This window comes from Aeromicrobium sp., assembly GCF_037719875.1.
Lineage (GTDB): Bacteria > Actinomycetota > Actinomycetes > Propionibacteriales > Nocardioidaceae > Aeromicrobium.
Map to the genome: position 1 here is coordinate 56,816 of NZ_JBBJMJ010000006.1, position 53,461 is coordinate 110,276.

A 53,461-nucleotide genomic window follows, 5' to 3' on the forward strand; every position below is an offset into this window, starting at 1 on the left:
GTCGCCCAGGCGGATGGTCTCGTCGCCGGATTCGGTCATGATGTCAGTCTCCCAGACTCGGTGGTGCAGTTCATTTGCCCAGCACGGCTTCCATGACGGAGCGTGCGATGGGTCCGGCCAGACGTCCGCCGGCAATCTCGTCTCGTGCCGTGTCGCTCGACTCGACCAGCACCGCGACCGCGACCTTGGGGTCATCCGCGGGGGCGAATGACACGAACCAGGCGTAGGGGGGTCGGTCCGGAGTCGACTGTGCTGTGCCGGTCTTGGCCCCGACATCGACGCCGGCGATCTGTGCCGAGGTCGCAGTTCCCTGCGTCACGGTGCTGACCATCATCTCGCGGAGCTTGGCGGAGTTGGAGGCGCTCATCGCTTGGCTGAAGCGCTCGGACTGGGCCTGCTCGAGCACCCGCAGGTTGGGCGAGCGGACGGTCTTGACGACGTACGGCTTCATGACGTCGCCGTCGTTGGCGATGCCCGATGCGACCATCGCCATCTGCAGGGGGGTCGAGGCGACCTCGAACTGGCCGATGCCCGACTGCGCGAGCTGTGGTGCCTCGAGGTCTCCTTCGCCGGCGGTGTAGCGGCTCGGATTGGCGGCCAGCCCCTCGATCGGGTCGGTTCCGAAACCGAACTTGGCGGCCTGGTCGTTGAGCTTTTCCTGTCCGATCTTGCCGGCGAGCGCTCCGAAGGCGACATTGCACGAGACGTTGAGTGCTCGCTCGAAGGTGATGCGGTCGCCACCGCAGTTGCCGCCATTCTCGTTGGGCAGGGAGTACTGGATGCCGGGGAAGGTCAGGCGCGCACCGGCCTTGATCCGGTCGTCGATGTCATCGACGACGCCGTTCTCGAGCGCCGCGGCGGCCGTGACGAGCTTGAACGTCGAACCGGGCGGGAGGGTCTGCTGGGTTGTCCGGTTGATCAGCGGCTGATCCTTGTCGGCGCTGTATGCCTGATAGGCCTTCTGCACGGCGGCGAAGTCGTGGCTCGCCAGCCGGTTGGGGTTGTATGACGGCTGGCTCACCATCGCCTGGACGGCACCGGACTGCGGGTCCATCGCGACGACAGCGCCCTTGGTGTCCTTGCCGAGCCGCTCGAGCCCTTCGGCCGCGGCCTTCTGTGCGAGCGGGTCGATCGTCAGCTCGACACTGCCGCCCTTGGGTCGTTTGTTGGCCACCAGGTCGACGACCCGGTTGACGAACAGGCGGTTGTCGCTGCCGGACAAGACGCTGTTCTGCGTGTTCTCCAGTGCGGTGGGGCCGTAGATGTAGGAGAACGAGCCGGTCAGCGAGGCGTAGAGGCTGCCTTCGGGATAGCGCCGCTGGTACTTGTACTCGTCCTTGACCTTGACGCTTTCCGCGACGGGTTTGGCATCGACGAGGATCGCTCCGCGGTCGCGGGAGAACTGCTCGTCGATGACCCGGCGGTTGCCGTTCTTGGCGTTGAGGCCGTCGGCCTGAAAGACCTGCACGAAGTTGATGTTGACCAGCAGGGCAAAGAAGAGAACGAGGCAGGCGATGGCGATGTTGCGGATGGGGCGGTTCACGGCCGCTTCACCACCTGGGTCTCCTCGTCGCTCTCGAACGTGGAGATCTCGGGAGCGGGGCGGCGGGTCTGGTCGCTGATGCGCAGGAGCAGGCCGATGATCGCCCAGTTCATCACGACGGACGAGCCCCCCTGGGCCATGAACGGGGTCGTGAGGCCGGTCAGCGGGATGAGTCGGGTCACGCCGCCGACCACGACGAACACCTGAAGTGCGAAGGAGAACGCGAGACCCGCAGCGAGCAGCTTGCCGAAGGCGTCTCGACACGTCAGCGCGATGCGGAGTCCCCGCTCGGCGATGAGCCCGTAGATCACCAGGATCGCCATGAGCCCGGTCAGCCCGAGCTCCTCGCCCATCGACACTGCGATGAAGTCGGAGAACGAGTAGGGCGTCAGCTGAGGGCTGCCCTGCCCCAGGCCCTTGCCGAGGACGCCCCCGTGGGCCAGGCCGAACAAGCCGTTGATGATCTGGCCGTTCTGGTCGGGGTCCGCGAACGGGTCGAGCCAGGCGTCGAAGCGCACGCGGACGTGGCCGAAGGCGGCGTAGCCGAAGTAGGCGCCGGCACCGAACAGGCCCGCACCGACGACCAGCCAGCCCGGGCGCTCGGTCGCAACGTAGAGCATCACGACGAACAGGCCGAAGAACAGCAGCGACGACCCGAGGTCACGCTGGAAGACCAGGATGCCGACGCTGATCAGCCAACCGGCGAGGATCGGGCCGAGATCGCGGCCGCGGGGCAGGTCGATGCCGAGGAACCGGCGCCCGGCCAGGGCCAGGGCGTCGCGCTTGACCACGAGATAGCCCGCGAAGAAGATCGCCAGGCACACCTTGGCGGCCTCGCCGGGCTGGAAGCTGAAGCCGAGGAAGACGACCCAGATACGGGCGCCGTTGATGGTCTGTCCGAGGCCCGGTATCAGCGGGAGGATCAGCAGGCCGATGGCCACGAAGCCGAAGGTGTAGGTCAGGCTCTGCAGTCGGCGGTGGTCACGCACCAGCATCAGGATCGCGGCGAACGCGGCGACGCCGACCGCGGTCCATACGAGCTGGGAGTTGGCGAACGCCGCACGTTCGGGGTCGATCTGCTGTCGCCCGAGGTCGAGGCGATAGATCATGGCGAGGCCGAGCCCGTTGAGGGCGATGACCAGCGGCAGGAGGACCGGGTCGGCGTAGGGCGCGACCTTGCGCACGATCAGGTGGGTCGCGATCGCGACGACGATCAGCGCGCCACCGAGCTTGTAGGTGTCGGCCGGGATCGTGCCCTCGGCACCGAGACCGACCGACGCGTAGGCGGCGATGCCGATGAAGACCGCGAGCACGGTCAGGAGGAACTCGGCCCCGCGCCGCTTGCGGGGAACCCAGGCTGGGGTGGTCATGGACGCCACAGCGCGTTGCTCGCCGTCGACGTCTTGGTCGGGGTCGGCTTCTTGGTGGGCGTCGGGGTCGGTGTGGGCTTGATCGCGAACTGGTCAAGCTCGTCGACGGTCTCCAGCGCATCGGCCTTGCTGGTTGCCTCGATGCCGGCCTCGACCTGCTGGCGGCGGAAGTCCGGCAGGGTGTCGAGCTCAAGATCTGTCATCTGCTCGACATGCTGGAGCGTGATGCCGGGGATGTCCGCTTGCACACCCTTGAAGATCGCGACCTTGCCGTCTTGGGCCGCCACGAAGTATTGCTTCTGCGACCAGCTGTAGGCCCAGGCGCCGCCGGCTGCCAGGATCATGACGAGGACGGCGACCACGGCTGCCCAACGGAGCCAACGCAGGCGGCTGGGCGGGCGCGGCGCGTAGCGCAGCTCCTCGGGGTCGTACGTCGACGAGGACATCGCCGGGTCGCTGCCACTCGCGCCGTCGCCCGTGCGGGGCCGGGCCTGGCTGGCGGCCGCTCCGACGAGCTGTGGCTGTCCGTCGGCCGACGACAGGTTGTCGTCCGGTTCGGTCCCTTGCTCGACGAATTCCGCGATGACCACCGTGACGTTGTCATAGCCGCCGGCCTCGAGCGCGAGGCGTACGAGCTCGGTCGCCGCCAGGTCGATCGTCTCGGACGTCATGGAGCTGCGGATGATGTCGTCGGGCACCATGTCGGTGAGCCCGTCGCTGCAGAGCAGATAGCGGTCGCCGAGCATCGGCTGGAGCCAGTTGAGATCGGCAGCGTTGTCATCACGCCCGAGCATCGCGCGCAGCAGGAGCGACCGGTGCGGGTGCACCCGGGCCTCGGCCGGAGAGATCTTGCCCTCGTCGACGAGGCTCTGCACGAAGGTGTGGTCCGTGCTGATCTGCTTGAGCTCGCCGGCCCGCAGCCGGTATGCCCGGGAGTCACCGAGATGGGCGACGGCGAACTTCTCGCCGTCCCACAGCATCGCCTCGAGGGTCGTTCCCATGCCCTCGACCGCTGGGTCGGCGGCGATGAGCTCACCGAGCCGGGCGTTGGCCCTGGTCACGGAGTCCTCGAGTGCGGACAGCGCATCGACGTCGAGATCGCGATCCAGCTGGCGGATGATGTGCATCGCCTCGGAGGAGGCCAGGTCGCCGGCGGCGGCGCCACCCATCCCGTCGGCGATCACCAGCAGCCGGTCGCTGGCATAGCCGGAGTCCTGGTTGGCTGAGCGGCGCAGACCGGTGTCGGTCAGCGCGACGTAGCGATAGGTCAGGGCAGTCATGGGGCTACTTCTGCAGCTCGACGATGGTCTTGCCGAGACGGACCGCAATGCCGATGCCGATCGGAATGGGTGATGTGATGCGCTGGCTCCCCAGGTAGGTCCCGTTGGTCGAGCCGAGGTCCTCGACGAACCATTGCTCACCATTGGTCGCGAATCGTGCGTGGCGGGTCGACACGTAGTCGTCGTCGAGGCGGATCGCGGCGTCCGTGCCGCGGCCCAGCAGGATCGGCGTGTCGCCGAGCGGAACGCTCTGGCCCGAGTTGGGCCCCGACACGACCTGCAGCTTGGTGGGTACGCCTCGGGGTGGCTTGCGGTTCTTGGTCTTCGCCGGCGCCTTCTGCTTGCTCTTGGCCGGTCGAGGCGCGGCGGGGGCCTTGGTGCCGAAGATGTCCGAGCGGATGACCGAGACGGCGGACAGCACGAACAGCCACAGCACGGCGAGGAAGCCGAGCTTGATCAGCGTGAGAGTGAGCTCTGACATCTACTGATCGACCTCGGTCATCCGGATCACGATCACGGTATTGCCGAGTCGGATCTCCGAGCCGTCGCTGACGACGCCCGTCGTGACCTTGTGACCGTTGAGCACGACCCCGTTGGTCGATTCCAGGTCGATGACTGTCACGGTCGTCTCGCTCCCGCTCTGGTGGATCTTGATCTGTGCGTGGCGCCGCGAGATGCCCGGATCGTCGATCTTGAGGTCGGCCTCGTTGCCGCGGCCGATGACGACGCCGGGAGGGCTCAGCGGATGCTTCATCCCGTTGACCTCGAGCAGCACGTTGGACCCACGGATCGCGGTGTCGGTCATGCGCTGGCCGGCCACCGGACGGACGGCGGCATTGGTCTTGCTGCGTACGCGAAAGCGTCCTGTGCTGAGATCGCCGCTCTGCACGAACGAGATCTCCAGCGGGCCGGTCATGGTGTAGCGCTGCTCGGCCGCGTGCTCCTTGATGAGCGTCGCGAGCTCGTCGGCCAGCGTGCTGCTGAACGGGTTGAGCCGCTCGAAGTCCGATGGCGACAGCTCGACCGTGAAGACATTGGGGACCAACATCCGTTCGCGCGACAAGATGTGGGCCGAGTTGTCGATCTCACGCTGCAGAGCGGCGGCGATCTCGACAGGCTGTACGGCGCTGCGGAACGCCCGGGCGAACGCGCCGGTGACCGCTCCCTCGAGCCGTTGTTCGAATCGCTGCAACACCCCCGCCATCAGCTTCCGCCTTCCTGTTTCCTCGGTTGTCCCCTGCGATCGTATCGGGAGGGGTCACCGGCGTTGCGCCTCCATGGGGGTAGGCGCGAGGATTCGCCCCTGTTTCGGCCTGTTAGACTCGATAACCGGTCCCTGAGCATTGCCGCGGGGATCACGCGCGGGTGGCGGAATGGTAGACGCGCTGGCTTCAGGTGCCAGTGTCCGCAAGGGCGTGGGGGTTCAAATCCCCCCTCGCGCACAGAGGGGCGTTTGTGAATTTGAGTGATCAGGTTTGCGAAACCTCATGAGAACAGAAAGCCGGGCATCCATCGACTGGATGCCCGGCCTTGTTCGTGTCTGAGGCGGCTCTGGACTAGCGGATGTCGCGTGTAGCCGGAGGCATGTGGGTTTCGCGGGGTGTTCTCTGGCTGATCTGGGCAGGCTGCCGCCGATGCGGGGTTGGTGCTGGGGCGTTCATGCGGCGGTTGTTCCGGGGATGACTCGCGGTGGTGCGTTCGGGTCTGGTCGGTAGTCGCGTAGGGATGGGCCGCGCCGCCTTCGATTGACGCGTACGCGGGTTGGTCGTGCGGGGCGGTTCTCTCGGATCACGAAGGATTTGATCTTGCGGACGTTGCTGGCGGCGATCATTGCCGTGGTGAGGATGAACTGGATCGTGTAGCCGCGCATGCGTCGGCGGGCGGCCTGTTCGAGGTCTTCGTCGGTGGGTGACTTCACATACCCGTTGAAGCCCTCGATGGTGTTGCGGAGCGTTGAGTAGAGCGCGTGCCATTCGGGGGTCGCGTACTGAAGTTCTTGCCGGTACTTGGCTCCGGCTTCGGCAGGGAAGGTTACGGAGTTCTGGTTGGTGCAGCACGTTGCGGGGTGTGCTGGGGGCGTCAGGATTCGAGTGCGCGCGGTGGGTATCCCGAGGTTGACGGGTCCGGGTCCGGGTCCTGCGAGTGGGCATGAAGCGGTTGCTCCGGGGCCTCTGGCGGGGCAGAACATGACGTTGGCGCCGTTGTCGGAGGGTGCCTGCTTGTTGCGGAAGAGGTACTGGGTGCGTTGGCTGATGCGTTGGCGGTAGGTGGTTTCGTCGATCTGTTTGGCCCGGAACTGGCGGGTGGCTTCGATGAGGGGTTCGGGCATGGATGGTGAGTACCAGTTGCCTTCGACGAGGTTGGCGCCGTTGTGGCTGCCTTGGAGTCCGAGTTGGTCGTCTCGGTAGTCGCCGCACAACTGGTATCCGAGCGCCCGCGCAGGTAGTTGCAGTTTGGACGGGATGGAGTTGAACAAGTAGGCGCGGTCGGCGACGAAGAATCCGGCTGGGTGTCCTCGTTCGATGATGGAGCCGATGGTGGTCATGGCGTTCTCGGCGACTCGTCCTGCGGGTTTGTCGAAGGAGATTCCGAGGACGAGGAGGGGGTAGTTGGGGGTGTCGGCGGGGTCGTTGGCTGTCATGACGGCGAGGTGCGCTTCGTTGCCCCATGCCTTTTTGGGCTGACTGCGACCGGGCCTGTGTGGGGGCTCGCGGTGGTCGGCGTCGCGGTAGTACCAACCGGCGTCGATGTCCGGGCTCATGAGGTCTTGGCTGATGTCGCGGTTGTCGTTGTCGGCCTTGGGTGAACCGTTTTTACCCCAGGCTCGAATGAGGGTTGCGTCGACACAGAGGTTCCCTTGCCACCGTTCGCGCGTTTCTGCGGGGAGCATCTGGAACGTGGCTTCCAGGAGCGTGTTCGACAACCAGATCAACCTGGCTTGCTTCTTGGCGCACTCGTCGGGGTTCCGGTTGGCTTTGATCGCGTCGACCTCTGCGCGGGTGAGTCGTTTGCCGGTGGTGCCGGGTGCCGAGTCAACGACGGCGATGAATCTGCGCAGCGCGCGGTAGAGACGGTGATAGACGGCTGTATCGGTCCCGTCCTGAAGTCGCGGAAGGCGCAGGAGGTCACGGGAGCGGGTGTCGAGGCGGCTGGTGAGGACCTCAGCCATCCTCGTCACTAGGGGCGCCTCGCCGGAGAACAGGAGCGACATGAGCAGGATCAGCACGAGGCGGTCAGCGAATAGAGACGGCCGCCCACCACGAAGGGCGCGGTCTGGGTCGTCCTCGTCGCGCCACTCCTGGATTTTCTCGACAATGCCTGAACTGTCGATGTACCGGGCAGCGCCTTTGACGACGCTGGGTTGAAGAGTGCCTCGGTTGGATCGTCGGGGTTGACCCTCGACGGGGAGGCAGAGGATGTCGGCGAGGATCGAGTCGTCCGGGACGTGGGGGCTAGGCATGGTCTACGGCCACAGGTCGGGTCAGGGCGCGGCGGGCGGCGGCGGGGTCTTGATTCGGCACGAACTGGATGTAGCGGGTGAACGCCTCGAAGGAGTCGACCCCCGCCGCGATCATGAGTGTCTTCATGGGGGTGTTGGCGGTCAGATGGGTGGTGATCCAGGTGGCGCGCAGCCGCTGCGGTGACGGCCTCACCTGTGGTGGACGGGCGCGGTCGATCAGGTTAGAAATGATGTTCTTGTTTTTTGCGACCCGGTTCGGGCAGAACAGCCACATGGAGCCGCGCATCGCTGCCTGGCTGACTTCAGCGATCGGACCTTCCCATGGCTGGAGGACTGGGACGACCCTGGCTCGTGTGCCGGTGACGGTGATGAGTATTCCGTCGGCGTCGACGGTGATGTCTTGGCAGCGAACGTCGAGTATTTCGGTGTTGGAGAGTCCCGCGCCCAAGGAGAGCGAGAGGAGGAGGTTGCAGTTGATCCGCCGGTGGAGGGTGTTCTGTCCGTTCGCCCACGACCGGAGCAGGGCCACCTCTGTTCGCGTGAAGGGTGTCGTCGGGGTGGACGAGGCGAGGGTCGTGAGCCGTTCGGGTCGCAGGTGAGGCGAGACGACCTGTTCGGAGACCCGCAGGAGCATGGACCTCCGGTTGGTCCGGTAGGCGTCGGTGGCATCAGCAAACCCGCGATCGGTGTATTCGGCGATGACATCGCGGCGGAAGATTACGTCTCGTTCGAGCGGAAGTCCGGCGGTCTGCCAGCACCACAGCACGTGATAGGTGGTGGCGACGATGAGGGTGTGGGCGGCGTACACGGTCTTGTTCTCACAGTCGCTCACTACGTCGCGGACGAACTGGCCAATGACAGCCCAGTGCTCCGGGGCGATGGTAGGCGTGTACGTGTCGATGCAGTGCCTCACTTGCTCAGCGACCGAGTGCTCATGGTGGCGGTAACTACCAACAATAGGGGTATAGTGACCGTCAAGCAACTCGCCTGTGGTCGGCGCCGCTACACCACGCTCTTCGTCCGGCCATACGCTGTCGTCATGGCCCGACCGTCCAGACTCAAGCCCTCCGAGGTTGCTGCCGACTGGCCCACCATCCCCAGTGATGACTACCCCACTGAGGTCGCCCGCCAACTGGCCCTCAACCTCGATGCCGCCCTCAAGGGGATCAGCCTTAGAGCAGCCAAGGGCAAGACCGGTGTCGACCACACCACCATCGCCGACATCATCAACGGCAACGTCTGGCCCGACCTCCATACCATCGCCCGGCTCGAAGACGGGCTCGACGTTGGTCTCTGGCCGCACAAGGCGTAACCCACCCTGACCGGACAGGTGCGCAGTTCTCTTTGACATGGACGGTTTCTGACGACCGTCGGCTCTATACGTGTCCTAAATACGATCTGTGCTACCGGAAGTAGCACCGCGTGCAACTTCCGGTAGCACGCGGTGCTACTTCGGTGCCTTCCACGCTCAGTAGAGCGCGTGTCAACACCATCTGGACGGAACCGTCCACCAACCTTGCTCATGTGCCACGCACCAGCGGCCCACGTACCTGGGCCACGTCCCCGTTCATGTTCGGCAAGCGCCGAGACATCGAGTGGAAACCGGTTGTCCACGAAGGGCAGCAGGCCGACCTGCGGGCTGCCGTCCTTCAACACCAGGTCGTCATGCAAATTAGGCACGTCATGCACGAACGCGGGATGACCAACGACGCCGATCTCGCGGCACCCACAGGTCTGTCTGTCTCACAGATAGGTCGTGTCCTACGAGGCCAATCAGCGATGACGTTCAACACGCTCACAGCGATCGAAGTCGCACTACGGACGAGCCTCGTCCGGCCTGCCGGAGCAGGCGGAAGCGACTCCACCGACAAGTGAGCGCGCGACGGATGCCGAGTCGGGGCGACGGGTTGTTGCTTCAGGCTCCGTTCGGGTGCGCGGCGCAGAAGGCCTCATATTCTCTGGCGGCCTTGGCGTCGAGTTTGGTGGTTTCACCGATCGGTGCGACGCCTTCTGCCGCCCAAGCCTTCTTCAGGGCGCCTAGGTCCTTCTTGACGTATTTGGCTGCCCGGAGTGGCCGAAGGACGCTCTCCTTCAGCGCGCAACCGTCATTACCGAACGGCTCGGTAAACGTTGAGAGCACAGGCCACCATGCTGGGCCCCCGTTAGGTCGGAAACCTCTGAGTGCGACCGCCCGGCGCACCACGATGTTGCGCGGATGGGCCTTGGGTCCGAACGTATGAACTACGAACACCTGGAGGGTCAGTTTCAGTACGGGTGCGGGGGTCCCATCGTCAAGTTCGGCGATCAATCGTGTCGCATCCCAGTCGACTCGGACGATTTTCGCTGGCTCAACTCTGGCTCCGTCGAAGAGTGACGCGAGGAACCACTGCCAAGCATTCTCACCCTCCAGAACGCCCGCCGCTTCCCTGACGTATGTGTCCTTTGTTGTCGTCAGCAGGTCATCCGTCACGTAGTCCACGGCGTCGCCGGGTCCCATGGACGCAACCTTCGTCGAAATAGACTTCTCGATGAGGCCGACCTCAAGTTTGGCGAACGTGTCCATTTCCGCCTCGGTGAACCCCTTCGGCGGAGAAGGGCGGTCACGCCAGTTGAGTTTCACCGCAGGCCGGTCGGCGATCTCGGCGTACTGCTTCCACTGAGCCTGCGCCGGTGGTTCCTTCGCACCTGTGTTCGTTTCGGTGGTCTTCGCGTTGCATGCTGACCCGACCAGACTGGCAAGTATGACGAAAAGACAGCCTTGGAGCAGGCGCGAGCGACGTGAAGTGATCCTCATGAGGGGTGAGCCTTTCGATGCCGCGTGTAGGGAGCGGCGGAACCGGAGAATAGCAGTACGTAGACATCTCAGGTCAATACGTCTCAAACGAATACTCTCTGGATGTAAGCCGTTGAGACGAGTGGAGTTGTGGCATGCCCACCTCTGCGCCGAAGCCACCCCTGTCTGAAGCCACCGGCGAGTTCGGCAATCGGGTCAGAGAACGACGGCACCACCTAGGCCTCAGCCAAGAAGCCCTCGCTGAAGGCACGGCACTCCACTGGTCGTACATCGGGCAGGTCGAGCGCGGCCAAACCAACCTCACGCTTCACAACATCCTGAAGATCGCTGTGGTGCTCGGGGTGGACCCCGGTGAACTCGTCACAGGGCTCAAATATCCCTGATACTGCCAGGCATGTCTGTCGTGGTTTGGGTCGCAGAGGCCTGCAATTCGTTGGCCCATTCCCACGCGGCGCTCGGGTTGCGGAGCAGGAACTTTCGCCTGCTGTCACCGCGAGGAAGTTCGGTCAGAAGACCTGTGTCGATCATGCTCCGTAGTGCCGACTGGACGTTGCTGGGCGTGAGTGACAGTTCCTGCGCGAGGTCACTCAGGCAGACGATTCCGTCCTCGGACGCTGCCACGGCGAGCATAATTTCGAGGCGATATTGCTGCCCGAACGCGTCCCGCGACAGGCGTCGTAGTTCGGGCTTGCTGTCGTCCATGAGTGCTACGTTACGGGATATACGTTACGAAGATGACGTAACAAGGATTCCGTAGGAGGGTTCCATGCGCAGGAAGTCCGGGATCGAGTGGACTGAAATCACCTGGAACCCCACCACGGGTTGTGACCGCATCAGCGAGGGATGCGACAACTGTTACGCCCTCGCCATGGCGAAACGGCTCAAGGCCATGGGCTCGGAGCGCTACCAACAGGACGGCGACCCGCGAACATCCGGGCCTGGATTCGCGTTGTCGATCCACCCGGATGCGCTCGACCAGCCATTGCGATGGACTGGCAGACGGCTGGTTTTCGTCAACTCTATGAGTGACTTGTTCCACGCAAAGGTGCCGCTCGACTTCGTACGTCAGGTCTTCGAAGTCATGGAGAAGACACCGCAACACACTTACCAGGTCCTGACGAAGCGTTCAGCCCGCCTACCGAAGATTGCTGACCAACTCCGCTGGCCGGACAACCTCTGGCTCGGTGTCAGTGTCGAGAACGAAGACCACATGTACCGGGTTGATCACCTACGTGAGGTCCCCGCCGCCGTCAGGTTCCTGTCCTGCGAACCTCTCATCGGGCCACTGCCTGGACTCAACCTTGACGGCATCGGCTGGGTTATCACCGGCGGCGAGTCCGGCCCGAAAGCACGACCACTGGACCCTGAATGGGTCCGGGAGATCAGGGACACCTGCCTAGAAGTTGAGGTCCCGTTCTTCCACAAGCAGTGGGGCGGTCGGACACCCAAAGAAGGCGGCCGGTTGTTGGACGGTCTGTTGTGGAGCGAGATGCCACGGTCGGTCACCGCTTCCTGATCTGCGCCTTCCACAAGGACTGCTCAGACTTGTCACGGGCATCGACGAGCCCTTCCTTCGCGAGAAGGTCCCACGCCTTGCGGATCGTCGGCTCTCCGGCCAATGAGAGTGTCGAACCAAGGATCAACTTGATGTCCGCTCCGAGATTCAGCGCGCTTCTCGTCACGAGCGCTGAACGGATGTTGGCCGCGACAAGTTCAACGAACCACTCGGCGAGTTCCTTCTCCTGCTCGTCGGCGGACCTCGCAGCATCAACCTTTGTCATCTCCTCAACATCGAACAGCGCATCCTGGTGGCGACGTTCGTGAGCCGATCCTCCAACTCGACCTGTCGGTATACGTCACGCCATTTCCGGGTCGCTCGGGCGGCCGCATCAGCGAACTTGTAGCCAGCGGCCGGGGACGTGAAGAACAACGTCAGCAGGAATAGGACAGGGTTGTTCGGTCGACGAACGACAGGGATAGAGATCGACTTGAAGCCCGTCTCTTCCTCGATGCGTGCGCAGTAGGCGCGCACCACGGACTCCGCGGCCTCTGCGGCGTTGCCATTGGCGCGTGCGTGGAAGAACTCGGTACGCCACTCCTCACCACCCAGGAACCTGTCGACTCGTTCGACCCCAGCAGCGGAATGGATGTCCGACTTGGGGCAGACCACACCGTCAACGGATTCGAGCCACCCGCCAAGGCGGCTCACTGCCTCCACGTTGATGTTGAGGAGCACCTCCGAAGGCTCGGGTCGCTTCTGCTCAAGGAGATTGTCGGTCATGATCGACCGGTCCATCCCGACACCGAACGGGTCCAGGAACGTCAAAACCGGCCCTCCGTCGATGAGAGACCACGCATTGGCGAACTTGTCTTGGACTTGCCCCTGAAGCACCTCAGCGGTCAAACCCTCCTCGACGAACGGCCTCACGTTGGCTTCGAGACTGAGCGCATGCTTCGGGCTCTTCTCGATGAAGACGCACCGCAGGTCCCGCTTGTGGCCCCATTTCTGCGCTACTTCCAAAGCGACGACCGGCGAACCGGGCATCGGATCATCGCCTGCTTCGGCTTCGTAGTAGCCCGGCCCGGCGTAACCGTCCAACAGCCACACGGGACCATTCGCGGTTGACCCCACCATCGCGGTGAACACGGTCAAATACTCCCGCAACACGGCGTGCTTCAGCACGGCCGCAGGTTTCGGCCTCTGAAAGAACTGATCGTTAGCAACCATGCTGTCCCTGCATCGTCAGGAATAGCAGGCTAGGCGTCCAGCAGGACCAGCCCATCTACGACACGCCGTTCCTGTGCCGCTCAGAGGGCAGCGGTTAGCGGCCGACGGAGCGGCGGCTGATGGTCCGCGACTCTGAGCGGACTTCGCGTGATGCTTCACGCCACACACGCTCTTGGACCTTCTTGGATGAGAAATCTCGGAAGGACGAGTTCTGAGGGCTCACAGTTCGTTCACGCCTAGCCATGGTGTGCCTCCTCGATCGTTCCTATGCCCCAAAGTGTGACACGACGATGTGACAGAACCGTGTCAAGCATCGTTCGCCACGGCGAACGCGATCGCCAGCAGGTCGGCCATGAACATGACGATCTGGGCGTCAGTGTCGACAAGATCGCCCGCACTCGGCGCATCCACGGTGACCATCCCGTACGAGTGCCGCTGGGTGGAGATGGCCACGGAGATGAACGTCTTGTAGTCCGCGCCGCTGCCCTGATACGCGGGACCGAGTTCATCGGTGTCGAGGTTGCTGGCGAATATTTGCCCGCCTTCATCTACCATCTTGAGGGCCTTGTCGCCGCGCTCGCTTCCCATCTTGAACATCTTCGGGTGGGTTCCGCGCCCTTGGTACGCGAGACACTCCAAACCTTTATCAGTGATCTCGTAGACAACAGCACGCAGGCGGTTCACGTCCTTCAGCAGCAGACACAGCGAACCGACAGCCTGTTGAGCGATCTGTTGCTTGTGTGCCATGCGTTCCGGCTGAGGAAGTTCCGTCATCGCAGCGGTCAGTTCTGCCACCGGCTGAAGTGCGTCCTTCATTGCGACCCGCAAGCGAACCGCTTCGGTGCCACCGGACTTCTCGTTTCGGCGCTGAAGGGTCTCGCGCAAAGCCTGGATCGCCACTGCCGCGAAGAGCAGCCCGATGCCACCCCAGAACTGCCAGTAGTCCAAGTCGTTCTTGAAGTTCTGGCCCAGGGTGATCAGCGCCGTAGCGCCAACCGGGAGGGCGAGCATCACGATCGACACCACCCATCGCGGTATTAACGAACTGAGGTCGTTCAAGGCGTCGAGCGGATGAACCTGATTGCTGTCTGGCACTGCTGGAGGCTATCGGGTACGAACCGTCCGCATCGGCGAGACACGGAATCTCAGAGTTCCTGCACACCGCCGGGTGTCGGTCTAAAACGATAGTTGCTCGCCGACGACACTGGATTCGTCGTTGCTGTAGCGGGGGTTGCGGTCTGCCGCTGTGCGCGGCCATCTGACCCCGTTGGCTTCCAACTCGGGCCGCTCAAGAACACGTCCCGTGACCACCCGTGTGAGGAGGTCTTCTTGTTCCGCCTCCGTGGACACAAGTCGGGTCAGGACAGCGAGGAGGTCGGTCAGGTCGGTGGTCCACTCGCTGGGCCATGACTGCGGGTGAATGTAGTCGAGCGGGCTGGACTTCCGTCCACCTGGCTCCTTCTTCCGGTACCCGAACCAGGACTTGAGGACGTTCTTCCCACCAACCGCGTATTCGACGACGCGAGGGTCTACAGGCGACCACACCCCGTCACCGATGTGCAGCGTGCGGCCTTCTTCGTCGTAGGACATCGTGGTGGGCATCTGGGTGACGCCCACGGTGCACAACGGCTGCTGGAGTTCCGATCCCGACTGGATTCGGACGTTATCCTTGGGGCGGCCGTCAGACGGCGCCGCGCATGCTGTGCCGTAGGTCTGGGCCCACACGATCTGCTTGCCCACGGCGACGGCTGTAACCCAGGTGTCGGCGTCGGCCGTGATCGGCACACGAATTCCTGGTGTGGTCAGTTCGTCAGCGAATGTGGCTGTGAAAGCCGGACTGGACACGATCGCCGTCATGTACGCCAGTACGTCTTCAGCGGTCACCGGAATGTCGAGGATGCTTGCCAGTGCTTCGGTCAGGCCGGGGGCGATGTTTGGGGCACCGTTGGGGTGAAGGAACGGGAGTGTACGACCGCCCTCGCTGCCCTTGAAGTGATCCATGTCCGGGATCAGACCACTCAGCACGATGCCGGGTCCCGAGGTGACGATCTTCGAGTGCTGTTCGACGACGTACACCTGCCCAGCATGGATCGCGGCCCACAGGGGTGGGCGTGGATGGTCAATCGCGCGAATGTCGGGGATCAACCACTGCCGGTCGAAACTACGGTATCCGACACGGACAGGGAGGGGCACAGGTCCGGGGTCGGTGGCTATGGAGTCACTTGGGCGGTCTCCATGCCCTGGAAGGGGTTGCTTGCCGCGATCCGGAGCGGAGTCGCGAGACGCCTTGAAGAGCCGCACCTGTTCACTCCGGTCGTCCTCCGAGGTGAGGAGGCGCCACCGCTCGACCAGTGTCTCCGCGAGCGGCGCGTACACCCAAGTGCGGTTTGCCTTCACGCCCGGCGCTGTCCATGGCATGAGGTCATTCAGCGCCGGGTAGTCGTCCCAGGAGGAGTCCGCTGCTGGGGTGAACGGGGCCTGCCACCCTGTGCGGGCCTTGCGCCATGACGGGGAGTCAAGGGTGAGCGCTTCGAGGGCACGGTACTTGTCTTCGCGGCGGCCTGAGAGCGCCACGTAGGAGATGTCGGCCGGGGTGTCTTCAGATACATCAACACCTCGGACGAAGATGCCAATGGAAAGGGTCTGCTGGACACCGGGGAACACTCGCGTAGGAACGTCAGGTTGGTGCCCTTCGGGGGAAACGTCGATGATCCACCCGGCGGTGCAGGTCCGGCGGAGGTATTCGCGCATCCCCCGGAATCCAGGGCCCCGCTGGTAGCCATTGGTGCTGATGAAGCACACGACACCTTCGCCGTCTTCTGGGGCGGCGTCGAACACCTTCCAGGTGGCCCACCGCCAGAAGTACACGTAGAGGTTCTTCAGGACGTACTCGAACCGGCCGTTCCCGTCGGCCTTGAAGTCATCAAGGATGGGGCGACTCCGGTCGCCGTACGCCGAGTCACCAGACTCAACCCACCCGCCTTCGCCTTCCGCCTGTGCGGCCCCCCGTATTTCGGTCCAGATCTTGTGAGAATTGTTCAACAAGTGAGAGGGCCGGTGTGAGTGATCGATGGCTGCCGCGAAGAGGTTGAGTGCGGAGCAGATCGTGGCGAGGTTGCGGGATGCGGAGAAGATGCAAGCCCACGGTGCGACGATCCCGCAGGTGTGTAAGAAGCTCGGGGTCAGTGAGCAGACGTTCTACCGGTGGCGCACCAAGTATGGGGCGTTGAAGGAGGACGAGGCGATCCGGTTGAAGACGCTGGAGCAGGAGAATTCCCGGCTGAAACGCATCGTGGCTGAGCAGGCGTTGGACATCTCGATGCTCAAGGACGTTGCGAAGGGAAACTTCTGAGCCCGGCCCGGCGACGGGATGCGGTGGCGATGCTGACCAGGAAGCACAAGGTCAGCGAGCGCCGTGCCTGTCGGCTGGTCGGGCAGCACCGATCGTCGAATCGATACGAGTCCAGGCCCACGGATCTGGAGGCGAAGCTGGTCGAGCGGATGTACGCGCTGAGCCTTGAGCATCCGAAGTGGGGCTACCGGATGATCCACGGGCTGCTGGTCGCGGAGGGCTGGCCGGTCAACAAGAAACGGATCGAACGTTTGTGGCGTCGCGAAGGGCTGCAAGTGCCCCCGCAGAAGAGTAAAGCCTCAGGTCAGAAGGCGCGTGGTGATGATTCGAACAGCACCCGGCGGTTGCCGGCGCGGTACCGGAACCACATCTGGTCCTATGACTTCATCAAGCGTCGGACCAGTGACGGGCGCCCGGTTCGGGTGCTGAATGTGATCGATGAGTTCACCCGGGTCGGGGTCGGCTCGCGCGCGGCCCGCGGCATCGGCGCCAAAGGTGTGCGCGACCACATGGAAAAGCTGTTCGAGATCCATGGGAAACCGACTCTGATCCGTGCCGACAACGGCCGGGAGTTCATCGCCGACAGCCTGCTGGACTGGCTCGGTGAGCAGCAAGTACGTGGTGTCTTCATCGCGAAGGCCAGCCCGTGGCAGAACGGCATCAACGAACGGTTCAACGGCACGATGGAACGCGAACTGTTTGGGCACGAGGTCTATCACTCGATCCTGGAGGTCCAGTTCGTCATCGACGCGTGGCTGGAGAAGTACAACACGCTGCGCTCCCATCGCAGCTTGCGCGGACAGACCCCAGCGGCATACGCAAGAATGCTCAAGGAAGCGACACCGTACGACCAGGGTGGTGGTAGCAAATGAGAGTGGCTACCAACGCTGCGCCTGGACCAGTCGCGACCACCCGATCGCGGTGCCCCAACCGGATCGAATCAACCAACAACTCTCACAGGCACTGGACCAGAACTTCGGGGCCGAACACGCCCTTTCCCGGTAGGGCGGGTTGCCGATGACCACGGTGACCGGAGTGTTGGCCTTGACCTCGTTCGCGAGTCGTCGTGAATCCGAAATCGCCCGGTACTGATAACTGAGTTGGTCGACATCGGTGTGTGGGTCGTCCAGGGTGTTCGTGACGTATGTGCGCATGCCACCCGGCGGCGGGGTCGCACCGATCCGGCGAAGCATGTCACTGGTCCGAAGTTCAGCCACCGCGTACGGGCCGGTCTGCAACTCGAACCCGATGAGACGTTTCGCGAGGTCGGTGACCCGTCCAGCGACAGCACCTTGGCCGTCGTTGAGGCGGACCTGCTCAGATGCCTGCTCGATGATCGCGTGTAAATATGTCCCTGTTCCCATTGCCGGGTCGACCACCGTGACGTTCGGGTCGGAGAACCCGGAGACCCGGCCGAGTACCTGCGCCAACACGTCGCCGGTGAGCCGCACCATCTGCTCCACCACTGGCAGCGGCGTGTAGTACGAACCGGACTGTTGACGCAGTTTCGGGTCGTACGCCTCAAGGAACTGTTCGTACAGGTACAGGTAGGTGTCACGCGGGGACGAACGGATGCGGTCCCAGTCGATTGCCCCGACAACTCTGGTCAGCAGTTCCAGTGAGATGCGGAAGTCTTCGGCCATCTCATCGGTCAGCAGTTGCAGTGCGCGACCCATCAGTGAGTGGCGTGCCTTCATGGCGTCACCGACACCGTGAAGGTTGGTGTCGGCGAGGCTCACACCATCGCTGGTCGCGAGGAGCAACGCGAACGTCACGGTCTGGGCGTAACCATCAGCGAACTTTTCGTCGGTCGCTTCGGGGAACAGCAGACGACGCCAGTCGTTCGCCAACCCTGAGAACTGTTGGTCCTCGACGCGAGCGCCACCCGCAACGGCCTTCCGTTCGGCTTCGAGCCGTTCCACCACGTCGCCACGCAGGAGCCTGGTGAGCGGCGCAACGGCCGTCACTAGTTTCGGCACGGTCCTGATCGGTGCCGGTTCCCAATCAAAAAACTGCCGCAGCAACGGCTCGAAGTCCGGTCCCACGGTGAGGGACGCTCCCGCACTCTCCAACGGCCCACCGGACAGGATCACTGGGTCGCCCACGGGTTCAGCGTCACGGAACAGCCGCCACTGTGTGCCGTTTGTGTAGATCAGGTTCGGAAGGTCGCTGAGGCGTTCCCACTGCTCAAGGTTCCGTCCACGGAAACTGTCAGGGTCGACCGACACACGGGGTGCTTTGACCTCGACGTATCCGGTGATCGCGCCGTTGACCTGGACACCGTAGTCGGGGCGGACGTGCCGTTCGGTGTCCGGCACCTCAGAGTGCATGACCACTGTCAGCCCGAAGTGTTCACCGATCTTCGTAACCATGTGGTCAAGCGGAGGACGAATCGTCGCTTCACGCTCACCAGGACCCGCAAGGAGCGTCTTGGCTCGTGCCCCAAACTCCGACACCAGATCGCTCAGCCACTGGGGTGCGGTGTCAGGCATGAGCCAATCCAATCATCACGAAGAGGTCTTGCAGTGCTTATCGGCCTCGTAGGTGGCACGGCGCTACTGACGGATGAGTTTTCGCATCCGTGATGCGGGGAAACTGGGTGACAAAAGGCCTATGGGATTTTCGGCCAACAGTCGTGGGATCGGCCGCTCGAATTGCCCGCATCGTCGCAGTTCAGACACTTTCGCAAACGCCCCACAGAATGACGAATGACCCCAACAGTCCCTCTGTTGGGGTCATTCCTCAACTGCGACCAGGTCCACGTGCCACACCCGACTCGGGCGCAGTCTGCATCTCAGCGCTGGGTGGTCTGGTGATTGCTGGACCCGTGAGTTGGCGGTGTGTCGTCGTCAATTTCAGCGGCTACGGAAACGGTGAGGCCGCCCAAGAGGAAGCCGATGACAGCTGCTGCGAGCGTACTGGTGTTCATGGTGCCCTCCGTTGGTTTAGCGGTGGTTGGTGTGATCGGCCTCGGAGGAGGCCGAAGGGTCCGAGGTTTCACGATGGTGGTGACCACCATCTGAGTCCGGGCGGTCTTTTGAAACTTGGTGGGCTTGGTGGTCCGCGCCGTGGTGATACTGATGGGTCAGGGCATGACCCTTGCCCTTGTCGATGAGGTACCGGTTGACCGGGAAAGCTGCGACGAACGCTGCGGTGAGGGCGATCATCATGCCCAGCCAGAAGATGGGATTGACCAGGCCGTCGTCCATCGCGCCCGGGATGAGCGCCATGACGACATTGTCGACCAGCTCCATCACGGCGATCGAGAGTGTGTCGGCGACGAAGACAACGCTGAGTGCGGCGCCAAAACCGAGGCCCGCCTTGATCAGCGGAAGCGTGGAAAGGGCGTAGCCGAACAAGAACGCGAGTCCGACCGCCAGGACCAAGGTGGCACCTGTGCTGAGACCGACGGCGGTGCCGATCATCAGGCCTGCGATCTCACCAATGGCGCAGCCGGTGAGGCAGTGCAAGGTTGCGCTTGCGGCCATGGAGTTGCGCGAGTTCATCTGGTTCTTCCTCTCGTTGGATACCCCCCCACCGTATACGGTGACTGTCCAACAGACAAGGCAGGGAACGGAAAGGGAGCGACAGCGTCGCCACTGTGTCTTGTGGCGACGCTGTCGAGGGTGTGGTGCGGTCAGGGGACTTGGTAGGCGGCGTCCGAGTCGACTCCTTCCGGGGTGCCGGTGGGGCGACGGAGGAGGGCTGCGGCCGCAAGGGCGCCTGCGCCGGCGACGATGGCGGCGCCGATGAAAGCGGCCGAGAAGCCGTCGGTGAGGGCGCCCTTGTCACCGAGCTGGTCCGCACGGTTGGCGGCGGCGACCGCGGTCATGATCGCCAGCCCCAGGGCGGAACCAATCTGGTAGCTGGTGTTGACGATGCCCGATGCGAGGCCGCCCTCTTCGGGGCGCGCCGCCGAGATCGCGGTGCCCAACGTCGGGATGAACGCCAGCGACATGCCCAGCGCAGCCACGAGTGAGGCCGGCAGGACATCGACCGTGTAAGACCCATCGGGATCGATGAAGGCCAGCCAAGCCAGGCCTGCTGTCAGCAGCGTCATGCCCGCCACGGTCGACGCCTTCGGACCGATCGATGCGAGCACTCGCGGGGCGAGCACGATCATGCCGATCATGATCAGAAGCGTCATCGGCAGCAGGGCCGCGCCGCTGGGGAACGCGGTGTAGCCCAGAACCTGCTGCAGGTAGAGGTTCAAGAAGAACCACATCGGGATCCATGCCGCGCCGAGGAGTAGCTGGGCGAGGTTCGCCGCAGCAAGGTTCGGCGCCCGGAAGATGCCGAGCCGCAGCAGCGGCTCGCTGCGCTTGGCCTGCACGACAACGAATCCGGTCAGCAGAACAGCAGCGATCGCCAGCGTGCCCCAGGTCTGGCGCGTATCCCAGCCGACCTCTGGCGCCTGCACTACTCCGTACACCGCAGCGCCAAGGCCTGCGGTGACGGTTGCAGCTCCGAGCACGTCGACGCGTCGACTCGTGCTGCTTGTACCGGCAGGCATGACGCGTGGGACAAGCGTGAGAACGACGATGGCGATCGGGATGTTGATGTAGAACACCCACGGCCAAGACAGGTACTCGGTGATCACGCCCCCAAGGAACACCCCTGCCGTGCCCCCGGCTGGGGCAGCGGCACCATAAAGTGCCAGGGCCTTCGGCAGCTCCTTCGGATTGGCTCCGAAGATCATGAACAGAAGGGTCAATGCCGAGGGAGCGATCAGCGCCGCCCCAGCGCCTTGAACGGCGCGGCCCACCAGCTCAATCGTCACATTGCCCGCCAGCCCCGCCACCAGGGATCCGACCAGCAAGACGAGCCAGCCCGCGGAGAACATCGGGCGCGCGCCGAGCACGTCAGAAAGCTTTCCGCCGAGCAGAAGAAGTCCACCGAGGGCAACGACGTAGGCGTTGAACACCCATGACAGGTTCTCCTGGGTGAATCCGAGGTCGGCCTGCATGGGTGGGAGGGCCACCCCGATGATCGAGGTGTCCATGATGACCATGAACTGCGCTGCGGCGATTACCGCGAGCCCGAGCCAGCGGCGGTCTGCGGCCGGACTCGTTGTTGTTGTTGACATCTCTACTCCTTGAATGTGTATCGGGCTTCCGAGATCTTGTACTTGTGCTTAATACCCTAGGGGGGTAAAGTATTCCTGTAGCGAGACGCTATCATCAAATACCGGGGGGGGTACCCTGAAGATGACCACGACGCTTATCCAGAAGGGCCGCGAGATGCCGGACGCTGATGCAGGGCACGAGCACAGCTACATCGCCAACAACACGAAGGCCGACTACCTCAAGCGGTTGCGCCGCATTGAGGGGCAATCGCGAGGGCTGCAGCGGATGGTCGAGGAGGAGAAGTACTGCATCGACATCCTCACCCAGATCTCCGCGATGACGAAGGCGCTCGAGGCCGTTGCCCTCGGACTGCTGGACGAACACATGGCGCATTGCGTCGTCAACGCCGTCGCTGCCGGCGGCGATGAGGCACAGATCAAGCTACGGGAAGCCTCCGACGCCATCGCGCGTCTCGTCCGGTCCTGATCGTCACGTTTTCATGCAACACATATTTGAAAAGGAATCAGTTATGAGCCAGACACAAACTTTCACTGTCATCGGAATGACCTGCAGCCACTGCGTCGCTTCGGTCACCGAGGAGATCCAGGAGATCCCCGGCGTGCAAGACGTCGCGATCGATCTGCCGACTGGCGCCGTGAACGTCACCAGCATCGAGCCCCTCGACGACGCCGCTGTCAAAGCCGCGGTCGAGGAAGCCGGCTACCAGTTCGCATGAGCACCTCACTCAAGCTCGCCGGCTTCGCTGCGGCTGCTGCCGCGATCTTTGGCCTCGCGCTGATGGTCGGACGAACTCTCGGCCCAGTCGACGAAGCTGTCGCCGGCGAGCACGACACCTCGCACGGCACCGGATCGGGCCAAGACGCTGAACCGGCCTCATCCAGAGCACAAGACGTGCCAGGAGGACTCATGGTCTCCCAGAACGGGTACACCCTCGATCTGACCGAACCTCGCTCCCGGTCCGGGCAGGACCGACCGGTCAAATTCATCATCACCGACCGCGACGGCGCCCCGGTCATCGCTTATGACGTCGAGCACGAGAAGGACCTGCACCTCATCGCCGTGCGGCGTGACTTCACCGGCTTTCAACATGTCCACCCAGTCCTCGACACGGGTACCGGCGTCTGGTCAACCGACGTGGACCTCACCCCAGGCGCCTGGCGGATCTACGCAGACTTCAAGGCTGCCGGTGCAGATGCGCTCACCCTCGGCACCGATCTGGCCGTCGACGGCCAGTATCAGCCCGCCGCCCCTGCCGAGGACAACCGCACCGCGACTGTCGGGGGTTTCGAGGTTGCGCTGGACGGCGCTTTGACCGCAGGAAGGGACGCAAAGCTCACCCTGAGCGTGACCAAGGAGGGCAAGCCGGTCGAGGATCTGCAGCCCTACCTCGGTTCATACGGCCACCTGGTCGCACTCCGCGACGGGGACCTCGCCTACCTGCACGTTCACCCCGACGGGACTCCCGGAGACGGCACGACGCGACCTGGCCCCGACGTCGTCTTCCACACCGCCGTCCCCAGCCCCGGGACCTACCACCTGTATCTGGACTTCAAGCACGACGGCGAGGTCCGCACCGCGGCGTTCACTGTCACCGTCGACGCGAGCAGCAGTCCGTCCGACACCCAGACACCCGCCGATGACAGTGGCCACTCCGGTCACTGACCGCGACCCCATTCAGGAGAAGACCATGAGTACGCAAAGTTCAGCAGACGCCGCGGTCAACTCGCTCGACCTGGCCATCACGGGAATGACCTGCGCCTCTTGCGCCAACCGCATCGAACGCAAGCTCAACAAGCTCGAAGGTGTCACGGCCACAGTCAACTACGCCACGGAGAAGGCAAAGGTCACCTTCGACGCCAACCTGTCGCCAGAGACGCTGATCTCGGCGGTGGAGCAGGCCGGATACGGTGCCTCCCTTCCACGAGCCCCGAGAACCGGCGCTGACCCAGGTACGCCTGGTGAGATCAGCGAAGCCGATCCGATCGATCCGATACGACAGCGGTTGCTCGTCTCTGCGCTGCTGACCATGCCCGTGATCGCCATGGCGATGGCCCCCGCGCTGCAGTTCACCAACTGGCAGTGGCTCTCGTTGACCCTCGCCGCACCCGTAGTGGTCTGGGGTGCTTTGCCCTTCCACAAGGCGGCGTGGACCAACCTGCGGCACGGCACATCCACGATGGACACGCTCATCTCTTTGGGCACGCTCGCCGCGCTCGGCTGGTCTCTCTATGCACTGTTTTGGGGTACGGCCGGCACGCCCGGGATGACCCATCCGTTTGAGCTCACGATCCAACGCGGCGACGGCAGCGGAAACATCTACCTCGAGGCTGCGGCTGGAGTGACGACATTCATCCTCGCGGGGCGCTATTTCGAGCAACGATCCAAGCGCCGCGCCGGCGCCGCACTGCGCGCGCTGCTCGAGCTCGGCGCGAAGGAGGTCGCGGTCCTCGGGCCTGACGGCACCGAGACCAAAATGCCCGTCGACCAGCTCGCGGTGGATGACCTCTTCGTCGTACGGCCAGGTGAAAAGATTGCCACCGACGGCATGATCGAACGTGGCACTTCGGCCATTGATGCCTCGATGCTCACCGGCGAATCAGTACCCGTCGAGGTTGGTGCCGGGGACCTGGTCGCGGGGGCGACAGTCAACTCGGGCGGCCGCCTGGTCGTCCGGGCGATCCGAGTCGGCGCCGACACCCAACTGGCCCAGATGGCCAGGCTCGTCGAAGACGCACAGAACGGCAAGGCGCAGGCTCAGCGTCTGGCCGACCGGATCTCGGGCATCTTCGTTCCGATCGTCATACTGCTCGCCGCAGGCACCCTCGGGTTCTGGCTCGGCACCGGCAACGGGCTCGCGGCAGCTTTCACCGCCGCCGTTGCGGTCCTGATCATCGCCTGCCCCTGCGCTCTGGGCCTGGCCACCCCGACCGCCCTGATGGTCGGAACGGGTCGTGGCGCACAGCTGGGCATCCTGATCAAGGGCCCTGAAGTGCTCGAATCCACTCGATCGGTTGACACGGTCGTGCTCGACAAGACCGGCACGGTCACCACCGGGCGAATGACGCTTCGCGACGTCATCGCCGCAGAGGGCGAGGACCCCGCCGAGGTTCTGCGCTACGCCGGCGCCCTGGAGGACGCGTCCGAGCACCCCATCGCACGCGCGATCGCCGACGGGGCCCGAGCCGAGCACGGCACGCTGCCGGCGGTCGAGGACTTCGCGAACGTCGAAGGACTCGGTGTGCAGGGCCTACTTGTCGAAAGCGGAACGAGCCACGCGGTCCTGGTGGGACGGCCGGAGCTGCTCGCAGACTGGTCCCAGCACTTGAGCGACGACTTGTTGACCGCGCTCGAGGATGCCCGAGCGACCGGCGGCACGGCGGTCGCGGTCGGGTGGGACGGCGAAGCGCGCGGGATCGTGGTCGTGGCTGATGCGATCAAGCCAACTTCGGCGACCGCAATCGCCGAGCTGCGCGAACTTGGCCTTCAACCGATTCTCCTGACGGGCGACAACGCCAAGGTCGCACGGACCGTGGCCGCCGAGGTCGGCATCGACATGGCAGATGTCATCGCTGATGTCATGCCGGCGGACAAGGTGGACGTCGTCAAACGCTTGCAGGGTGAGGGCAGAGTTGTGGCGATGGTCGGCGACGGAGTCAATGACGCGGCGGCCCTGGCACAGGCTGACCTTGGCCTTGCCATGGGCACCGGGACCGACGTGGCGATCGAAGCCAGCGACATCACCCTCGTGCGCGGCGACCTGCGGGTGGCAGTCGATGCCATCAGGCTCTCGCGCCGCACCCTGGCGACGATCAAGGGCAACCTGTTCTGGGCGTTTGCCTACAACGTGGCCGCACTGCCGCTCGCGGCCGCAGGTCTGCTGAATCCGATGCTCGCCGGAGCCGCGATGGCATTCTCGAGCGTGTTCGTGGTGTCCAACAGTCTGCGGTTGCGCGGATTCAGGGCAAACTCCGCATTCACGACTGCCCAATCCAAGACGGCCCAGTCCACGACGGCTCAGTCCACGACGGCTGCGTCGACCCGCTGAGCCGAGCCGGCGGCCGGCTCAGTCGGTCTGGTCCTCGAACGCTGCACGCATTCGCAGGTCCTTTGACGGGTCAGCAACCGAGCAGCAGTTCGTGGGCTTGATCCGACCGGTGACAGCGAGGACGACGGTCAGGACGAGCACGATCAATGCAAAAGCAGCAAGAACGTAGATCACGGGAACCTCCTGAGGTATCTCAGGGTACGAGAATCGGTACGAAACTTCAGGTCAAGCCACAGGTGGGGTGCCCCGATAGGATGTTTACCGTGTCCACCCGCTGCCTGGTCCCAGCTGAGGCGTTGCCTCGTGGGCTGCGAGCGGTTCTGAACTGGCTGATCATCCTCGGCGTGTTCGCCATGCACAACGTGCTGGTTGGCGCCGACGGTCAGACCCAGAGCCACCATGACAGCATGAGCATGTCGCAGATCGGTGACGCCGCTGAGGAGACCGCCCACATGAGCGCGGTCGTCGTCGCTAGCGTCGTGCACGCAGCTGAACTGCCCGACACCGGCGGGGCGATGTCCGACTGCGGTGGACTGATGGCGCTTTGCCTGGCGATGGTCGTCACCGTCAGCGCCCTTCTTGTCGTCCGCCAAGTCTCTCGCGACCGGGTGTTGTGGCAGCTCCCCCCGCCGACAGCGGTGCGAGCATTCGCCCCCATCCCCCCGTTCAACTGTCGAAGTCCGTTACAACGCAGTTCCGTCCTGAGGTGCTGACAGCGGTGCCGGTTCACACCGGCCAGCCGCCGATCAGTCATGCGACACATCTCAAGGAGAATCATGCGTATCAAAACCGTTCTGGCGACTCTCGTCGCCGCCACCACCCTGACCGTCCTGACGGCATGCTCAGGGTCTGATGATGCTTCGGCTTCATTCAACGATGCCGATGTGACGTTCGCGCAGGACATGATCCCGCACCACCGTCAGGCCACCGAGATGGCTGGACTCGCGGCAGAGCGCACAGAGAACGCAGACGTGCTCACGCTGGCAGAGCAGATCACCGCAGCCCAAGGACCTGAGATCGACATGATGTCCGGCTGGTTGAAGTCCTGGGACAAGAAGGTGCCGTCGGACGGGGACGGGATGGAAGGCATGGATCACGGATCGTCCTCATCCTCGGACATGCCCGGCATGATGAGCGACGACGAGATGGCCGCGCTCGAAGATGCGTCCGGCTCCGAGTTCGACCGTCAGTTCCTGACCATGATGACGGCGCATCACGAGGGCGCAATCGAGATGGCCAAGACCGAGGAGGCCGACGGCAAGTACGCCAAGGCTGTCGCGCTGGCGAAGGAGATCCAGAAGGATCAGGCCGCAGAGATCTCGACCATGGAGAGCCTGCTCCAGTCTTGAGACCGGGCACCCGGTCGCCAGCACTCTTCCCCAGCGGCCGGGTGTCCTTCTTCGCCCCCATTTCTAAGGAACTTCCATGCCCCCGACCTTGCGGTCCCCCATAAGGCGCACACCCATCGCTGCCGCAGCGCTCTTGCTGCTGAGCGCCTGCGGCGGAACATCGGACAGCGACACGGCTGCCGACCCCACCATCACCCACGTGCACGGATTGGGTGTGAACCCCGCCGACGGCACCTTGTACGTGGCCACACACCTCGGGGTTTTCACCCTCGGGGAAAGCATTGAGCAGGTCGGTCCTCGACAGGACACCATGGGGTTCACCGTTTCAGGCCCCAACGCGTTCCTCGCCAGTGGACACCCCGCGACCACGACAGGTCCCGCCAACCTGGGACTGATCGCCAGCACCGACCGGGCGCGCTCCTGGAAGCCAGTCGCGTTCGAAGGGGAAGCCGACTTCCATGCCATTGAAACGGGCGGACCGTGGACCTATGCCTACGCCGCTGACCTAGGTCTGGTCCGGTCTGAGGACAAGGTCGCTTGGTCGAAGGTCACCGATCGACCGCTGATCGACATCGCTGTGGACCCCAGCGACTCCGACCGCGTACTCGCCTCCTCCGTGCAAGGACAGCTGGAAGTCATCAAGCCCGGCCGAGCGTCTTCCCGGGTGCCCGATGCGCCTCCCATCGGGGCCGTCGACTATGCCGACACCCACGTGGTCGCAGGTCTGGGGCCAACCGGTCAGGTGTACGTCAGTCGCAACAACGGCAGCACGTGGACCAAGCAGGCCGATCTGTCCGGCGAGTCCCAAGCCGTCGATGCCAACCCCGGACTGTGGCACGCGGCCACCAGCACCGGCATCTACAAGTCTGTTGACGACGGTGCCACCTGGACACCGGTGTACCAGGCGTCCCCATGAAGCACGTAGCAGGAAAACGGCGTCGCAAAAGGTCACTGAACCGGACCAGCAAGGCCACCTTCGCAACCGTGCTGATCATCCTCGTTGGCGCTGGAGGAGCAACAGTCGCAGCCGCCAACCAGAACCGGGCCACCCAAGTGACCGATTCTGGACCGGCCGCGCTGTCCACCGCAGCATTGCCTACCGTCACGCCGGCACCCACTACCGCTGCGCACAAGCCAGCATCAGAACCTGCTTCGGTGACGGTTCCCACGTCGGGTGAGGGAACTTTCACTGTCGCAACCGGGACTTCCACCCAAGAAGCAGTCGGGCAGGTCATCACCTATCAGGTTGAAGTCGAGAACGGACTCCCCTTTGACGCTCGAAAGTTCGCTGCACGAGTTGACCGGACTCTCACTGATCGGCGCGGCTGGATCCGTAATGGCTACTCGTTCAACCGCAGAACGCGCGCAACTCAGCGCATCGTGCTTGCCAGCCCCAGCACCGTCGACCGACTCTGCGCGCCCTTGCTGACCCGAGGACAAGTGTCCTGCCGCAACGGCAACATCGTGGTCATCAACGCCGTGCGTTGGGCGAAAGGCGCCGAGTCCTACCGCAAAGATCTCGACGGATACCGCACCTACGTCATCAACCACGAAGTCGGGCACAGCCTCGGCCGCATTCACGAGCCCTGCCCAGGCCCAGGCAGCCTGGCGCCGGTCATGCACCAACAAACCCTTGGACTCAACGGCTGTACCAAGAATCCTTGGCCATGAAGTCGATGTCCGTCCGCGTCCACCGAGCGCGAGCTGAAGGTCAAAACGTCTCTGTGGGGGCAGCCCTGGAAGCCCAGTCGCAACGGGCCTCCCCGTGAAAACACAAAAGCACAGGTCAGAACATCCTGACCTGTGCTTCCGCGGTGTGAGGGGCGCGACTCAGGCGCGGCTTCCGCGCCGGTTGAAGATGCTCCAACCACCAGGGCCGACGGCGAGGCCGACGACGATCAGCACGATGCCGAGGAGCACGCTTCCGTTGATGAGCGTGATGATGCCGTAGATCACAAGAGCGACGGCGACGAGCCAGAGGAGGATTCCCATAGTGGTTCCTTATCGGTTGGAGTGAGGTCAGCGGGGCGGCAGGTCGTCGCGACGTACGTCGCGGACGCTGCGTTCGCGCTGGCTGTTGAGCACAAGGCTCAGGACGATGCCCAATGCGCCAGCGGCCATGCAGATGTAGCCGACTGCTACGAGGTCGACACCGGAAATGGCGTCCTGGACGGCGAACGCCAAGATGGCGCCGAGGGCAATGAGTGCGATAGATCCACCGAGATACATGGCGTTTCCTTTCGACGGGCTGGCCTGGGGCGACGGTTCCTACGCGGTGGCGTAGGAACCCACCTCGCCCAGGTTGGGGTGTTCGTGTGATGCGGTTCCGCAGATGTTGTCGGCGACCTCGAGCACGGTGACTCCGCGATCGGTAGCCGCCCACACGAGCAGCCCGAGGGCTGTCTCAGAACTCACGTCATGCTCGTGCATCAGCATGCGTTGAGCCCTGATGATGACCTCGACGCTCGTTTGGTGCATCCCGGACCCCTCAAGGCTTCGAATCTTGATGGTCCCGAGTCCATCACCGGGCGACAGGTCATCGACAGGCGGATGGGGAGTACCCCGCCGCCCGCAGACTATTCACCCGGACTGGCCGGCGTGCGGCTCAGGCCTCGGCATCGAGGGCTGCGGCAACCCGCCGGTGCGCGACCCAGATCTCTTCGGGCAGGTTGTCGAACTGCCGGAGGTGCTCCTCGCGGAAGCCCATCTCTTGGCGCCAGCGCTCGTTGTCGATCGACAGGATCGTCTCGAGATCCTTCGGCGTGATGTCGACGCCGTCGAGATTGAGCTCATCGGCGGTCGGAATGATGCCGACCGGCGTCTGGCGGCCCGAGACCTCGCCGTTCTTGAGCTGCAGGAGCCACAGGAGCGGGCGAAGGTTGTCGCGGTAGCCGGGCCACAGGAAGTGACCGTCCTCGGGATCCCGCTGGAACCAATTGACGTGCGCGAAGATCGGCAGGTCCTTGGCCGCCCCGACGATCTTGAGGTAGTGCTCGGCATAGTCGCCCTCGCCGTATGCCATGAACGGCCGGTTCGACATCGGGTCGTAGCGGAGCATGCCTTCGACACCCTCGGCTGCCGAGGTGGCCTCGGCGCCAAGCGTCAAACCGTCATAGACGCCTTCGGCCAGATCCGTGATGGCCCGGATGAGCGGCTCGCGATCACGGGTGCGGCCACCGAAGATGATGGCGTCGATCGGCACGCCGGTGGCAGCGTTGTAGTCGTCGGCGATGTTGGGGACGTTGTCCAGCGTCGTGGTGAAGCGGCTGTTGGGGTGCGCCCAAGGGCTGTCGTCGCCTGCCTCGCGATCGGCGACCGGAGCCCCGGTCCAGTCCAGCCAGCCGGACGGATCGACCGGCGGCTGGGGCGTACGGCCCTCCCACCAGACCTCCTTGGTCGTCGGGTTGTAGGCAATGTTGGTGAAGATCGCGTCGGTGCCCTCGGCGATCGAGGCGAGCGCGGTCGGGTTGGTGCCCTCGTTGGTGTCCTTGGCCACGCCGAAGACGCCGTACTCGGGGTTCATTCCGTAGAGCTTGCCGCTGGCCTCGTCGACCCACAGCCACGCGATGTCGTCGCCATAGAACGAGACGTGATAGCGGTCGCCGAGCACATCGGGGGCCAACATCATCGCGAGGTTGGTCTTGCCAGACGCGCTCGGGAAGCCACCGCAGATGTGATAGGTCTTGCCGAGCTCCTTGTCCCTGATGCCGATCAACATGTACTGCTCGGCCAGGAACTTGCGTGAGGCCCAGCCGTCGTATGCCGCCTGGCGCAACCCGTGCGCGATCTTGCCGAGCAGGGCGTTTCCGCCGTAAGACGAGCCGAAGTGCAAGATGGTGCGCTCGTCGGCGACCGTCACGAAGTAGCGCTGGTCGTCGGGGGTGCCCTGCCCGAGGTTTTCCAGGTCGCCGGTCACGTGGACCGCGCGGACGAACTGGTCGGGGTCCGGGAGGTCCTCGAGATGCTCCGCGCCCACGCGTGCCATGCGGATCATGTGCAGCACGACGGTGCGGGTGTCGGTGACCTGGACGCCGGCGGCCCACGGCGCGAGCGCGTTGCCGGGAGGAGCCATCAGATAGGGGATGACGTACATCGTCTTGCCCTGCGAGGCGCCGCGCATGCGGTCCTCGAGCATCGGACGCATCTCCGAGGCCGGGCGCCAGTTGTTGTAGACACCCTTGTCGGTGGGATTGTTGGTCGCGACGATCGTGCGTTCCTCGGAGCGCGCGGTGTCCTTGACGTAGCTCCGCGAGTAGTAGAGACCATCGCCGGCGGGCTCGAGCTCGCCGGCCTCTACGGCCTCGGCGATGAGCCGCGCGTCGTCGGAGGCGCTGACCACCTCCACGCGGTCGGCGCCGGTCAGATCGGCCCAGTAGTGCACGTACTCGCGTACCTGCGGGTTCTTGATTCCTGCTTCGTCCAGTGCTGCATCAACGTCGGCCATCGCTCGATCATGCCCTCTTCGCCCGAAGAACGCACTGCCCAGTGCCTCACATATGGCGTATGTCTCGACTGATCGGCCCCGCGGAGACGCTCAGGATCCGGGCCACTCACCCGTGACCCGCTCGAAACCCTTGGCTCCCTGACGCTGGATCACGGCTTTGACGACCGCAAAGATCGCACCTTGGAACACCGCGGCGATCAGGATCTCCTTGAACGAGTACTCGGACTGGAGTGGTCCTGGAGGATCGGCATCCTCTCCGGCGCTGACCCGCTTCCACACCTGCTTGAACAGAAGTGACGCGATGAGCCCGCCGGCGATCGAGCTGACGATGCCCACCGGGCGATAGAGGATCTTGGCGGACGTGCTGGGTGTCTTGGCTGCAGTCATGGGGTTCCTGATCCTTGCTGAGAGGTCAACTGGCGACGCGGTGGCGGGCGAGCTCGGCGCGTTCGCCCTCACTCAGGCCACCCCATACGCCATAGGGTTCCTGGACCGAGAGCGCGTGCTCGCGGCAGCGGTCGATGACCGGGCAGCTGGAGCAGAGCCGCTTGGCGTTCTCCTCGCGGCGCTCACGCTTGGCGCCACGTTCTGACTCGGGAGAGAAGAAGACCTCGCTGTCAACGCCCATGCAGGCGCCTTGGTATTGCCACTCGTACTTCTCGATGAGCGGCACAGGGAGTCTCTTGACGTTGACCATGGTGCTGTAGTTCCCCCCGGTTGCATTTTCAAACATCTGTGGATGACGCCCATCGGTGCGGGACGGATAGCCTTGGGGGCATGACTGAACCGCGCGTCCTCACCGAGATCGACGGTCCGATCGCGTATGTCTGGCTCAATCGGCCGGACAAGCTCAATGGTGTCGATCTCGAGCTGATCACCGAGCTGATAGCGGCGGCCGAATCGCTCAAGGCCAACCGCAACATCCGTGCGGTGGTGTTGCAAGGCAAGGGCCGATCCTTCTGCGCGGGACTCGACTTCGCCGCGGCGTTCAAGGACAAGCGCAAGGTTGCCCGCTTCTTCTTCGCCGGGCCACGCACCGTCAACACCTTCCAGCGGGTCACCGCGATCTGGCGGAGCCTGCCCGTCCCGGTCATCGCGGTGGTCCACGGGCACTGTTACGGCGCCGGTGTGCAGCTCGCCGCCGGCGCGGACTTCCGTTTCACGACCCCCGACGCGACGTGGTCGATCCTCGAGGCCATGTGGGGGCTCGTGCCCGACATGGCCGGCACCGTGCCCTTCAACGAGCTGCTCCCGGCTGATGTCGTGATGCGTCTGTCGATGACGGGTGAGTCGTTCACCGGGGAGCGGGCCGGCGAGCTGGGCCTGGCCACCGAGGTCAGTCCCGACCCGCTCAAGGCTGCCTTGGCCCTCGTCGACCAGATCATCGAGCGATCTCCGGACTCGGTCGCCGCGACGAAACAGCTGATCTACGGCAATCGCCACCGCAGCATCCGTGGCGCCTATCGGCTCGAGCGCCGGTTGCAGGCCGCGATGTTCAAGTCCAAGAACACCACGATCGCGCGCAAGGCCGGGTCGGCCAAGGAGACACCGGTCTTCGGGCCCCGAACCTTCGATTGATGCGTGTCCGCCCGCGGTTGTTACTGTGTTCGGCGTGACTGACGACAATCCCGTGCAGGCCCCGGGCGCCCCCAAGTCCAAGAAGGTCGCCAACCAGTACGAGCGTGGTTATGACTACACGAAGTACTGGGACAACCGCGACTACGAGAACGCGGCTGAGCACATCGCGATCCGGCGACTGTTGAAGGGCAACCACTACAGCAGCGCCGCCGACATCGGCGGTGGCTTCGGCAGGCTGTGCATCCTGTTGCGCACGTTTTCGGACAAGGTCACCCTCGCCGAGCCGGCGGCCTCACAGCTGGAGGCGGCCAAGAGCGTCCTCGCGGGCACCGACATCGAGCAGAGGCAGATGCAGGCAGACGACCTGAAGTTCGCCGATGGGGAGCTGGATCTCATCACGATGATCCGGGTCATGCACCACATCCCGGAGCCCTCGACGGAGTTCGCCGAGATCGCGAGGGTCCTGGCACCTGGCGGCACCGCCATCATCGAGGTCGCCAACTACGGTCACTTCAAGAACCGGCGCCGGCACAAGAAGGAGGGCACCCCCCTCCCCGTCGAGCCGGTCAGCATCCGCAAGACCCAGGCCGAGGAGCCCGATGCCATCGCGTTCGTCAACCACAACATCGACACCGTGGTGGGTCAGCTGGAGGCGGCCGGCCTGAAGCTCGAGAACAAGCTCTCGGTATCAAACCTGCGCAGCCAGAAGCTCAAGCGCGCTCTCCCCACCAGCGCGATGCTGGCTGCCGAGCGCGCCACCCAGCAGCGCCTGGCCAAGAACAACTTCGGACCCAGCATCTTCCTGAAGCTTCGCAAGCCCTAGCTGCACCGCGCCCGCGGCTCTGTGGTCCCTAAGTGCTGGCCAGAAGGTCGCCGGCGCCGGAGGGCGCGAGCTTGCCCTGAGTCAACGGAGGATGCGGTCGACGAGCTCGTCCACGACAAAGTCGATCGACAGGTTGTCTTCGATCGGTGCTGTCAGGTGGTCGAGCATGAGTCCGTCGATCGCGTAGTGGAACAGGGCCAGCTCGATTCGCCCTCCGGGGAGTCCCGCGCTTGCGTTGAAAGCGACATCGTCTTCGAATGCGCGCCGCCTCCAAGCCCCGAGCGCTTTTGCGACGCTCGGTCGTCGCGATGCCTCGAGTCGTAGCTCGAACAGCGCGAGGGAAACATGCGGGTTCGCGCTGAGTCGTCGAACGACGTTGCGCAGGTGCTCGGCGAACACAGCACGATCCGGAGTGCGCTGTTTGAGCTGCGCGAGGGTTTCGGGGTCGGGAGCCAGTCTCTCTTCGATTCGATCGACCAGCGCAGCAACGAGGTCGACGCGAGTCGGGAAGTAGTTGGATGCGGTGCCTCTCGGGGTGCCGGCCGCGGCGTCGACAGCGCGGTGAGTCAGGCCGCGGGCACCCTCCTCCGCAAGAACGCGGATTCCCGCGTCGGCGAGCGCGGAACGCCGATCGTCGTTGCGAGCCATGATGACCATGTTAGGCACACCACGACACCTGTTGTAGTCTAACCACGACAGGTGTCGTGATTGGAGTCATCATGCGGGAACTCGTCTACTACGTAGCCGTCAGCCTCGACGGCTATATTGCAGACCCGAACGGCGGATTCGACGCATTCCCGGTCGAAGGAGATCACACCTTCGTCGTCTTTGGTGAGTACGCTGATGCGCTTCCCACCCACGCGCTTTCCGGCCTCGGCATCGAACCACCGAGAACAAGATTCGACACGGTGATCATGGGCTGGAAAACCCTCGCCCCTGCACTCGATATTGGTATAGCCAGCCCCTACTCGCATCTGCGTCAATTCGTCGCGAGTCGACGCGCCCGTGACCTCGATCGGACGATCACGTTGACCCATGATCCGCTGGACACCGTTCGTGATCTGAAAAGAGAAGACGGCCTGGACATCTGGCTCTGCGGGGGTGGAGAACTCGCGGGCGCGCTGCTGCCAGAGATCGACCGTCTCGTGCTGAAACGGAACCCTTTGGTCTTCGGCTCAGGCATTTCGCTCTTCGGGAAAGCATCCTACGAACCGCGGGCGTTCACACTGACAGGTGCGCGCTCGTTCCAGTCGGGGGTCATCATCGAGGAGTATGCAGTCAGTGAGTGACGCCGATTAGCTTGCCGCCCGCTCGCGCTGGGCCGCTTCTCATGGCGCACACGAAAACCTGCCACGCTGCCGGCGCCTGATCAGCCTGCTAACCTGCGGCCCACGCTGGCACCCCCCTCACGACACGACCAAACTCATCGCGATCACAGCCGAACGCTCACCCGTGCGCGGCAACCACCCCACGCTCACCCCAGCCCTTGACTCGCAGCGCGAAAGCTAGGCCGAGGCGAATCGGGCAGCGGAACGGGCCTTTGCCTTGGCGGCCTCGACCTCACGGTCCTTGGGCGGGGCCGTCGTCACGAGATCGTCCAGCAGGTGGCCCGTGATGTGGGCGATCTCGGCGACTGCTGCGTTGAAGACCTCCTCGTTGGCCTTGGACGGCTTGGACGCCCCGCTGATCTTGCGTACGTACTGCAGCGCAGCTGCGTGAACCTCGTCATGAGTGGCGGACGGTTCGAAGTTGTGAAGGGTTCGGATATTTCGGCACATGGTTGCAGGCTAGAACAGCCCCACCGCTCGCGGAAGGGCGAGCGGCGGGGCCGTTGTGGATCGTCCTAGCGCTCTTCCCACCAGTCGCGGGCGGCGTCCGCGCTGTCGGGATAGTCCGCGAACACGCCGTCCAGCCCGGTCTCGAAGAAGGCATTGAGCTCGCCGAAGATGTCACCCTTGGCGTTGGGATCGGTCCCGTCGCGGAAGTCTGCCGGGAGGAACTGGTTCTCGTCACGGAAGGTGTAGGTGACGACCTTGAGACCGGCGCGGTGAGCCTCCTTCACGACCGGAGTGGGAGTCGTGAGGAATCCCTGGGCATCGCGGGGGATGATGCTGTTCTTCTCCGGACCCAGCCAGCGCGCATAGCGGGCGACCACCTTCAGCCCGGCGGGCTTCATGAGGTCGGCGTAGGTGCGCGGATCCCCCGCGACGACGAGATCGTAAGGCGCGCCCTTCGCCGAGGTCAGCTGGACCAACGGGACTCGAGTCTGCTGGGCCAGCTGACGCAGGTTGGTGGTCTCGAATGACTGGATCATGACCTTGGAGCGCGCCGAGTCCCGCCCGGCACGTCCCAGCGAGCGCAGCAGCGGCTGCTCCAGGGGCAGGCCGATCGACTGGAAGTAGGTCGGGTGCTTGGTCTCCGGGGCAACCCCGATCGTGCGACCACGCTTGCGTCCCTCCCGGTTGGCCAGTGCGAGGACCTCGTCGAACGTCGGGATCGAGTAACGGCCGTCATAGCGGGTGTTGCCCGGTCGCACGCCCGGGAGGCGCTCCTTGGCCCGGAGGGTCCTGAGCTCGAGGAGGGTGAAGTCCTCGGTGAACCAGCCCGAGATGGGTGTGCCGTCGACATTCTTGGTGGTCTTGCGCTGAGCGAACTCGGCACGATCCGCGACATCGGTCGTGCCGCTGATCTCGTTCTCGTGCCTGGCGACGAGCACGCCGTCCTTGGTGCTGACGAGGTCGGGTTCGATGTAGTCGGCGCCGAGCCGGATCGCCAGCTCGTAGGCAGCGAGGGTGTGCTCGGGGCGGTGCCCCGAGGCGCCACGGTGGGCGAAGACCGTGATGGGTTGGTGATGGCGGACCTTGTGGCTGTTGTTGACCCGCGTCTTGTTGATCGTGGGCGTCGGTTCGGCGGAGGTCGCAGGTGCGGCCGCCACCCCGGTGGCGAGGGCGGCGGCGCCGATGACGTGCGCCGTGCGTCGGGCATACGGGAGAAGGATGCTCATGACTCGAGTGCACGGGTGATGAGTGACGGGGGCGTGCACGCGAGCAGCACGCTGGGTGAACAGCGGTTGTCCGTCCCCCATTGCGCGGGCTCGTGCTCAGGCGTCGGGCGACTAGATGACGTCGAGGCGCCTGAGCACGTCACGGACGTGCTTCAGCGCGTTCTTCTCGGTGAGACCGGTCGTGTCGTCGAAGTAGAGACCGTCACCGATCAGCTGGATCGTGCGCGCGAGCGGCTCGTCGCCGAGGTGCTCACGCAGCACGACGAACCAGCCCTCGCGGAGGTCGGCGAGCGCTGCCGCAGCACGTGAGTCGTTCTCCTGGGCTATGCGCGCGGCGGCCACGAGTGCGCGGTCGAAGTCGCTGCCGGTGTTGACCGAGGTGGCGAGGTAGAACTCCACCGGCCCCTTCTTGGCGGTGCGCATCTTGGCGGCGTCGGCGGCACCCTGCTCGCGCAGCCGGGCGAGCATCCCGTCGACGAGCTCGTCCTTGCTGTGGAAGTGGTAGAGCAGCCCGCCCTTGGAGACCTCGGCCTGAGCGGCAACCGCGTCCAGTGTTGCGGCGCGTCTGCCGACCGTGACGAGCAGAGTCTCGAAGGCATCGAGCAGGCGATCTCTCGTCGTGCGTTCGCCGGCTGCCATGCGATCACCCTACCGAGAGGAATATCACCCGCTCACGGGTCGTTGACTATACCGTCTGGACGGTACAGTTGATCCGACACTACACGAGGAGGACCCATGACCACGACCGAGCCGCGCTTCCGCGCCGATCCACTCGACACCCACCGCGCAGGACTTCGCGAGTGGGTCGCGCTTGGCGTCCTCATGCTCCCGGTCCTCCTGACCTCGATCGACAACACGGTGCTCAGCTTCGCCCTGCCGCAGGTCAGCACGGCGCTGCATCCGACGGGCGAGCAGCTGCTCTGGCTCGTCGACATCTATCCGCTGATGCTCGCCGGCTTGCTCGTCGCGATGGGCAGTCTCGGCGACCGCATCGGACGACGCCGGTTGCTCCTGATCGGTGCAGTCGGATTCGGCATCGCCTCGGTGTTTGCCGCCTTCAGCCCGACCGCAGAGGCATTGTTCGCCTCGCGTGCCCTGCTCGGCGTCTTCGGTGCGACGCTCATGCCATCGACCCTGTCGCTGATCCGCAACCTCTTCACGCACCGTGACGACCGCCGGCTCGCGATCGCCACGTGGGCCTCGGCGTTCGCCGGCGGCGCTGCTCTCGGTCCGGTCGTGGGCGGCTGGTTGCTCGAGCACTTCTGGTGGGGGTCGGTCTTCTTCATCAACGTGCCGATCATCATCGTGTTCCTTGCGGCGGCGATCTTCCTGCTGCCGGAGTCCCGTGATCCCCGGCCGGGACGCGTCGACCTCATCAGCATCGTCTTGTCGTTGACCTCGATGCTGCCGTTCGTGGTCGGCATCAAGCAGGTCGCCGAGCACGGATTCAGCGATCTGGCCCTCGCCGGATTTGCCGTCGGCATCACGAGCGGCGTGGTTTTCGTCCGTCGCCAGCACCGACTCGTCGATCCGATGATCGACATGACGATGTTCTCCGACCGGGTCTTCAGCGGCGCGATCGTCGCGAACCTGCTGAGCCTGATGGGCTACGCGGGCTTCGTCTTCTTCGGGGCACAGTTCCTGCAGATCGTGGTCGGCCTGTCCCCCATGTCGGCTGCCACGGTGTTGCTGCCCGGTCTTGCGCTCACCGTGATCGGGGGGTTCGCCGCGGTACGACTCGTGCGCCACATCCCGGCACGCGCTCTGGTCGCGGGCAGCTTCGGACTGTCGGCGTCGGGGTATGCGATCGCCGCATTCCTCGGCACGCCCACGATGTGGTCGATCATGGTCGCGTTCGCGGTGCTCGGCCTGGGGATCGGGCTGGCGGAGACGCTGACCAACGACCTCATGCTGTCGAGCGTGCCGCCCAACAAGGCAGGGGCTGCGTCGGCGATCTCGGAGACGGCCTACGAGGTCGGCGCGGTGCTCGGCACGGCGGTGCTGGGCAGCATCCTGACCTCGACCTACCGTTCGCACCTGACGGTGCCGGCGGTTGTCCAGTGGGGCGACAACGACTCATCGTTCGAGACGCTCGGCAGCACGGTCGAGTTCGCCGGCAACTACCCCAACGAGGTGGGCGACAACCTCATCCGCTCGGCATACGCGGCGTTCGACCTCGGCATGCAGCTGACGTCTGCGACTGCGATCGTCGTGGCACTGGCTGCGGCGGTCGTCTCGTGGCGGACGCTCAAGGGTGCCTGAGAAGCTTACGGCGCTGGCGCGAACATCCCCTCGAGCTCTGCTTGCACGTGCAGACGAGCTGGATTGTCCCGACTGGACCCCCGCCACAGCGAGCTGACCTGACGCTGTGGCGTGGGGTCGACCACGGGGACGGCACGTAGACGGGGGGAGAGGGACTCGCGGCCGAGTCGGGGCACCAGCGCCACGGCGACACCATGCTCGACCATTGCGGCGTGGGTCGAGTATGAACCGTCGAAGTAGCGCATGTCGGGGCGTGCGCCGTGCATCGCGAACATGTGCACGAGCCAGTCGTGACAGATCGTGCCGGACGGGGTCGTGATCCAGTGCTCACCGAGCAGGTCCGTCGGGCTGACCGAATCTCGAGAGGCCAGGCGGTGGTCCCGCGGCAGCAGGACATCGGCGCGGTCGAGATGCACCGGATGACGCTGCAGCGTCGTCGGCAGCTCGAGCGGGAGCGTGTTCCAGTCGTGCACGATCGCGAAGTCCGCGCCCCCGCGCTCGATGAGGGTCACGGCCTCACGGGGGTCGGTCTCCACGACCGTGACCTCCAGCCCTGGGGCGGTGGACCGCAGTCGGGCAAGCAGCGGCGCGACGATGCCGCGTGACGCCGTGGAGAATGACGCCACCCGGAACGCGCCGCGCAGCTCTTCGGCCCCGCCGACTGCGAGGTTTTCGACCTGCTCGAGATCTGCGAGCAGGACTGCGCCTCGCTCGGCAAGGAGTCGTCCCCGCTCGGTCAGGATGACACCGCGGCCGACCCGCTCGAGCATCGGCGAATGGCTCTGCCGTTCGAGCTTCTTGATCTGCTGCGACACCGCTGAAGGGGTGAAGTCCAAGGCTGCGGCCGCTGAGACGATGCTGCCGTGATCGCGCACCGCGATGAGCGATCGCAGCGCTGCCAGATCAATCATGAAGCAACAGTACGTTGTTCAGTCCATAAACCGTCGCTGGTCCTTCATCGTCTGTCGAAGGACACTGGGATCATGTCGCTTAAGCACAGCCTGCTTGCCATTCTCGTGATGGTGGTCTGGGGCGCCAACTTCGTGGTCATCGACGAAGGCTTGGCCGATGTGCCGCCGCTGCTGTTCTTGGCTATGAGGTTCACCTGCGTCGCCTTGCCCCTGGTCTTCTTCGTGCCACTGCCCCGGGCCAGCTGGCGCAACGTGGTGGCGGTCGGGTCGTTCATGAGTCTCGGCCAGTTCAGCCTGCTCTATCTCGCGCTCCACCTCGGTATGCCGGCCGGTCTCGCATCGCTCGTGCTGCAGGCCCAGGTCATCTTCACGATCGTCATCGCGGCTGTTGTCATCAAGGAGCCGCCCAGCCGCCGCCAGATCATCGGCGCGGTGATCGGGACGGCCGGTCTGGTGCTCGTCGTGATCGCCCACGGGGTCGCCGCTCCGGTCCTTCCGGTCGTGGTGATGCTGGGTGCGGCGATGTCGTGGGCGATCGGCAACGTGATCGCCCGGCAGGCCGGCGTCGCCTCGGGCTTCTCGCTGGTCGTGTGGTCGGCCCTTGTCGTGCCGCTGCCGGCGCTCGGGCTGTCGCTGCTCGTGGATGGGAGCGAGGAGGTGGGTCGTGCCCTGACGCACCTGTCGGGCACGGCGATCGCGAGCACGGCCTACACCGCGTTCGGTGCCTCGCTGCTGGGCTATGGCATCTGGAACTCGCTACTCGCCCGCTACCCCGCCAGCGCGGTGGTCCCGTTCGTGCTGCTTGTCCCGATCATCGGCATCGCGGCCGCCTGGGTGATCCAGCAGGAGGTGCCGACGGTGCTGGAGCTGATCGGAGCGTTGATCATGCTGGGCGGGGTCGCCGCCGCAACCATCAGGACCAGGCCGGGCACGGGACCTCAAACTAGGCGAGAAGCGCCGACCGTGCCATCGTCGCGAGACGTCGACGCATCGCCGACTCGCTGATGCGGGCGCTGTGCGGCGTGGAGTTGAGCAGGCCGAACGTCGCCTGGACGACGGCCCGGGTCTCGGTCGGGTCGAGGTCGTCGCGCAGCCGGCGCACGGCATCGACCCAGATGTCGACGTAGGCGAGCTGCAGCGTGCGCACCCGCTTGCGTCCCGCGGCATCGAGGTTGGTCCACTCACGTTCCTGGATCACGATGAAGGCTCGGTGCCCGAGAGCGAAGTCGATGTGCCAGGCGATGAGCGCATCGAGGCCGGCATCGCCATCGGCCGCCGCCGTCGCGCGCCGCCGTCCCTCGGCGAGGAGCTGCTCGCTGATCGCGGTCAGCGACTGCGTGAGGATGTCGTCCTTGCCGGCGAAGTGCTTGTAGAGCGCCGGTCCGGAGATTCCGCAGGCGCCCCCGATGTCGTGCACCGACACCCCGTGGAAGCCGCGCTCGGCGAACAGCGTCGCGGCCGTGTCGAGGATCTGCTGGCGACGGGTCGTGGTCACCGCTCCACTGTAGCCGTACGAGGTTAACGGCTGTTAACCTGTGGGCATGCGTGAACTCGTCGAGGAGCTGCGGAGCAAGCTGGCCACGGTGCGCGAGGGCGGTGGCGAGGCTTCCCGCCAGCGCCACGTCGGCCGCGGCAAGCTGCTCCCTCGCGATCGCATCGACCACCTGCTGGATCCGGGCTCGCCATTCCTCGAGATCGGTCCCTTGGCGGCATACGGAATGTATGGCGGCCCTGGTGAGGAGTACGGCGTGCCGAGCGCCGGCATCATCACCGGCATCGGCCGGGTCAGTGGCCGGGACTGCGTCATAGTCGCCAACGACGCGACCGTCAAGGGCGGCACCTACTATCCGCTCACGGTCAAGAAGCACCTACGGGCGCAGACAATTGCGCAACAGAACCGATTGCCGTGCATCTATCTCGTCGACTCCGGAGGGGCATTCCTGCCGATGCAGGACGAGGTGTTCCCCGATCGTGAGCACTTCGGGCGCATCTTCTTCAACCAGGCCCAGATGTCGGCGCAACAGATCCCGCAGATCGCCGCCGTCATGGGGTCCTGCACGGCCGGTGGCGCATACGTCCCGGCGATGAGTGACGAGAGCGTCATCGTCAAGGAGCAGGGCACGATCTTCCTCGGTGGGCCTCCTCTGGTGAAGGCGGCGACCGGCGAGGTCGTGACGGCCGAGGACCTCGGCGGCGGCGACGTTCACGCCCGGGTTTCCGGTGTCGTCGATCACCTCGCCGACGATGACGAGCACGCGCTGCAGATCGTACGTTCGATCGTGGGCACGATCGAACGCCCGACGAGTGCTGAGCCACCGCACGAGCCGGTCGAGCCCGCCGAGGATCCCGAGACCCTCTACGACGTCGTCCCCGTCGACGGACGCACGCCCTACGACGTCCGCGAGGTCATCCGCCGGGTCGTCGACGACTCGCGTCTGCACGAGTTCAAGCCGCTCTACGGTGACACGTTGGTGTGCGGCTTCGCCCGCATCTGGGGCTATCCGGTCGCGATCATCGCCAACAACGGCATCCTGTTCAGCGAGTCGGCCCTCAAGGGAGCGCACTTCATCGAGCTCGCCAACCAGCGCGGCATCCCGCTGGTGTTCCTCCAGAACATCACGGGCTTCATGGTCGGGCAGGAGTATGAGAACAAGGGCATCGCCAAGGACGGCGCCAAGCTCGTCACGGCGGTCGCGTCGTCGGTCGTGCCGAAGTTCACCGTCGTGATCGGTGGCTCGTTCGGTGCCGGCAACTACGGGATGTGCGGGCGGGCATACGACCCGCGGTTCCTCTGGATGTGGCCCAATGCGCGGATCTCGGTCATGGGCGGCGAGCAGGCCTCGGCGGTGCTGGCGACAGTGCGGCGGGACGGCATCGAGGCCAAGGGCGGCGAGTGGTCGGCCGAGGACGAGGAGGCGTTCCGCGCCCCGATCCGTGAGCAGTATGACCAACAGGGCTCGCCCTACTACTCCACGGCGCGACTGTGGGACGACGGAATCATCGATCCGGTCGACACCCGGCGCGTCCTCGGCATGGGGCTCCAGCTGGCCTCGGCCACACCGACACCGACGCCGCAGTTCGGCGTCTTCAGGATGTAGTCGGCCATGCGAAGCAGTGATGAGCACATGAATTTCTCGAGCGTTCTGGTGGCGAACAGGGGCGAGATCGCCCGCCGGGTGATCCGGGCCTGTCGTGCGTCGGGCCTGAAGAGCATCGCGGTCTATTCGGACGCCGACGCGGAGGCTCCCTACGTTGGCCTCGCTGACGAGGCGGTCCACCTCGGCCCGACCCGGGCGACCGAGTCCTATCTCTCGATCGAACGGATCATCGCGGCCGCCAAGTCCTCGGGCGCGGAGGCCGTCCATCCCGGCTACGGCTTCTTGTCCGAACGGGCCGAGTTCGCCAGGGCGGTCGTCGATGCCGGGCTCGTCTTCATCGGCCCGACCCCCGACGTGATGGATGCCATGGGCCGCAAGGATCGTGCGCGAGCGATCGCCGCGAAGGCGGGCGTGCCGGTCACACCGCAGTTCGATGCCGCGGCGGTGCCCCCCGACGCCTATCCGATCCTGGTCAAGGCCGCTGCCGGCGGCGGGGGCAAGGGCATGCGGATCGTGCGCGAGGCAGGCGACCTCGAGGCCGCGATCGATGCGGCGCGACGGGAAGCCGCGGCAGCATTCGGTGATGACACAGTGCTGGTGGAGAAGTACATCGAGGCCGGCCGCCACGTGGAGGTGCAGGTCTTCGGCGACACCGCAGGCAATGTCGTCCACCTCTTCGAGCGCGACTGCTCGGTGCAACGCCGGCACCAGAAGGTCATCGAGGAGGCACCGTCGTTCGGTCTCAGCGACGAGCTGCGTCAGACGTTGCACGACTCCTCGACGGCGCTGTGTCGCGAGGTCGGCTACACCGGCGCGGGGACGGTCGAGTTCCTCGTCGCAGACGGGCAGGCCTACTTCCTGGAGATGAACACGCGCCTGCAGGTGGAGCACTGCGTCACCGAGGAGATCACCGGACTCGACCTCGTGCAGTGGCAGCTGCAGGTCGCCGCCGGCCGGCCCCTCCCCGTGGCGCAGGACGACATCATCGCCTCGGGCCATGCGATGGAGGCACGCATCTACGCCGAGGACCCCTACACGGGCTTCCTCCCCCAGGCAGGCCTCGTGCTTGACGCGGCTTGGCCAGACGGCGTCCGGGTCGAGACCGATCTCGGTCCCGACCAGGAGGTGTCGACGGCGTACGACCCGATGCTCGGCAAGATCGTGGTCCTCGGCGCCGATCGTGAGGACGCCCGTCGGCGTATGGTCGCCGCGCTCGATGACACCGGCATCTTCGGCGTGACGACCAATGTGGGCTTCGTCCGCCGTCTGGTCGCGAGCGATGAGTTCGCGACCGGCGACATACATACCGGCTGGCTCGACAGCGATGCGTCGGTTGACCTGCTGACTCCCCCGGTCACGCCCGATGAGGCGGCCCGCGCGGCGGCACTGCTCTGGGCTCGCCTCGAGAGGTCCACTGGCGGGTCACCGATGTCGCTCGACGACGGCTGGCGCGCCGGTGGCGACCCGGCCCCGGTGCGCATCGTGCTCGTCGACGAGGCGGACCTGACGTGGGAGCACGCGTTCGCCGCCACCGAATCCGCCCATGCCGGCGGATTGGCCATCGCAGACGGCGACGGGCTGACGATCGCGTGGCAGGGTCAGAACTGGCGGTTCGACACCCTCGACCCGATGCGCGGCGGTCATCAGCGGGGCGTCTCCACCGATGCAGATGTGGTGTCGCCCATGCCCGGGACGGTGCTGCGGGTCGACGTCTCCGAAGGCGAGTCGGTGACGGTCGGGCAGCAGCTTGGAGTCGTCGAGGCGATGAAGATGGAGCTAGCCCTGCTGGCCCCCTACGACGGCGTCGTGTCATATGTCGGCGCCGGCGCCGGCGACCAGGTGCCGATCAAGCATCTGCTCTTCACGGTGGACCCGGCATGACCGCGCCGATGATCGTCGGCGATCCGTCGTTGCCCGAAACCGTCACGATCTATGAGGTCGGGCCGCGGGACGGGCTGCAGAACGAGGCGGCGATCGTGCCGCTGGCCGCCAAGGTCGAATTCATCACGCGGCTGATCGGAGCCGGGCTGCCGATCGTCGAGGCGACGAGCTTCGTCCATCCGACGTGGGTCCCACAGCTCGCCGACGCGGCCGACCTGGTCGCGCTGCTGCCGCTCTCGGGAGCGACCCCGCTCCCGGTGCTGGTGCCGAACGAGCGAGGTCTCGATCGGGCGCTCGACGCCGGGTGCCGGCATGTCGCCATCTTCGGCAGCGCCACGGAGTCCTTCGCGCAGAAGAACCTCCATGCTTCGCTCGATTCGCAGTTCGCGATGTTCGAGCCGGTCGTCGGCCGCGCTCGCGAGGCGGGTGTCGACGTGCGGGCCTACGTCTCGATGTGTTTCGGCGACCCGTGGGAGGGTCCCGTGCCGATCGACCAGGTCGTCTCCGTCGGCACCCGGCTTCTCGACCTGGGTGCGTCCCAGCTCTCGATCGGCGACACGATCGGGGTCGGCACGGCAGCGCACGTCGCCGAGCTCATCGGCGCATTCGCCACTGCCGGTGTCGGGGTCGAGCGGCTCGCGATGCACTTCCACGACACCTACGGCCAGGCGCTGGCAAACGCTTACGCGGCCCTGCGCCTTGGCATCACGACATTCGACGCATCGGCCGGCGGACTCGGCGGGTGCCCGTATGCGGTGAGCGCCACCGGCAACCTGGCGACCGAGGACCTCGTCTGGATGTTGACCGGGCTCGGCATCCAGCACGGCGTCGACCTGGATGCCTTGGTGCGAACCAGTGTCTGGATGTCCGGAGTGCTCGGCAAGCAACCGGCCAGCGCCGTCGTACGCGCCCTGAGCTGACCCGATGGTTTACCACGGTCCCTAGGCAAACCGTTCGCCCGCTAGGTCCCCCCGCGGCAAGGGTCGTCCGCCCTAGGACAATCTCCCGCGGGCGGACGACGGTTGCCTAGGGACCGTGGTAAACCGTCAGCGGGGTGAGAGCCGGCGGTCGCGGAGCTCTTCGGCGGCGAACTTCCCGATCTGCCACGTCGCGTAGGCGTCGCTGGATGCGCCGACAGCGCCACCCAGCAGGGGAACCCGTCGGCCGATCAGGGTCACGGCGCGGCGGCCCGCGGTACGCCCCACGAGCTCGGATGTCACCTCGCGCGACAACGTCTCGTCGAGCACCGGGTCGTGAACCGGTGAGGTCGCCAGGGCCATCGGCGACGAGGGCAGGCGGCGGCCCTTGACGAGCGCCTTGACCGCGTCCTCGCCGAGCATGCACGCCAGGATCGCGTTGCGCACGCGCGGATCCTCGAGGTCGTAGCCGCGCAGGTGCGCAATGCCGGCGACGAGGCGACACTGCACGAGGGTCACGCCGACGACATTGGCCGGGATCGACACCGCAACTGTTGAAAAGCCCCCGAGGTTGGTGACGAATCCTTGCACGCCGGCCAGGCTTGAGTGCAACCGCACGAGTCCGCGGATCGCCTCCTCGACGTCACCCTTGTGGTCGACGAGCTTGGTGTCGGCCGACGCCGCCGCCGAGTTCAGCGGGCCGAGACCGTCGATCGCGTGGTCGAGGATCGTGCGCACATAGTTCGAGGCGAAGGCGGGAGCGAGCTTGGCACCAGCAATGACAGCGACGTTGCGACGAACTCCCATCCGTCCAGCATAGGTGGGCACGGCACAGCGGCATCTCGGGTGGCGTCCAGCGGCTGGCCCTACGCTGAGGCCATGGGACGCCCCTTCTCCGAGCGCGTGGTGGGCGAGGACTGGCGACGGGACGTCGAGACCTGGATCGGCGATCGGCTGCACCGGCACGGTCATACGATCACGGGGCCGATCCTGCAGCCCCGCGTACGCCCGTGGTCGACACACATCACCGTCCCGACGGATGCCGGACGGCTGTGGTTCAAGGCCAACTGCGCGGCCCAGGCGTTTGAGCCGCGTCTCCACGCCGAGCTCGCCCGCCTCGCACCGGGCACCGTCGACGCGCCCTACGGGATCGAGCCGGACCAGGGGTGGATGCTGACTCGTGATCGCGGCACGCCCCTCGGTGACTCCCATGAACCCACCGCCGATGACTGGCGCCTGGTCCTGGCGGAGACGGCCGCGCTGCAGGTCACCCTGGCCGGCCGGGCCGACGGCATGCGGGCGACGGGTCTGCCGGACTGCTCGCCCGCGACCGTGGTCGACCGGTTCGACCGACTCGTTGCGATCCTGGCGGCCCTGCCGGAAGACCACCCGTCGCGCATAGACGCCGACGTCGGGTCACTGCTCCATCAGGCGCGACCGGCGATCGTGGATGCAGCGCACGAGCTGGCCGAGTCGTCGCTCCCGTCGACCTGGCAGCACGGCGACCTCCATCCGTGGAACGTCTTCGCGGTCGGGCCCGGCTCGCTGCGGCTGTTCGACTTCGGCGACGGGCAGTGGGCCCACGCGGCCGAGCTGCTCAGCGTCCCGTTCGGCTGGATCAGGGAGCGGAGCACGCTGGCCTGGCCCGACGTGCTCGAGGCCTACGGCACGGCGTGGCGGGTCGAACCGGCCGAGCTCGAGTCACAGTGGATCGCAACCGGACTGACCCAGCCGGTCAACCGCGCGATGACCTGGTGGGCGTGCCTCGGTGAGGCGACCGCGGCCGAGTGGGAGACGTGGGGTGACGCGCCGCTGCACCACCTGACCCGCGTCCTCGACCCATGAGCCGGCAGAAGTTGTCGCCGTCGCCGTGGGTCTTCGATCCAGGCACCTGGCCGCCGGAGGACTGCGTCGCCGCCGGAGCCGACCTGGAGCCCGGCACCATCGTCGAGGCCTACCGTCGAGGCGCCTTTCCGATGCCGCACGACGGCCTGTTGCTGTGGTGGTCACCGATGCGGCGGGGCGTGCTCGAGGCGTCCGGGATGCACGTCAGCCGCTCACTGGCCAGGTCGCGGCGGCGGTTCACGGTGACGATCGACCAATCGTTCGAGGAGGTCATCGATGCATGTGCCGACCCGACTCGCCCCGGCGCGTGGATCGACGGGCCGATCCGTGAGGCGTACGTGCGACTTCACCGGCTCGGTTGGGCGCACTCGGTCGAGACGCGCGATGACGAAGGCCTGCTGGTCGGCGGCCTGTATGGACTGAGCATCGGCCGGCTGTTCGCCGGAGAGTCGATGTTCCACCGCGTCACGGATGCCTCGAAGGTCGCGCTGGCCTCGCTCTCCGAGGTCGTGGGCGATGACGGTCTGATCGACACCCAGTGGCGCACCGAGCACCTTGCCTCCTTGGGTGTGGAGGAGTGGACGCGCGATCGCTATCTGGCCGCGATCGGCGGGCTCGTCGAGGCCGAACCCCCCGCGATCTGGGCCTGATAGCAGGCGGAAAGTTCGCCTCGCCGGAGGGGGTGAAGAACAAACCGTGTCCTGGGTTCATAGACTGGGCGGCGCACACACCATCACTCACAAGGGAGCTTTTGTGGCTATCTCACGCAACGACCTCGTCGCTGCCCTCGCTTCGAAGGCCGGCACCAGCAAGGCCGAGGCCGACGCAGTTCTCTCGTCCTTCAGCGAGATCCTGCTCGACTCCGTCAGCAATGGCGAAAAGGTCTCGATCCCCGGCATCCTGTCCGTCGAGCGCGTCAAGCGTGCTGCCCGCACGGGTCGCAACCCCTCAACGGGCGAGACGATCGACATCCCCGCCGGCTTCGGCGTCAAGGTCAGCGTCGGCTCGCGCCTCAAGGCCGCAGCCAAGTAGGACAGCACCACCCAGCAGCGCCATCGGGGGTCTCCCGGTGGCGCTGTCGTATGTCCAGATGTGAGGATTCGGCCATGGCCACCCGATATCACCGCCTCGCGCGGGAGACCCCGGCCTACGCGTGGTGGAGGCTGCCGGCGGCGGGGCTGCTGGCACTGGTTCTCTACTTCATGGCGATCATCGTGCTGGTCGCGATCGCCCTTGCGATCTACGCGGTGCGCTCGGGCAGTGATGGGTTGGAGGACTGGCTCAGCGCGGCCGGCGAGCTCAACCTGCAGCGGCTGGACCACTTCGCGCTCGACATGCTCAGCCTGGTGGCGTTGATCCCGGCCCTGCTGCTCGCCGTCTTCATCGCCGGTGCACGCCCGATCGGCTATCTCTCCTCGGTCACTGGCCGATTGCGGTGGGGTTGGCTCGGCCGCACCGCAGTGATGTCCTTCGTGGTGTTCATCGTGACGATCGGCGCAGCGCTCGCCGTCACGGAGGCCACCGATCCAGGTGATGTCGAGGCGCCGTCGAACATCGGTCTCCGAGTGCTGCTGACGATCGGGCTCATCCTGCTTTTGACCCCGTTCCAGGCCGCCGCCGAGGAGTATGTCTTTCGGGGTTATGTCCTGCAGCTTGTGGGCTCATGGACCAGGTTCGCCGCGATCCCGGTCATCGTCTCGGTACCGCTGTTCGTCGTCGGGCACACCTACGACCTGTGGGGACTCGTGGATGTCGGCATCTTCGGGCTGACCGCGGCCGTGCTCACGATCCGCACGGGTGGCCTCGAGGCCGCAATCGCGGCGCACACCGCCAACAACGTCGTGCTGTTCGTTCTCGACGCCCTCGGCATGATCTCCGCCACCGACGACAGCGGCGCGGGCCCGGTCGACCTGGTGCCGACAGCGGTCTCGAGCGTCGTGCTCCTGCTGTGGGTCGAGTGGGCGGCACGCCGGCGCGGTCTCGCCCGCACACGGGACCCGATCCCGGTCCCGCCGCCGGCAGCCCCGGTACCGATTCAGTGGGCGCCCCCGCCGGCATACACGCCGCCACCGGCGCAGTGGAGCCAATGGGCACCCCAGCCACCAGCACCGGCGCCAGCACCGGCCGTCCACCCCAACGCCCCCGACTACCCGGGCGAGCTGCCATCGGGATGGGAAGCGCGAGATCCGGTCTAGACATCCCACGGGTGGAAGACGTCAAGCGGCGATTGGTTCGGCGGTGGGCCAGGCGATGGTCTCGTCGTAGCTGGTGTGGTGGGTCAGGCAGCCGTGGAGGATGCCGACGAGGCGGTTCGCGAGGGCGCGGAGCGCTTGGTGGTGGGTTGCTCCGCGGTCGCGATGTCGGTCGTAGAGCGCGCGGGCCCCGGGCGATGAGCCTAAGGCTGAGAAGGCTTGCTGATAAAGCGCGTCGGCCAGTCGTTTGTTGCGGGCGTAGCGGGCCAGCACGACGCGTTTGGTTCCCGATGCTCGGGTGATCGGCGACATGCCAGAGTAGTTTTTCCGTCCCCGGGCATCGACATAGCGGCCGGGATCGTCACCGAACTCGGCGAGCACCCGGGCTCCGAGGGTCACTCCGAGGCCGGGTTGGCTCAGGTAGATCTCAGCGTCCGGGTGCTGGCCAAAACCCGCCTTCACCTGTTCCTCCAGAACTGCCGTTTGGGTGACCATTTCGGTGATCACCGCAACCAAAGCCGACACGCTCGCCGCATAGGCGTCACCCACGCCGGGCCGGGCAGGCAATTGCTCAGAACGCAGCGCGGTGACGATCTGGTCGGCCCGGGTGGCCAGGTTGCGTTGCCGGCCCGCCTTGCGCAGCAGAGTCTGGATCTTCGCCGCGGAGAGCCGGGCACCTTGCTCCGGGCTCGGTGCCGCCGCCAGAACCGCCAGGGCGTCCCTGTCGGCGAGATTCTCAAACGTGACCAGTGCGGCTGGGTAGAACTCGCGCAGCATCGAGCGCAGCGTGTTCACCGTGCGTTGCCTGGTCCAGATCATTGTCTGGTGCGCCCGGGCGGCAATCTTGACCTGCTCCGCGATCGCGGTGTCACCGGCAACAGGGCGGTGATGGTCACGATCCAGCCGGACGAGCTCAGCAAGAACGTGGGCATCACCAGGGTCCGACTTTGCTCCCGAAGTGCCATGGCGTTCGCGATAGCGGGCTGCCTGCAGAGGGTTGATCGGATAAACCACATAGCCAGCCGCGATCAACGCCTGGACCCACGGACCACGGTCGGTCTCGATCCCGACCAACACCCGGTCCGGTTCGTCACGATCGTCGAGTTGATCGGCGACCAGTTCGTGCAGCTTCGCGATCCCAGCGACCCCCTCGGGCAGACGTCTCCTGGCCAAAACCTTGCCTTGCTCGTCCTCGATCTCGATGTCGTGATGGGCCTCGGCCCAGTCATCACCGATGAACAACATCATCCTTCTCCTTCCGCCGAATCCGACTGAGCCTGCGGAGAAGATCAAGGCAACCTAATGGATCAGTGCTCACGCGCAGTGACGGGCACGACATCCCACCAGCCCTGCGACCTCCTCACCAACCAACAGGGACACGATCTAGACCTAGACCTCAATGGGCCTGGAACCTGCAGTGCTCACCCGATGGCGGCTCGGACACCAGACTGCCGCAAATGGAGACCGGTGCGCTCCCATTAGGTGATGACGGGCCGTGAGGCCTGCTCCCAGGCCTCCATCCCGCCCTCCACGTTGGTCACGTCGTGACCCTGCGCGTGCAGCCAAGCCGTGGCGCGCGCCGAGCGGCCATCCAGGTGGCACACCACGAGGGTCCGGGTCGAGGGGTCGAGCTCACCGACCCGGGCGGGCAGATCACCCAGCGGGATGTGGACCGCGCCGGCAATGTGACCAGCCGACCATTCGTTGTCCTCGCGGACGTCGAGCACCACGAGATCGGCCGGGATCACTTCGGGGATGCCATGGATATCGGTGCTGGGAATGCTGGATTCGCTCATGGATCCATGTTCCCCCGCGGAGTGTGATCAGACACGTAGGGGGTGTTTCTGGGCAGAAGGAGTAGCGATGAGCCACCGAAAGTAGTTACTTTGAACTAGAAGGTGCGCTGCCGCTCGTGTTGTGACGGCCGTGCACGCCGCGAAATCTGCAGATCGGTGGTCAGTCATGAAGGCGCATGACTCGATCCGCCTGCCCTTCGTCGCCTCGACGCCGGGCATCGCGCGGACCCGTCTCGCGGCGTTCCTGACCGTCAACCGCGCTTCCAACGCGGTCATCGACGACGCCCTGATCGTGATCAGTGAGATGATCGCCAACGCAGTCAGCCACGGCGTGCCGACCTCGGACGGGACGATCGAGATCTCCTGGGCCATCAATGGCACCCTGCTCGAGCTCAGCGTCCACGACGCCGGCGTGGGCGGGTCGCTCAAGCCGGTGGACTTCGACGAGGACTCGCTCAGCGGACGAGGTCTCTCGATCATCAACCGGGTTGCCGACCGCTGGTGGGTCGACATGTCCAGGGGCACGCGGGTCAACGCCGAGCTCGGCCTCAGCCCACACTGATCCCCCGGCCCACCGGGACATAGAGTGGCCCGTCATGGGCAAGAAGTCGCGACTCAAGAACAAGGCCGCCAAGAAGGAACGCATGCCGTTCGTGGCGCGCACCTTCGAAGGACTCCCCCACGAGGCCGACTGGATTGCCTTGCGGGAGTTCGTCCCCTCAGCGACCGGCACGGTCCAGCTCACCTCCGGTCAGACAGTCCGCGTCTGCTCACTGCTGCCCGGCAACGGCGCTGGCATCGTGCGTCCTGATGGCGAGATCTGGATCGGCCTGCAGGTGGCGCACAACTTCGGTGACATCAGCCGCGATCTGGCGTACGTCGTGGAGACCGCGCTCGAGATGGAGCCGGGCCAACCCGTCCCGATGGGTGAGCCCGGCATGGGCGCGCGACTCCAGGACCTCATCGATCCGGCGAGCGGGTTCGACGTGACGGTCCACGACGGCTTCGACTACTGGATCGAGGGCACCGATGATCGCCCGGAGACCGCCGAGCTCCTGGCTGAGGCCAATGAGACGATCGCGCCGACCGTTCAGCTCGAGTCGGTCGCCTCGGCCTACTGGACCGAGATGGGCTCGCAGCGATTCCTCCGCTGGGTCATGACCGACGACGAACCCCGGTTGCTCGACGCGTTGGCGCGGCTGAGGGTCCTCGGCGAGGACACCCTGGGTGAGGGCACCAAGCTGATCGGCCATTTCCGTGCGCACGGACGGCTCGTGCCGGTGTGGGAGTTCGCCGCCGACGCAGCCGATCTGGAAGAGCCGGCTGTGGCCTTCCGTGCCCGGCTTGACGACGCGCTCGCCGAGGACGCCCCGCTGACCTCCGAGCAGCGGTCGGCCCGCAGCGCCCTGGTCAGCCGCCAGGTCACGATCTGAGCGAGCTGTCACACATGCGGGGGCTGCGTCGTCTGGTGGGTGAGCGGCGCACAGGTGCCGCAGGACTGGAGCCCCCTGATGCCCCGCATTCCCGCACTGAACCCCAAGGACGCCGGACCGATCATCAAGATCGGCTACCGGATGGCTCGCAAGCAGGTCGGTGAGGTTCCAGAGCCGTTCGCGGTCCTGGCGCACCACCGCAAGCTGTTCGTGGCCTCGGCCCGGCACGAGCTGGCACTGCAGAAGGCGATGCACGCCATGCCGCAAGG

Annotated in this window: 62 protein-coding genes and 1 tRNA gene (2 of these 63 cut by a window edge); 30 read left to right on the forward strand and 33 right to left on the reverse strand. The window is 65.3% G+C overall.

Features of this window, described 5'->3' with window-relative positions:
* The 6 genes in view from pknB to WKF39_RS07890 are tightly spaced (at most 31 nt apart) and all read right to left on the reverse strand, a layout consistent with a single transcriptional unit that may run on beyond the window.
* A protein-coding gene (gene pknB, locus WKF39_RS07865; protein WP_340387084.1) for a Stk1 family PASTA domain-containing Ser/Thr kinase crosses the window boundary here: on the reverse strand, positions 1–39 show its 5' end (the start). The gene continues 1,743 nt to the left of window position 1, outside the view; only the first 39 of its 1,782 coding nucleotides appear in the window; its start codon is at positions 37–39; its stop codon lies off the left edge, out of view.
* A 31-nt stretch (positions 40–70) separates the two neighbouring features.
* A complete protein-coding gene (locus WKF39_RS07870; RefSeq protein WP_340387086.1) occupies positions 71–1,543 on the reverse strand; it encodes a penicillin-binding protein 2 in 1,473 nt (490 codons plus the stop codon).
* Positions 1,540–2,913 carry an FtsW/RodA/SpoVE family cell cycle protein gene (locus tag WKF39_RS07875; RefSeq protein WP_340387088.1) on the reverse strand — a complete coding sequence of 458 codons (1,374 nt, stop codon included), beginning with the start codon at positions 2,911–2,913 and terminating at the stop codon, positions 1,540–1,542. Before WKF39_RS07875 ends, WKF39_RS07870 begins: the two co-directional genes overlap by 4 nt.
* Positions 2,910–4,193, reverse strand: coding sequence for a BofC C-terminal domain-containing protein (locus WKF39_RS07880; protein WP_340387090.1), 1,284 nt, complete (start codon positions 4,191–4,193; stop codon positions 2,910–2,912). The genes WKF39_RS07875 and WKF39_RS07880 overlap by 4 nt, the downstream gene beginning before the upstream one ends.
* A gap of 4 nt (positions 4,194–4,197) precedes the next feature.
* On the reverse strand, positions 4,198–4,674 hold the full coding sequence (locus WKF39_RS07885; RefSeq protein ID WP_340387092.1) for an FHA domain-containing protein: 477 nt from the start codon (positions 4,672–4,674) through the stop codon (positions 4,198–4,200).
* A complete protein-coding gene (locus tag WKF39_RS07890) occupies positions 4,675–5,397 on the reverse strand; it encodes a DUF3662 and FHA domain-containing protein (RefSeq protein ID WP_340387094.1) in 723 nt (240 codons plus the stop codon).
* Between the two features lie 155 nt (positions 5,398–5,552).
* Here WKF39_RS07890 and WKF39_RS07895 point away from each other — a divergent pair.
* Positions 5,553–5,635 (forward strand) — tRNA-Leu (locus WKF39_RS07895).
* Between the two features lie 215 nt (positions 5,636–5,850).
* On the opposite strand, the gene WKF39_RS07900 is transcribed toward WKF39_RS07895, so the two are convergent.
* On the reverse strand, positions 5,851–7,653 hold the full coding sequence (locus tag WKF39_RS07900) for a hypothetical protein (RefSeq protein WP_340387096.1): 1,803 nt from the start codon (positions 7,651–7,653) through the stop codon (positions 5,851–5,853).
* Positions 7,646–8,461 (reverse strand): hypothetical protein, encoded by an 816-nt coding sequence (locus WKF39_RS07905; protein ID WP_340387098.1) that lies wholly within the window; start codon positions 8,459–8,461, stop codon positions 7,646–7,648. The genes WKF39_RS07900 and WKF39_RS07905 overlap by 8 nt, the downstream gene beginning before the upstream one ends.
* Before the next feature lie 231 nt (positions 8,462–8,692).
* Between WKF39_RS07905 and WKF39_RS07910 the strand changes: the two genes are divergently transcribed.
* Both WKF39_RS07910 and WKF39_RS07915 read left to right on the forward strand, forming a co-directional pair.
* Positions 8,693–8,965, forward strand: coding sequence for a helix-turn-helix transcriptional regulator (locus WKF39_RS07910; protein ID WP_340387100.1), 273 nt, complete (start codon positions 8,693–8,695; stop codon positions 8,963–8,965).
* Positions 8,966–9,177: 212 nt separating this feature from the next.
* The gene (locus WKF39_RS07915; protein WP_340387102.1) at positions 9,178–9,528 is read left to right on the forward strand and encodes a helix-turn-helix transcriptional regulator; all 351 of its coding nucleotides are present in this window, start codon (positions 9,178–9,180) and stop codon (positions 9,526–9,528) included.
* Between the two features lie 40 nt (positions 9,529–9,568).
* Here the strand turns inward: WKF39_RS07915 and WKF39_RS07920 are convergent, their stop codons facing one another.
* Positions 9,569–10,447: a hypothetical protein gene (locus tag WKF39_RS07920; protein WP_340387104.1), complete on the reverse strand. Its 879-nt coding sequence runs from the start codon at positions 10,445–10,447 to the stop codon at positions 9,569–9,571.
* Positions 10,448–10,581: 134 nt separating this feature from the next.
* Between WKF39_RS07920 and WKF39_RS07925 the strand changes: the two genes are divergently transcribed.
* Positions 10,582–10,830 carry a helix-turn-helix transcriptional regulator gene (locus WKF39_RS07925; RefSeq protein WP_340387105.1) on the forward strand — a complete coding sequence of 83 codons (249 nt, stop codon included), beginning with the start codon at positions 10,582–10,584 and terminating at the stop codon, positions 10,828–10,830.
* On the opposite strand, the gene WKF39_RS07930 is transcribed toward WKF39_RS07925, so the two are convergent.
* Positions 10,817–11,149 carry a MarR family transcriptional regulator gene (locus WKF39_RS07930; protein WP_340387107.1) on the reverse strand — a complete coding sequence of 111 codons (333 nt, stop codon included), beginning with the start codon at positions 11,147–11,149 and terminating at the stop codon, positions 10,817–10,819. The genes WKF39_RS07925 and WKF39_RS07930 overlap by 14 nt on opposite strands.
* Positions 11,150–11,213: 64 nt before the next feature.
* On the opposite strand from WKF39_RS07930, the gene WKF39_RS07935 reads away from it, so the two are divergent.
* Positions 11,214–11,963 (forward strand): phage Gp37/Gp68 family protein, encoded by a 750-nt coding sequence (locus WKF39_RS07935; RefSeq protein ID WP_340387109.1) that lies wholly within the window; start codon positions 11,214–11,216, stop codon positions 11,961–11,963.
* Here WKF39_RS07935 and WKF39_RS07940 read toward each other — a convergent pair.
* The 4 genes from WKF39_RS07940 to WKF39_RS07955 all read right to left on the reverse strand — a co-directional run bounded on the left by WKF39_RS07940 (position 11,950) and on the right by WKF39_RS07955 (position 16,217).
* Positions 11,950–12,228 carry a hypothetical protein gene (locus WKF39_RS07940; RefSeq protein ID WP_340387111.1) on the reverse strand — a complete coding sequence of 93 codons (279 nt, stop codon included), beginning with the start codon at positions 12,226–12,228 and terminating at the stop codon, positions 11,950–11,952. The two genes, WKF39_RS07935 and WKF39_RS07940, sit on opposite strands and share 14 nt — an antisense overlap.
* On the reverse strand, positions 12,225–13,175 hold the full coding sequence (gene tcmP / locus WKF39_RS07945; RefSeq protein ID WP_340387113.1) for a three-Cys-motif partner protein TcmP: 951 nt from the start codon (positions 13,173–13,175) through the stop codon (positions 12,225–12,227). The genes WKF39_RS07940 and tcmP overlap by 4 nt, the downstream gene beginning before the upstream one ends.
* 306 nt (positions 13,176–13,481) lie before the next feature.
* Positions 13,482–14,270: a hypothetical protein gene (locus WKF39_RS07950; RefSeq protein WP_340387115.1), complete on the reverse strand. Its 789-nt coding sequence runs from the start codon at positions 14,268–14,270 to the stop codon at positions 13,482–13,484.
* An 81-nt stretch (positions 14,271–14,351) separates the two neighbouring features.
* Positions 14,352–16,217, reverse strand: coding sequence for a type ISP restriction/modification enzyme (locus WKF39_RS07955; protein WP_340387119.1), 1,866 nt, complete (start codon positions 16,215–16,217; stop codon positions 14,352–14,354).
* 28 nt (positions 16,218–16,245) lie between these two features.
* Here WKF39_RS07955 and WKF39_RS07960 point away from each other — a divergent pair, with 28 nt between their 5' ends.
* Together WKF39_RS07960 and WKF39_RS07965 are read left to right on the forward strand one after the other, a co-directional pair.
* Positions 16,246–16,527, forward strand: a complete 282-nt coding sequence (locus tag WKF39_RS07960) for a transposase (RefSeq protein ID WP_340387121.1) — start codon at positions 16,246–16,248, stop codon at positions 16,525–16,527.
* 29 nt (positions 16,528–16,556) lie between these two features.
* Positions 16,557–17,399 carry an IS3 family transposase gene (locus WKF39_RS07965; protein WP_340387341.1) on the forward strand — a complete coding sequence of 281 codons (843 nt, stop codon included), beginning with the start codon at positions 16,557–16,559 and terminating at the stop codon, positions 17,397–17,399.
* A 6-nt stretch (positions 17,400–17,405) separates the two neighbouring features.
* Here the strand turns inward: WKF39_RS07965 and WKF39_RS07970 are convergent, their stop codons facing one another.
* The 3 genes from WKF39_RS07970 to WKF39_RS07980 all read right to left on the reverse strand — a co-directional run bounded on the left by WKF39_RS07970 (position 17,406) and on the right by WKF39_RS07980 (position 21,613).
* Positions 17,406–19,019, reverse strand: a complete 1,614-nt coding sequence (locus WKF39_RS07970; protein ID WP_340387123.1) for an N-6 DNA methylase — start codon at positions 19,017–19,019, stop codon at positions 17,406–17,408.
* A 453-nt stretch (positions 19,020–19,472) separates the two neighbouring features.
* Positions 19,473–20,033 (reverse strand): DUF4396 domain-containing protein, encoded by a 561-nt coding sequence (locus WKF39_RS07975; RefSeq protein ID WP_340387125.1) that lies wholly within the window; start codon positions 20,031–20,033, stop codon positions 19,473–19,475.
* Between the two features lie 131 nt (positions 20,034–20,164).
* Positions 20,165–21,613 (reverse strand): MFS transporter, encoded by a 1,449-nt coding sequence (locus tag WKF39_RS07980; protein WP_340387127.1) that lies wholly within the window; start codon positions 21,611–21,613, stop codon positions 20,165–20,167.
* A gap of 154 nt (positions 21,614–21,767) precedes the next feature.
* Here WKF39_RS07980 and WKF39_RS07985 point away from each other — a divergent pair, with 154 nt between their 5' ends.
* From WKF39_RS07985 to WKF39_RS08000, 4 genes are read left to right on the forward strand one after another with little or no spacing between them, the layout of a single operon-like run.
* Positions 21,768–22,079, forward strand: coding sequence for a metal-sensitive transcriptional regulator (locus tag WKF39_RS07985; protein ID WP_340387343.1), 312 nt, complete (start codon positions 21,768–21,770; stop codon positions 22,077–22,079).
* 43 nt (positions 22,080–22,122) lie between these two features.
* The gene (locus tag WKF39_RS07990) at positions 22,123–22,329 is read left to right on the forward strand and encodes a heavy-metal-associated domain-containing protein (protein ID WP_340387129.1); all 207 of its coding nucleotides are present in this window, start codon (positions 22,123–22,125) and stop codon (positions 22,327–22,329) included.
* Positions 22,326–23,276, forward strand: coding sequence for a hypothetical protein (locus tag WKF39_RS07995; protein ID WP_340387131.1), 951 nt, complete (start codon positions 22,326–22,328; stop codon positions 23,274–23,276). Before WKF39_RS07990 ends, WKF39_RS07995 begins: the two co-directional genes overlap by 4 nt.
* Before the next feature lie 25 nt (positions 23,277–23,301).
* A complete protein-coding gene (locus WKF39_RS08000; RefSeq protein ID WP_340387133.1) occupies positions 23,302–25,659 on the forward strand; it encodes a heavy metal translocating P-type ATPase in 2,358 nt (785 codons plus the stop codon).
* An 18-nt stretch (positions 25,660–25,677) separates the two neighbouring features.
* Here the strand turns inward: WKF39_RS08000 and WKF39_RS08005 are convergent, their stop codons facing one another.
* A complete protein-coding gene (locus tag WKF39_RS08005; protein WP_340387135.1) occupies positions 25,678–25,833 on the reverse strand; it encodes a hypothetical protein in 156 nt (51 codons plus the stop codon).
* A gap of 89 nt (positions 25,834–25,922) precedes the next feature.
* On the opposite strand from WKF39_RS08005, the gene WKF39_RS08010 reads away from it, so the two are divergent.
* The 4 genes from WKF39_RS08010 (at position 25,923) to WKF39_RS08025 (ending at position 28,679) form a co-directional block, all read left to right on the forward strand.
* Positions 25,923–26,372, forward strand: a complete 450-nt coding sequence (locus tag WKF39_RS08010; RefSeq protein WP_340387137.1) for a hypothetical protein — start codon at positions 25,923–25,925, stop codon at positions 26,370–26,372.
* Between the two features lie 63 nt (positions 26,373–26,435).
* Positions 26,436–27,008 carry a DUF305 domain-containing protein gene (locus WKF39_RS08015; RefSeq protein ID WP_340387139.1) on the forward strand — a complete coding sequence of 191 codons (573 nt, stop codon included), beginning with the start codon at positions 26,436–26,438 and terminating at the stop codon, positions 27,006–27,008.
* 76 nt (positions 27,009–27,084) lie between these two features.
* The gene (locus tag WKF39_RS08020; RefSeq protein WP_340387141.1) at positions 27,085–27,924 is read left to right on the forward strand and encodes a F510_1955 family glycosylhydrolase; all 840 of its coding nucleotides are present in this window, start codon (positions 27,085–27,087) and stop codon (positions 27,922–27,924) included.
* The gene (locus tag WKF39_RS08025) at positions 27,921–28,679 is read left to right on the forward strand and encodes a DUF3152 domain-containing protein (RefSeq protein ID WP_340387142.1); all 759 of its coding nucleotides are present in this window, start codon (positions 27,921–27,923) and stop codon (positions 28,677–28,679) included. The genes WKF39_RS08020 and WKF39_RS08025 overlap by 4 nt, the downstream gene beginning before the upstream one ends.
* Positions 28,680–28,838: 159 nt before the next feature.
* Here WKF39_RS08025 and WKF39_RS08030 read toward each other — a convergent pair whose 3' ends face one another.
* From WKF39_RS08030 to WKF39_RS08055, 6 genes are all read right to left on the reverse strand, one after another.
* Entirely contained in the window at positions 28,839–29,000 is a 162-nt protein-coding gene (locus WKF39_RS08030; RefSeq protein WP_340387144.1) for a GPGG-motif small membrane protein, read from the reverse strand.
* Between the two features lie 27 nt (positions 29,001–29,027).
* Complete coding sequence (locus WKF39_RS08035; RefSeq protein ID WP_340387146.1) at positions 29,028–29,237, reverse strand: DUF6458 family protein; 210 nt, start codon at positions 29,235–29,237, stop codon at positions 29,028–29,030.
* 39 nt (positions 29,238–29,276) lie between these two features.
* Entirely contained in the window at positions 29,277–29,486 is a 210-nt protein-coding gene (locus tag WKF39_RS08040) for an ANTAR domain-containing protein (protein WP_340387148.1), read from the reverse strand.
* Between the two features lie 127 nt (positions 29,487–29,613).
* Positions 29,614–31,452 carry a phosphoenolpyruvate carboxykinase (GTP) gene (locus tag WKF39_RS08045; RefSeq protein WP_340387150.1) on the reverse strand — a complete coding sequence of 613 codons (1,839 nt, stop codon included), beginning with the start codon at positions 31,450–31,452 and terminating at the stop codon, positions 29,614–29,616.
* A gap of 90 nt (positions 31,453–31,542) precedes the next feature.
* The gene (locus tag WKF39_RS08050; RefSeq protein ID WP_340387152.1) at positions 31,543–31,839 is read right to left on the reverse strand and encodes a DUF4235 domain-containing protein; all 297 of its coding nucleotides are present in this window, start codon (positions 31,837–31,839) and stop codon (positions 31,543–31,545) included.
* Between the two features lie 25 nt (positions 31,840–31,864).
* Positions 31,865–32,149, reverse strand: coding sequence for a WhiB family transcriptional regulator (locus tag WKF39_RS08055; protein ID WP_340387346.1), 285 nt, complete (start codon positions 32,147–32,149; stop codon positions 31,865–31,867).
* An 80-nt stretch (positions 32,150–32,229) separates the two neighbouring features.
* Here WKF39_RS08055 and WKF39_RS08060 point away from each other — a divergent pair, with 80 nt between their 5' ends.
* Together WKF39_RS08060 and WKF39_RS08065 are read left to right on the forward strand one after the other, a co-directional pair.
* Entirely contained in the window at positions 32,230–33,030 is an 801-nt protein-coding gene (locus tag WKF39_RS08060; protein ID WP_340387154.1) for a crotonase/enoyl-CoA hydratase family protein, read from the forward strand.
* A 34-nt stretch (positions 33,031–33,064) separates the two neighbouring features.
* Positions 33,065–33,853 carry a class I SAM-dependent methyltransferase gene (locus WKF39_RS08065; protein ID WP_340387156.1) on the forward strand — a complete coding sequence of 263 codons (789 nt, stop codon included), beginning with the start codon at positions 33,065–33,067 and terminating at the stop codon, positions 33,851–33,853.
* Positions 33,854–33,934: 81 nt separating this feature from the next.
* Here WKF39_RS08065 and WKF39_RS08070 read toward each other — a convergent pair whose 3' ends face one another.
* Entirely contained in the window at positions 33,935–34,501 is a 567-nt protein-coding gene (locus tag WKF39_RS08070) for a TetR family transcriptional regulator (RefSeq protein ID WP_340387158.1), read from the reverse strand.
* A gap of 71 nt (positions 34,502–34,572) precedes the next feature.
* Between WKF39_RS08070 and WKF39_RS08075 the strand changes: the two genes are divergently transcribed.
* A complete protein-coding gene (locus WKF39_RS08075; RefSeq protein WP_340387160.1) occupies positions 34,573–35,142 on the forward strand; it encodes a dihydrofolate reductase family protein in 570 nt (189 codons plus the stop codon).
* A 216-nt stretch (positions 35,143–35,358) separates the two neighbouring features.
* Here the strand turns inward: WKF39_RS08075 and WKF39_RS08080 are convergent, their stop codons facing one another.
* The 3 genes from WKF39_RS08080 to WKF39_RS08090 all read right to left on the reverse strand — a co-directional run bounded on the left by WKF39_RS08080 (position 35,359) and on the right by WKF39_RS08090 (position 37,496).
* Entirely contained in the window at positions 35,359–35,631 is a 273-nt protein-coding gene (locus WKF39_RS08080; protein ID WP_340387162.1) for a DUF2277 domain-containing protein, read from the reverse strand.
* Between the two features lie 65 nt (positions 35,632–35,696).
* Positions 35,697–36,857: a glycerophosphodiester phosphodiesterase gene (locus WKF39_RS08085; RefSeq protein ID WP_340387164.1), complete on the reverse strand. Its 1,161-nt coding sequence runs from the start codon at positions 36,855–36,857 to the stop codon at positions 35,697–35,699.
* A gap of 111 nt (positions 36,858–36,968) precedes the next feature.
* Complete coding sequence (locus WKF39_RS08090) at positions 36,969–37,496, reverse strand: TetR/AcrR family transcriptional regulator (protein ID WP_340387166.1); 528 nt, start codon at positions 37,494–37,496, stop codon at positions 36,969–36,971.
* 96 nt (positions 37,497–37,592) lie between these two features.
* On the opposite strand from WKF39_RS08090, the gene WKF39_RS08095 reads away from it, so the two are divergent.
* Positions 37,593–39,119 carry an MFS transporter gene (locus WKF39_RS08095; protein ID WP_340387168.1) on the forward strand — a complete coding sequence of 509 codons (1,527 nt, stop codon included), beginning with the start codon at positions 37,593–37,595 and terminating at the stop codon, positions 39,117–39,119.
* 5 nt (positions 39,120–39,124) lie between these two features.
* Here the strand turns inward: WKF39_RS08095 and WKF39_RS08100 are convergent, their stop codons facing one another.
* The gene (locus tag WKF39_RS08100; RefSeq protein ID WP_340387170.1) at positions 39,125–40,030 is read right to left on the reverse strand and encodes a LysR family transcriptional regulator; all 906 of its coding nucleotides are present in this window, start codon (positions 40,028–40,030) and stop codon (positions 39,125–39,127) included.
* Positions 40,031–40,102: 72 nt separating this feature from the next.
* Here WKF39_RS08100 and WKF39_RS08105 point away from each other — a divergent pair, with 72 nt between their 5' ends.
* Positions 40,103–41,035 (forward strand): EamA family transporter, encoded by a 933-nt coding sequence (locus WKF39_RS08105; RefSeq protein WP_340387172.1) that lies wholly within the window; start codon positions 40,103–40,105, stop codon positions 41,033–41,035.
* On the opposite strand, the gene WKF39_RS08110 is transcribed toward WKF39_RS08105, so the two are convergent.
* Entirely contained in the window at positions 40,974–41,525 is a 552-nt protein-coding gene (locus WKF39_RS08110; RefSeq protein WP_340387174.1) for a TetR/AcrR family transcriptional regulator, read from the reverse strand. The two genes, WKF39_RS08105 and WKF39_RS08110, sit on opposite strands and share 62 nt — an antisense overlap.
* Positions 41,526–41,571: 46 nt before the next feature.
* On the opposite strand from WKF39_RS08110, the gene WKF39_RS08115 reads away from it, so the two are divergent.
* From WKF39_RS08115 to WKF39_RS08125, 3 genes are read left to right on the forward strand one after another with little or no spacing between them, the layout of a single operon-like run.
* Positions 41,572–43,128, forward strand: a complete 1,557-nt coding sequence (locus WKF39_RS08115) for a carboxyl transferase domain-containing protein (RefSeq protein ID WP_340387176.1) — start codon at positions 41,572–41,574, stop codon at positions 43,126–43,128.
* Between the two features lie 27 nt (positions 43,129–43,155).
* A complete protein-coding gene (locus WKF39_RS08120) occupies positions 43,156–45,009 on the forward strand; it encodes a biotin carboxylase N-terminal domain-containing protein (protein WP_340387178.1) in 1,854 nt (617 codons plus the stop codon).
* Complete coding sequence (locus WKF39_RS08125) at positions 45,006–45,929, forward strand: hydroxymethylglutaryl-CoA lyase (protein ID WP_340387179.1); 924 nt, start codon at positions 45,006–45,008, stop codon at positions 45,927–45,929. The genes WKF39_RS08120 and WKF39_RS08125 overlap by 4 nt, the downstream gene beginning before the upstream one ends.
* Before the next feature lie 126 nt (positions 45,930–46,055).
* On the opposite strand, the gene WKF39_RS08130 is transcribed toward WKF39_RS08125, so the two are convergent.
* Positions 46,056–46,733: an EcsC family protein gene (locus WKF39_RS08130; RefSeq protein ID WP_340387182.1), complete on the reverse strand. Its 678-nt coding sequence runs from the start codon at positions 46,731–46,733 to the stop codon at positions 46,056–46,058.
* A 72-nt stretch (positions 46,734–46,805) separates the two neighbouring features.
* On the opposite strand from WKF39_RS08130, the gene WKF39_RS08135 reads away from it, so the two are divergent.
* The 4 genes from WKF39_RS08135 to WKF39_RS08150 all read left to right on the forward strand — a co-directional run bounded on the left by WKF39_RS08135 (position 46,806) and on the right by WKF39_RS08150 (position 49,966).
* Positions 46,806–47,771 (forward strand): phosphotransferase, encoded by a 966-nt coding sequence (locus WKF39_RS08135; protein WP_340387184.1) that lies wholly within the window; start codon positions 46,806–46,808, stop codon positions 47,769–47,771.
* Complete coding sequence (aat, locus tag WKF39_RS08140) at positions 47,768–48,421, forward strand: leucyl/phenylalanyl-tRNA--protein transferase (RefSeq protein ID WP_340387186.1); 654 nt, start codon at positions 47,768–47,770, stop codon at positions 48,419–48,421. Before WKF39_RS08135 ends, aat begins: the two co-directional genes overlap by 4 nt.
* 109 nt (positions 48,422–48,530) lie before the next feature.
* Positions 48,531–48,803 (forward strand): HU family DNA-binding protein, encoded by a 273-nt coding sequence (locus WKF39_RS08145; protein WP_290514280.1) that lies wholly within the window; start codon positions 48,531–48,533, stop codon positions 48,801–48,803.
* Positions 48,804–48,877: 74 nt separating this feature from the next.
* Complete coding sequence (locus tag WKF39_RS08150) at positions 48,878–49,966, forward strand: type II CAAX endopeptidase family protein (protein ID WP_340387189.1); 1,089 nt, start codon at positions 48,878–48,880, stop codon at positions 49,964–49,966.
* A gap of 21 nt (positions 49,967–49,987) precedes the next feature.
* Here WKF39_RS08150 and WKF39_RS08155 read toward each other — a convergent pair whose 3' ends face one another.
* Complete coding sequence (locus tag WKF39_RS08155) at positions 49,988–51,208, reverse strand: IS110 family transposase (protein WP_340386547.1); 1,221 nt, start codon at positions 51,206–51,208, stop codon at positions 49,988–49,990.
* A 233-nt stretch (positions 51,209–51,441) separates the two neighbouring features.
* Positions 51,442–51,759, reverse strand: a complete 318-nt coding sequence (locus WKF39_RS08160; protein ID WP_340387191.1) for a rhodanese-like domain-containing protein — start codon at positions 51,757–51,759, stop codon at positions 51,442–51,444.
* Positions 51,760–51,925: 166 nt separating this feature from the next.
* Between WKF39_RS08160 and WKF39_RS08165 the strand changes: the two genes are divergently transcribed.
* The 3 genes from WKF39_RS08165 to WKF39_RS08175 all read left to right on the forward strand — a co-directional run.
* Positions 51,926–52,321 (forward strand): ATP-binding protein, encoded by a 396-nt coding sequence (locus WKF39_RS08165; RefSeq protein ID WP_340387193.1) that lies wholly within the window; start codon positions 51,926–51,928, stop codon positions 52,319–52,321.
* Positions 52,322–52,355: 34 nt separating this feature from the next.
* Positions 52,356–53,192, forward strand: coding sequence for a DUF5926 family protein (locus WKF39_RS08170; protein ID WP_340387195.1), 837 nt, complete (start codon positions 52,356–52,358; stop codon positions 53,190–53,192).
* A gap of 78 nt (positions 53,193–53,270) precedes the next feature.
* Positions 53,271–53,461, forward strand: the 5' end (the start) of a protein-coding gene (locus tag WKF39_RS08175; protein ID WP_340387197.1) for a carboxymuconolactone decarboxylase family protein. Its footprint extends 412 nt past the window's final position; the window shows 191 of its 603 coding nt (coding positions 1–191); it begins with the start codon at positions 53,271–53,273; its stop codon lies off the right edge, out of view.

What these genes read in the sequence shown, in the direction of transcription:
- WKF39_RS07875 (WP_340387088.1), bottom strand. Translation starts at nt 2,913, where the DNA reads ATGACCACCCCAGCCTGGGTTCCCCGCAAGCGGCGCGGGGCCGAGTTC.
- WKF39_RS07880 (WP_340387090.1), bottom strand. Translation starts at nt 4,193, where the DNA reads ATGACTGCCCTGACCTATCGCTACGTCGCGCTGACCGACACCGGTCTG.
- WKF39_RS07885 (WP_340387092.1), bottom strand. Translation starts at nt 4,674, where the DNA reads ATGTCAGAGCTCACTCTCACGCTGATCAAGCTCGGCTTCCTCGCCGTG.
- WKF39_RS07890 (WP_340387094.1), bottom strand. Translation starts at nt 5,397, where the DNA reads ATGGCGGGGGTGTTGCAGCGATTCGAACAACGGCTCGAGGGAGCGGTC.
- WKF39_RS07900 (WP_340387096.1), bottom strand. Translation starts at nt 7,653, where the DNA reads ATGCCTAGCCCCCACGTCCCGGACGACTCGATCCTCGCCGACATCCTC.
- WKF39_RS07910 (WP_340387100.1), top strand. Translation starts at nt 8,693, where the DNA reads ATGGCCCGACCGTCCAGACTCAAGCCCTCCGAGGTTGCTGCCGACTGG.
- WKF39_RS07920 (WP_340387104.1), bottom strand. Translation starts at nt 10,447, where the DNA reads ATGAGGATCACTTCACGTCGCTCGCGCCTGCTCCAAGGCTGTCTTTTC.
- WKF39_RS07925 (WP_340387105.1), top strand. Translation starts at nt 10,582, where the DNA reads ATGCCCACCTCTGCGCCGAAGCCACCCCTGTCTGAAGCCACCGGCGAG.
- WKF39_RS07930 (WP_340387107.1), bottom strand. Translation starts at nt 11,149, where the DNA reads ATGGACGACAGCAAGCCCGAACTACGACGCCTGTCGCGGGACGCGTTC.
- WKF39_RS07935 (WP_340387109.1), top strand. Translation starts at nt 11,214, where the DNA reads ATGCGCAGGAAGTCCGGGATCGAGTGGACTGAAATCACCTGGAACCCC.
- WKF39_RS07940 (WP_340387111.1), bottom strand. Translation starts at nt 12,228, where the DNA reads ATGACAAAGGTTGATGCTGCGAGGTCCGCCGACGAGCAGGAGAAGGAA.
- tcmP (WP_340387113.1), bottom strand. Translation starts at nt 13,175, where the DNA reads ATGGTTGCTAACGATCAGTTCTTTCAGAGGCCGAAACCTGCGGCCGTG.
- WKF39_RS07960 (WP_340387121.1), top strand. Translation starts at nt 16,246, where the DNA reads ATGGCTGCCGCGAAGAGGTTGAGTGCGGAGCAGATCGTGGCGAGGTTG.
- WKF39_RS07965 (WP_340387341.1), top strand. Translation starts at nt 16,557, where the DNA reads ATGCTGACCAGGAAGCACAAGGTCAGCGAGCGCCGTGCCTGTCGGCTG.
- WKF39_RS07970 (WP_340387123.1), bottom strand. Translation starts at nt 19,019, where the DNA reads ATGCCTGACACCGCACCCCAGTGGCTGAGCGATCTGGTGTCGGAGTTT.
- WKF39_RS07975 (WP_340387125.1), bottom strand. Translation starts at nt 20,033, where the DNA reads ATGAACTCGCGCAACTCCATGGCCGCAAGCGCAACCTTGCACTGCCTC.
- WKF39_RS07980 (WP_340387127.1), bottom strand. Translation starts at nt 21,613, where the DNA reads ATGTCAACAACAACAACGAGTCCGGCCGCAGACCGCCGCTGGCTCGGG.
- WKF39_RS07985 (WP_340387343.1), top strand. Translation starts at nt 21,768, where the DNA reads ATGCCGGACGCTGATGCAGGGCACGAGCACAGCTACATCGCCAACAAC.
- WKF39_RS07990 (WP_340387129.1), top strand. Translation starts at nt 22,123, where the DNA reads ATGAGCCAGACACAAACTTTCACTGTCATCGGAATGACCTGCAGCCAC.
- WKF39_RS07995 (WP_340387131.1), top strand. Translation starts at nt 22,326, where the DNA reads ATGAGCACCTCACTCAAGCTCGCCGGCTTCGCTGCGGCTGCTGCCGCG.
- WKF39_RS08000 (WP_340387133.1), top strand. Translation starts at nt 23,302, where the DNA reads ATGAGTACGCAAAGTTCAGCAGACGCCGCGGTCAACTCGCTCGACCTG.
- WKF39_RS08015 (WP_340387139.1), top strand. Translation starts at nt 26,436, where the DNA reads ATGCGTATCAAAACCGTTCTGGCGACTCTCGTCGCCGCCACCACCCTG.
- WKF39_RS08020 (WP_340387141.1), top strand. Translation starts at nt 27,085, where the DNA reads ATGCCCCCGACCTTGCGGTCCCCCATAAGGCGCACACCCATCGCTGCC.
- WKF39_RS08025 (WP_340387142.1), top strand. Translation starts at nt 27,921, where the DNA reads ATGAAGCACGTAGCAGGAAAACGGCGTCGCAAAAGGTCACTGAACCGG.
- WKF39_RS08030 (WP_340387144.1), bottom strand. Translation starts at nt 29,000, where the DNA reads ATGGGAATCCTCCTCTGGCTCGTCGCCGTCGCTCTTGTGATCTACGGC.
- WKF39_RS08035 (WP_340387146.1), bottom strand. Translation starts at nt 29,237, where the DNA reads ATGTATCTCGGTGGATCTATCGCACTCATTGCCCTCGGCGCCATCTTG.
- WKF39_RS08040 (WP_340387148.1), bottom strand. Translation starts at nt 29,486, where the DNA reads ATGCACCAAACGAGCGTCGAGGTCATCATCAGGGCTCAACGCATGCTG.
- WKF39_RS08045 (WP_340387150.1), bottom strand. Translation starts at nt 31,452, where the DNA reads ATGGCCGACGTTGATGCAGCACTGGACGAAGCAGGAATCAAGAACCCG.
- WKF39_RS08050 (WP_340387152.1), bottom strand. Translation starts at nt 31,839, where the DNA reads ATGACTGCAGCCAAGACACCCAGCACGTCCGCCAAGATCCTCTATCGC.
- WKF39_RS08055 (WP_340387346.1), bottom strand. Translation starts at nt 32,149, where the DNA reads ATGGTCAACGTCAAGAGACTCCCTGTGCCGCTCATCGAGAAGTACGAG.
- WKF39_RS08060 (WP_340387154.1), top strand. Translation starts at nt 32,230, where the DNA reads ATGACTGAACCGCGCGTCCTCACCGAGATCGACGGTCCGATCGCGTAT.
- WKF39_RS08070 (WP_340387158.1), bottom strand. Translation starts at nt 34,501, where the DNA reads ATGGCTCGCAACGACGATCGGCGTTCCGCGCTCGCCGACGCGGGAATC.
- WKF39_RS08075 (WP_340387160.1), top strand. Translation starts at nt 34,573, where the DNA reads ATGCGGGAACTCGTCTACTACGTAGCCGTCAGCCTCGACGGCTATATT.
- WKF39_RS08080 (WP_340387162.1), bottom strand. Translation starts at nt 35,631, where the DNA reads ATGTGCCGAAATATCCGAACCCTTCACAACTTCGAACCGTCCGCCACT.
- WKF39_RS08085 (WP_340387164.1), bottom strand. Translation starts at nt 36,857, where the DNA reads ATGAGCATCCTTCTCCCGTATGCCCGACGCACGGCGCACGTCATCGGC.
- WKF39_RS08090 (WP_340387166.1), bottom strand. Translation starts at nt 37,496, where the DNA reads ATGGCAGCCGGCGAACGCACGACGAGAGATCGCCTGCTCGATGCCTTC.
- WKF39_RS08095 (WP_340387168.1), top strand. Translation starts at nt 37,593, where the DNA reads ATGACCACGACCGAGCCGCGCTTCCGCGCCGATCCACTCGACACCCAC.
- WKF39_RS08100 (WP_340387170.1), bottom strand. Translation starts at nt 40,030, where the DNA reads ATGATTGATCTGGCAGCGCTGCGATCGCTCATCGCGGTGCGCGATCAC.
- WKF39_RS08105 (WP_340387172.1), top strand. Translation starts at nt 40,103, where the DNA reads ATGTCGCTTAAGCACAGCCTGCTTGCCATTCTCGTGATGGTGGTCTGG.
- WKF39_RS08115 (WP_340387176.1), top strand. Translation starts at nt 41,572, where the DNA reads ATGCGTGAACTCGTCGAGGAGCTGCGGAGCAAGCTGGCCACGGTGCGC.
- WKF39_RS08120 (WP_340387178.1), top strand. Translation starts at nt 43,156, where the DNA reads ATGAATTTCTCGAGCGTTCTGGTGGCGAACAGGGGCGAGATCGCCCGC.
- WKF39_RS08125 (WP_340387179.1), top strand. Translation starts at nt 45,006, where the DNA reads ATGACCGCGCCGATGATCGTCGGCGATCCGTCGTTGCCCGAAACCGTC.
- WKF39_RS08130 (WP_340387182.1), bottom strand. Translation starts at nt 46,733, where the DNA reads ATGGGAGTTCGTCGCAACGTCGCTGTCATTGCTGGTGCCAAGCTCGCT.
- WKF39_RS08135 (WP_340387184.1), top strand. Translation starts at nt 46,806, where the DNA reads ATGGGACGCCCCTTCTCCGAGCGCGTGGTGGGCGAGGACTGGCGACGG.
- aat (WP_340387186.1), top strand. Translation starts at nt 47,768, where the DNA reads ATGAGCCGGCAGAAGTTGTCGCCGTCGCCGTGGGTCTTCGATCCAGGC.
- WKF39_RS08150 (WP_340387189.1), top strand. Translation starts at nt 48,878, where the DNA reads ATGGCCACCCGATATCACCGCCTCGCGCGGGAGACCCCGGCCTACGCG.
- WKF39_RS08155 (WP_340386547.1), bottom strand. Translation starts at nt 51,208, where the DNA reads ATGTTGTTCATCGGTGATGACTGGGCCGAGGCCCATCACGACATCGAG.
- WKF39_RS08160 (WP_340387191.1), bottom strand. Translation starts at nt 51,759, where the DNA reads ATGAGCGAATCCAGCATTCCCAGCACCGATATCCATGGCATCCCCGAA.
- WKF39_RS08165 (WP_340387193.1), top strand. Translation starts at nt 51,926, where the DNA reads ATGAAGGCGCATGACTCGATCCGCCTGCCCTTCGTCGCCTCGACGCCG.
- WKF39_RS08170 (WP_340387195.1), top strand. Translation starts at nt 52,356, where the DNA reads ATGGGCAAGAAGTCGCGACTCAAGAACAAGGCCGCCAAGAAGGAACGC.